We start from the raw sequence: 57671 nt of genomic DNA, 5'->3' as shown, positions 1-57671 counted from the left end.
GTTTTAGTAAATTAGATACTATATCAGATGATTTACCTATAAAAGCGTTAACTATAGATGAGCTACCAGAAGTTATGAAAAATATTAGCGAGAGTAGTGAAAAGTCATATGAAACAAAATTTGAAATGTATGATTTTAAACATAATAAAATGGGTCTACCTTTTAGTAAAGTATTTTATAGTAATGATTTAAAGTTATCAATAGAGCTATTAAATATTATATTACTAAATAAAAAATATTCTTTTTATATAGGAGCACCAAAAACTAGTAATACATCAGAGAAATTTGTATTAAGCTATCAAACATTATTACTATTAGAACATTATAATATGCTAGAACTATTAAAAGTGGAGCCTCAAAAATATTATGTTTCAAAAAGTTTAAAAAATGCAATATCGAATAGTATTATTGATACCAAAAGAAATATTAAACAATTAAAAATTGGATATAGTTTAGAAGTTGGTAATTTGTACAAGGATGAAATAGACTACTCAGGGGTATTGAAAAAGCTAAAAAATATATTTGCAATACTTCAGCATATTAATGTTAAAGAAGTAAATTATGAAATAAGAGATAATCTTATTAATATAAGTAGAAATTTTATATCAGATATAGATATTGATAGTATATATTTAGCAGTAGACTTAGATGCTACAATTATATTAGATGACTTATTTACTCAAAAACTAATAAATAGTAATGAACAGATAAAGCATATTAATTATATTAATATATATTATTTTTTAAATATTTTATCTAAAGTAGATTTGGGTGAATATTATGATACAGTGAAACTTATGCTATCGAATAATATAAAATATATTTTAGATAAAGATGGATTTAAAAATATTATACAGGGCTATAAAGAAAAAGGGTATAATATTCAATGGTTTGAGGAGTTTATCAGGGTTATGGATATAGAAGATGAATACTATAGGGAAATAATATTGAATGCATGCAGAGAGCTATATAGTTTAAATTATTTTAATAAATATATAAATGAGTTATTAATAATTATTAAAGTATTAAAACTAGCATAATTAAAATCATCAACTAAAGTAAAATCCTGTATATAAAATTCTATACAGGATTTTTTATTATAATATTTAAATAGTTATTCACAGATACCTTTATATTTGCATAAAGGACAAAATTTAGTGTTTTCCGTAGTTTTAAAAAAGCCTATATCTTTAGCTTTATTAAGTGTAGGGTCATCTAAGTAGTTTTTAAATATATCTATATCAGAGGAGATAATGGAATTTAATCCATTTAAATCTGAGTTTGAAAAATAGTACTCTGTAAATGAACCAGATGAAAGATATTCTAATCTACATATTATATTCCTTGCATCTATACCATATGTATCATAAACATACTTAGCATATACTAACATTTGATATTTATGTTTTTCATCTTCATTTCCAGTTTTCCAATCAACTATCACATACTTACCATCTGAATTTATATATAATAAATCTAATAGAGCAAATACTTTTACACCTTTAAAATCAAAGCTTGTAAAGTCATCATTTCCATTAATAATAACATTTAATTTATTTAAGCTTATGTCTTCAAATGTGTATGATAAAACTATATTGCAAATACATTTATTTAAAATGCCTTTTATTTCTTCGCCTTCAAATTTATTTATTTTATATCCATAATAGTATTCTTGAAGCATATTAAAACCTTTTATTTTGGGTGTCCAGTTAGAATTATAAGAATTACTTTTTATACAATCATTTTTAAAATTATAAATAGCAACATTAATATGTCTTTCTAAATAGCTAGGGCTAATAGTGTAGTTTGAATTAGTAGTTATTAAATTTATAAAATCTTTTGCTTTGTTATGTATTATAGTACCTGCTAAGCTATTTTTATTAGTAAGTTTCTTTAGTTTGTATATCTCACGGGTTTCATTGCTAACAAGCTCAGAGAAACCATTGTGAGAGCCATAGTAATTATAATAATATTCTCTTTCACATTTATTAAGCAAATTTAACCTTGAGGTAGACCATGTAAGTTCAGGATATGGATTAAGAGTATTAACCATAATTTAACCTCCTTAATTTGTGTAAACGTATGTTCTTTATATATTAATAATATAACCATTAGTACAATAAAATATTTTTTGAAAAATATACCATTTATTATTAAGATAGAAAAATATATAAGGTATTTCTTAAAAATATATGTAATAATATAAATACATATAAGTTTCATAATACATAATATTAGTATAAGCAAATATATAAGGAGGTCTATATGTACAATTATAAAAATGTAGAGGGATATTACAATTTAAATGATAGTGATTCTATTATATTTCAAAAATTTTGTAGTAAATTTTATGGGATATGGGAGTTTCCTCATAAGGTTGCTCCAGTTAAAGTATCTAGAGTAGAAGAGAGTAAGATAAATTATTTGAGGGTAGATTTAAAGGATGGAGATTGGTTACATATTGTAAATAATAATGGTAATATAGAGTGGTATTAAAATCAATAAAACCAGTATATATTATACTGGTTTTATTGTTAAGTTATTTGTTTATCATCATTTGATTGAGTAGATTGTGTATTTGGAGCTTTAGTATTTGAAAATTCTAGTTTCCAACTAAAATAATTATTGTTTGGATTTTTTTCATATCTCAAGAATGCATCAAACTTATTTCCATTCTTACTTTTTAATCCTTTAACCTCAGCTACGCCATCTTTTAATAACTTTTTTACCATTGTCTTGGTAGCTTTTTTACCAAATGCTTTTAAATAATTATCTTCTTTCCATACAACAAACTTGCATCCATTTCTCCAATTACTACAACCGAATCCTTTAGTTCCTTCAATAACAGGGCTATTGCAAAGTGGACAATTACCAAGAGATTCGCTAGATTTATTATTATTTTTGCTAGGATGAATATTTATTATAACACTAGGTTCATTTTTTATTGTATTTACAGAATCCTTTGTAAAGTCATAAATAAGATTTAAAAAACTTTCTTTATCTGATAAAGATTTTTCAATATCATATAGATTTTTTTCTAGTTTACCAGTATACTCAAGGTCGAATAATTCTTTTGTTGGGAAGGTTTCAACTAACTTATTACCTAAATCTGTTGATACTAAAGATTTTCCTTTTGATTTTATATAGCCAACGGATTTTAGCTTACTTATAGTTTCAGCTCTTGTGGCTGGAGTTCCTATACTAAATCCATTTAAAATTGTATCTTCATCATCAACTTTTTTTCCGCAAGTTTCCATAACTCTAAGTAATGTCTTTTCAGTATGTAATTTTGGTGGAGTTGTAGAATGCGTAGTTACTTCGCAGTCTTTAACACTTACAATATCATTTTTAGAAACATTAGGTAAAAGAGTATCCTTAGCATTTGATTTTTCAACCTTTTTCCAACCTTCTACAAGTTGAATCTTGCCCTTAGATACAAAAACACCATCTAAATCTACATCGTTTATTTTAGTTGTAATCTTAGTTTCTTCATATTCACTTACAGGCATAAACTGCATAATAAATCTATTTTTAATTGCATCATATACTATTTGTTCATCTGGAGTTAAACCTTTAGGCAGAATGTATGTTGGCATTATAGCACTATGGCTATCTACTTTTGAATTATCGAATACTCTTTTTGTTTTAGTAAACTTAATATCTAATTCATATGGTAAACCAGATTTGACAATATCTAAAACTTTTTTTGTTTTATCAACTAAACTTTCTTCGAGCACCATACTTGCTGTACGAGGATACGTTATATATTTCTTTTCATAAAGGCTTTGAGCAACCTTAAGAACTTTATCAGAAGACCAACCGTTATATTTACTAGTTACATAACCTTGTAGATTTGAAAGATTAAATAAAAGAGGTGGATATTCTTTCTTTAATTCAACATCTTTTTTTATAATAGTTGCATCCTTGTCCTTTATTTTATTATATACATCTTCTGCATCAGATTTATTATTGAACTTATCTTTAGTCTCAGAATCTTCTACAGTGTATATTCCTGTGTATTCTAAATCTAATTTAGTTTTAAACTTAGCAGAAAGTTTAAAATAGTCGGTAGACTTAAAGTTTTCTATCTCCTTACACCTATCATAAATTATTTTTAGAGTAGGTAATAAGACTCTACCTATATTTAGAGGTTGTCCGCTACCTTGTTGATACTTTAATGTAGCTACAGAAGTTAAATTTATACCGATAACCCAATCTGCCCATTGTCTACTAATACCTGCATCTCTAAGAGGAATCATATCGGTATTAGGTATAATATTTTTTAAACCATTTAAAACTTCTACAGGAGTCCACTCGTTTAATAAAAGCCTATAAACAGGCTTTTTTACTTTTAGATATATAAGTAGTAGGTCTGAAATAACCTGCCCCTCTCTATCTTGGTCACATGCAGATATAACACCGTCTACAGTAGGTCTTTCTATAAGTGATTTTATAATATTTACCTGTTTTAGAGCTCCAGTATCAGTTTTATTTCTATCTGTAGGGCTTGTTTTTACTTTATATTTAAATTTTTGAGGAATAAAAGGAAAGTTTTCCATTTTCCAAGAAGACATTTTTTCATCGTAGTCCTTAGCATCGTATAATTGAAGTAGGTGACCAAATGCCCAAGTAACAATATAGTCACTTCCTTCAAAATAGCCATCTTTTCGAACTTTTATATTAAGTGCATCAGCTATATTTTTTGCTACAGATGGCTTTTCTGCAATAATAACTTTCATTATTATCTACCTCCTTTTATTTAGTTTTAATTAAGCTTATATTATTACGTCTTAGATTATTTTGCAACTCAGAAATAGTTCTATCTTTTTCTATAATAAGTTTTTGCAAATCTTCAATTTGTTTCTCCATATTAAAAAGTTCTTCATTTAGTTTTTTATTTGATAACTTTAAATCTTGTATATCAATTACGGAGTATAAAATATTATCATATAATTCTTTTAGTTCATTATATTTAATTTTAAAATTTTTTAGCTCACTTCCATTTGAATAGTCAAATTCCATTTTACTACATTTTTCAATATATTCAACTAATACCTTATCATTATATAAAGTTCTTCTAGAAAAACTAGTATTTTCAGCGATATTTGATTTAGTTAATGAAAATTGTTTTATTGTATCTAGACTGTTAGATATAACATATTCTGATTTATTGATAAAACCTTCTACTTCTAAAAGCTTTTCTTGTGTTTTTTTGCTTAGAGTATCATAGTGAGGCATATCAAAAGCTTTCAATTTTTCAGATATATTTAATATTAGAGTTTTATCATCTATTTTATAGTTATCTATATCCATTTGTTAATCTCCTTTTGAATTTTATTTATATTTTTAGCGATGTATTCTGTATTAGGATATTTTTCAACAACATAGTTGTATCCATAAGTATTTAAATCATTTTTTAGAAGTTGTAGCTCTTTATTTAATTTATTCTCAATTAAATGCTTTAAAATATTTAATTCTCGTTCATACTCGTTTAAGAATGAACTATTTCTTTCTAATATTTTCTTGTTATGATTTACTACCTTGACTCTTTCTTCAAATAATTCATATGTATAGTGAATATCTTTATAAGTAAGTAGGTAAAGTAATATTTAAAAAGTATGAACCTATTTCTTTAGAAAAAGACTCTCTGTTTTCACATATTTTTTGTGTTATGATATTTATGCATATTCCGAAGTCATTTGTAGCAACAGGAGCAGATAATTTTTCTAATTTTTTTAATATAACATTTATATCAGTTAATATATTTAATTTATTTTTCTTTAAGAAACTATTCATTTTAGATATACTTTCTTTTAACAAGTCATCAGATAATAATAATTTATAGGTATCAGATTCAACATTAGAGCTATCAGCTTCAATTAAACCACCTGAATTTGGTGACATTAAAGAAAGTATATTTAGAGCTTCTTTTAAATCATTTTTTAATGTATAACTTTTATTATAATAATTAGTCATATCTTCTGAAATATGATTCATATGTGTAACTATAAAATCTAAATGGACACCTTGAACAAACAATTTAGTACACACAGTAACTCTGAATCTATGTGGATTTACATAATAAAAGTTTTTTTCCTTTATACTATCATAAGAAAGATTGTGTCGTTGCTCTTTAGTAAACTCTCTTTCAAATTTAGATTTGCTAGAAATATTTAGAATGTTTAAAGATTCTATTTCTGATTGAGATAGATTATCCAAATTAATATCATCAGAATGTCTTATATAAAATGAAACTAAGTTTTCTCTAAGTACTTCAGCACCTTTTTTCTGAAGACCAGTTCTTCCATCTATAAATAAGTATTTTTTTTCTATCTTTTTTATTTTCTCTAATTCATCTATTGGTATATTATTTACCATATTCCTTAGAACACTTACACGAGAAGGTTTAGGTAATTTGCTCTCCATGCCATTTAAAATTATTAAACGCCTAAGATTAGGTATTTCATTTAAGTTATCAATTGCATTAGACATTAATTGTTCACAAGTCCTATATGCATTTGAAGCAATATCTGATAAATAACAGAATGTTTCTTTATACTCACCGATAGTATCTTTAGTTTTAAATGTTTTAAATTTAAGATAATTGACCTCTTTACCTGAATCGATATGTATAGTATCTAGCATATTTGATTCAAGTAAAGAGGCTTCCTCAATTCTCATGCCAGTTTCTGCAAGTAATATTATTAAACCAGCAACTATCCTATTACTTATAGATAGTCTATTGTCGTTCATATCTTTTATAGCTAAAGATATTGTTTGATTTAAAAAGTCATCAGGAATATATTCATTTTTAGCAGTATATAACTTAGCTTTTGCGGAGTATTCGGTATTTTTATTTTCTATATATTCTAAGACATCTTCATATGAATAATCTGATATAGTTTTTAAGAAATTGAATAGTTTCTTTAAATATACACAAATATGCTCCAGAGAAGATGGGCTATTTGTATTTGACTGTTTATCTAGATATTGAGATATTACTTTTTTATTTAACATTATTATATATTTTTTTTCATCATCATACATAGCTCTAAAAAATCTTGATAGGACCTCAAACATCTTATGAATACTACCAAAGGCATTATTTGTAAATTTTATTTCATTTAGAACAACATGTTTCAGATAGAAAACATACTCATCAGGAATATTGGTAAAATCAAATCTATAGTTATTCTCACCACGATTGTTTGTATTAAGATAATTAAAATTCCAAACAATATCATCAAACCATATTGTCTCAGAAATTCTAAAATTTTGCGTAGAAGTAATATTGTGTTCTTTTCTTGATTTTAATATATTTACTATCAAGTTTAAATCAAAATCATTAGATTTAACTATATTTTGCATTTTATTTTCCTCCTTTTGAATTTTTAATTTTTATCATTTCATATAGATATTTTGCGAATAATTCTTTTTGAGTTCTATAGTATTCTATGTATAATGGATTTTCCGTGTTGGATATTTCAAAATCACACTGAGAGATTGCATCTTCAAATTTAGGAATTCTATTAGTTGATGTTACAAAATTTGAGCATTGTAAGCACTCACAGGCATTATAATCATTTTTTTTCATACATGAATTTGATTTACAGTTTCCTAAATTTGATTTTACAGGTCTCTCAAAATCTATTGATTCTGATTGAGATTCAGAATCGTAGATTATTTCACCATCTATAGTTACATTACTTAACTTAACTTTAGATAATGCCTCTACATACAATTGAACTTCATTAGCATTCCTATAATATTTTTTTGCAGTTTTATATGTTATACCAGTTACTTCACTAATATCATTTATACTAAGCCCGACTTTTACACCATTTTTAAATGCATTATTCATATATGTATGCCTTATATTATAAGGATAATAATCAGCATTATCTAAATTTTTACTTTCAGACTTAACAATATTTTTAAAATAGTTATAGAAGTCTAGGCGTTTTAAATGAAGTTTTGTATTAGACTTGTACTTATGAACAAATATAAAGTTACTTAATCTATCATCCCTACAATCGCTTATAAATAAATTTGTAATTTTTATAGCTTCTTCAATTAAATTTGCAGTAATAGGAGTTATAAGTTGTGTTATATATTCATGATTAGATGTTTTTAGTAAATATCTTAGTTCTATACTATTGTCACTTTTATATTTTATACAATCTCTAGTAAAGTTAAGTATGGAACCTATTCTTATATTGGTATGTATAAATAATTCAAATACAATAGCTTGTAATCTATTTATAGGAGATATACTTTGCATTTCTTCGAATTTACTATAAATAACATTAACATCGTTATCAGTAATAGGAGTTCCACCATTAGAGCAGTCAAGCTTCTTTAGATTTAAGATATTAAAATGTATTTGAGTAACATTATATTTATCCGTATGGAACTTCAAAAAGCGACGTATTTGTTTTAGTGCACTTTTTAAAGTGTTTTTAGACGAATATTCTTGTTCAACTACTTTTCTGTAAAAGTATAAAAAGTCATCATTAAATTCACTTTCAGAAAAATCATTTTGATACAAGGAACTAATATTATTTTTATCATAAGTATTTTTTACTTCTAAAAATTTTTTTATATAAGTTAAATCTTTTATATTTGTATGTATATCAGTACTTGAGTTCCATATGAAGTTTCTAATATCTTCTCTATATTTTTCAGGATAAATTTCTAAATTATAACTTTGTACATTTATATTACTTATTTTTGAATTATTCATAGTAAAGGAACTTGGTATAATACATACTTTATCAAATATAGGAGTAGGTTCTGCTGGGTTAAAAAATAAAAATTCATATCCATCAGTGTAGTATTTAGCGAAATTTTTTATATTTAAAGCAAGGTAAAAGACAGATGGAAAAATATCTATATTATTTTCATTAGAAAATTTATTTTTTAAAAAATTATATATGTATATAAGTATTTGTGTAGGTTTATATTTTTTATCAGTAAATTCATGGTTATCTAATTCTTTCATAAATTCAAATTGAGTATTAAACGTAGCTCTATTAAAGTCCCTAGGAGAATTAGGTATTTCTCCGTTGAAACTTTCTACGAAATAGTAGAGTACTAGATAAAGGCTTTTATTCTTTTTTAAATAATAAATTAAATCATTATTCAGAAAATCATTAAGAATAGATTTAATAAATTTATTACTAGTTCTAACATTATAATTTAAATATCTTTTGACCCTTCCATTATCACACAGAGAAGATATCATATGAGTACAATGAGAATTTATTGGGAAATCAGACCATATGTATTCTAAAAATTCTTTTTCACTTACATCATCATGTTCAAATGTATGGTGCCTACCTTTATAGTATGTGTCTACATTTAATAATTGAGAGTAGCTCTTTATATCACAACTATATACTTCAAGTTCACATAAGAATTTATAAAATTCCATATAAATTGATATATACTGATTAAAACCAAAAGTAGAAATATAACTTTCATTATTTTCAATATAATTGCTTATTAAAGTATCTTTATCATAAATACTATAGTTATTAATATAAGATAGCAGAGTAGAGCAAAGTATTGGAGTATTACGTATTCTACATAGATAGCTCCAATCTAAATCGTTTAACTTAATAGAAGATAGTGAATTTATAAATAGTATAAATCCAGTTGAATTTTTTAGAAATTCTACTGAGTTTGAGCCTTTTAAGAAGTCTTTACCATATTTATTTATAAAATCTAAAGTAGATAGTTTTAGTTCATCATCCTCAATTACGCATGATGCTAGATTGTTTAAATTAGATTTTGTATATTCTATCATTTTTTCATTCATGATAATACCACCTTATAATTTAGCTTAGTTGTGATTAATTAAAGAAGATATAGATGAAACCTCATCTAAAACTTCTTTTTCAATATTTATATATCTGAGTTTATCTATTTTTCTAGTATTCTCTAAAATATCTTCTTCAGTATTTCTTGCGTATATTTGAGTAGATGAAATACTAGTATGTCTCATTTTGTACTGTATGTAATCTAAAGGATAGCCATTTTGTTTTAGTAGCATAGCGTATCCATGTCTAAAACGATGACTTAGGCTATCCTTCTTTTTATCTTTATCGATACTGATTCCAACACCAACGAAAACTGTTTTTAAAAATTTATTCCAACCTGAATAACTTAAAGGAGCTCCATTTTTATTTAAAAATATATATCTATTAGTTATATTTTTAGATGTAACATTGTCAGCACTAGCGTATTTAGTAATATTAGAAATTACTTTATCGGAAGTATGAAAAACATTACAAGATATATCGATATACTCATCCAATAAGTACTTTATATTATCAGTAATAACAACTACTTGATAGCCTTTATCCTTTGTATTATACTCGCTACTTAAATAAGTATGTTTGTTTTTTACCTCATCACATCCCTTAGCATGTTGAAACTCCTTATCGGATAACCTATTTCTTAATATTAAATTATAGGCATTATCACTATCAGGATGCTTTTCGATATCTTCTATAGTTAGCCCTAGAACTTCACCTATTCTTAACCCAAATCCGTACATTAATTCAATTATTAACCGATTTCTTGTTTTTAGAGTATCAGATATATCTAGACTATCTATGTACTTTATTATTTTAAAGTATTCATCTAATTTTATATGTTTTGGAACTGTATTTTCGTGAGAGACATGCCTTCCTTTATTAGTAGTATAGCTAAGAACTTTAACTTCTTTTGCGTGTGCCATCATGCCGAAACCAGACTTAGCTATATAAGCAATTTTTTGTTCAAATAGTTTTTTATTTTCAATATTTAGGTATTTGAAATAACTTCTCATATTATCAAAGTATTTATTATGAGTAGATATAGACCTTGTAGTTTTAAGGTCAAATGTTATTGTATTTCCTTCTATGTATCCACCTGTTATAAAAAGACTAAATAAATCAATATCCTTATCATTAAATGATTTAAAGTCTTTATTAATAATTTGAGAAAAAGAGTATAGTAACTTTAAAAATGACTGTATTTGTTTTCTGGTATTTATGGACTGATATTTGTAATTGTCATTTATGTAGTTATAAACATCATCCAATACAGCTCCATTTTCATCGATTATAAATAAATATTCAAAATCTTTATAAGTTTTATTAATTCTTATATAATTTATTGTTTTTAATAACTTATCATCTATCCATACTTCATATGCTGTACCAAATTGGGTATCTATTTCTTTAATAAGTTTCATATAACATATCTCCTTCTAAGTGATTACTCTTATATTTATATTTTACCAAAATGTTCACAAATATACAAGTGAGTATACTGTTTAAAAAAGAGTAAAAAAATAGTCACTAGTATATAGTGTTATAATATAATTACACATACACATAAGTGAGCATACCTTCTCGATCATTATCTGTAGCATTAATTATATATTCTATATCATCTCTATGTAAAAGCTTCTTTACTGTTTCAAATTGTTTTTTCTTAGAATCATCTACTTTAAATTTGAATTTATCACTAGGTATAAATGGGAAGTTATCCATTTTCCAAGAACCAGAGTATTTATCTTTATCGTAGTCTTTCATATCATATAAAGATACAAGGTGACCAACAGCATAAGTAACTATATAATCATTTCCTTCAAAATACCCATCATTTCTAGTTTTTGCACCTAAAAAAGTTGCTATGGTTTTAGCAACTGAGGGTTTTTCTGCAAGTATAAGTTTCATATAAACCTCCTTCAAATACTATTTATATTATCATATAAAAAGAAAAGACTGCAAGGCAGTCTAGAAATTAAAATTAAAATTATTATTTTTATTAGTTAAACCTTTTATATAATAATTTGTAAAATTTGATGATTTATCTTCAATCAATTCAACAAAGCAAACATGATTTAAATTACAAATATTAATATTATAGAATTTATAATCTAAGATTGGACAAGAAATTGTGCAGGATGAATTAGGAAGTATATTGATTCTTTGGGTATCTGATAAAGATGTAAATATTTCAAATGACTTACTACTATCTATAAGACAACATCCATCAATTTTATTTCTTAAGTGTGGATAAAAATCACATAAGTTAGCAATATAGTCCATATTATTTGAACTTATATAGATTTCTTTGAATCCACAAAGAATTATATAAGCATTATTTGGGAATAAAGATTTTAATGTAATAATTAAGTCGTTTATAAAATCATTAACCTCAGTAGGAAAATAAAAATATATAGGATGAGTGTTATCTATAACGATATTTAAATTATCCAATAAATCAGTAATAGTTTTAGGATTTACTTTTGTACTAGATCTTAAGTTACTAAAAAATAAAAATAGGTCACCACAAAATTTTTTTTCATAAATACTTTCTAATTTCTGTTTCATCCAAGGGATGGGCAACAAGTTGATTTGATCAAAGTTATTATTCATATAAAATCCTCCCAACGTAGAGTAAGACAGTAATCCATTTAATAAATAATATTCTATAAAAATTCAACTTAGTACTAAATAATATGTGTAGAAAATATTGGTAAATAGCGATTTTTATAGACATAAAGTTACATATTTGTAATAATATTATCAAGAAGTAGTCTAAATTTATATAAAAATGTACATTTAGAAAACAAACCTTCAAGTGTTATATACACTTGTTTATAGGGAGAGGAGTTGATCAAGATTATAGTTAATTAAAACTATAATTGATATTTATGAATATTAGTAAAAAATATATACTTTCGGGAGTAATAGCAACATCTGTAGCTATACCATTATGTAGTACTATATCTAATGCAGATACAATTGAATATAGAACAATAACTGCAAATTCCGTTAATTTTAGAACAGGTCCTGGAACAAACTATTCATCTATGAAAAAGTTAAATAAAGGTGATACAGTAGAGTATATAGGAACTAGTGGAACTTGGATTAATGTAAGTTATAATGGAGAAGTTGGTTATGTACATAGTGACTACGTAAGTTCACCTGGTAGTTCGAATCAAACTATAACTAAAGTAGTTACAGCAACGACACTTAATGTTAGAAGTGGAGCTGGAACGAATTATTCCAAAATAGGAACATTATCAAAAGGAGATGAAGTTTCAGTTATATCAGAATCAAATGGATGGGCTAAAATAAACTATAAAGGAACTAATGGATATGTAAGTAACGATTATATAGTATCTAAAAATAATTCCGGATCAAGCTCAGAATCTATTATAAGTTATAAAATAGTTACTGCAACGACACTTAATGTTAGAAGTGGAGCAGGAACGAATTATTCCAAAATAGGAACATTATCAAAAGGAGATGAAGTTTCAGTTATATCAGAATCAAATGGATGGGCTAAAATAAACTATAAAGGAACTAATGGATATGTAAGCAGTGATTATATAGTATCTAAAGATAATTCCGGATCAAGCTCAGAATCTATTACAAGTTATAAAATAGTTACTGCAACGACACTTAATGTTAGAAGTGGACCAGGAACAAGTTATTCAAAGATAACAACTATAAGTTATGGAGCTGAAGTAGGAGTAATATCAGAATCTAATGGTTGGTCTAAAATAAAGTATAATGGAAAAACTGGTTACGTATCTAGTCAATACTTAAGTAATAAGTCGGAAGGATCAAATGATTCATCTGAAACTAATTCTAAGGTTGATAAGTTAATAAGCTTTGCGAAAACATTATTAGGTAAAGATTATTCTTGGGGAGCAGAAGGCCCAAACTCTTTTGACTGTTCAGGATTTACTTATTATGTATTTAAGCAAAGTGCAGGAATCACAATTCCAAGAGTATCTAAAGATCAAAGTAAATATGGTACTTATGTGAGTAGAAGTAGTGTTAAAAAAGGAGATTTAGTATTTTTTGATACTAATGGATCTAATGATGGAAATGTGAGTCACGTAGGTATATATATAGGTAATGGACAATTCATACATGCTTCATCAAGTAAAGATGAAGTAGTTATATCTGATTTTAATAGTAATTATTATACAAATGCTTTTGTTAACGCAAGAAGAGTATTGTAAATATTTTAAACTTAATGTATAAATAATCATTAATAATGAAAATAATATATACTATAGAACCAATACTATTAAATAACATATAAGGGGCGATAGTATGACTGTTGTAACTGATTTTTACCAATTTAAATATAGTCGTAACAATTTCTATGTAGAATTACTTATAAACAGAACAGCTCTTTTTTATATAGAAAAAGCATTAGAAGAACGATTAAGCGATCTACATTTAAGTAAAGACTCAGAATGTGCATATATGAGATTAAAAGAATTATTTCATGATTCAAGGATGGAAAGTGATTTACCTTATGTAGAGATTAGAATTAATAAATGCTATTTAAAGTATATGCAAAATCTATGTTATTATTTTCATAATAGAAGTGAATATGAACCACTTAAGATATTAAGTGATTATATTCAATATTTTTCAATATCTGATATAGATGGTATATCATCTTTTTCTGGATTAAACGAAGATATAAAAGTTAGAGTTTTATCTAATTTATAATAAATAGGGCTATCTCAATAACTTGATTTTATCAATGTAGTTTTGAAAATAGCCCATTTATTATATCAAATAAAATAATCTATATTAAAAAATTTTTTTGCAGTCAGTATAGTCATATACATCCATTAATGCTTCGCCAAATCTTTGATAATGAACTATTTCTCTTTCTCCTAAAAATCTTAAAACATTTATTATATCTACATCATCAGTTAAATTGATAAGTTGATAATATGTTGCTAAAGCTTTTTGTTCAGCAGCCATATCTTCATGTAAGTTAGTAACTGAGTCACCAAAAACATTTATATATGCTGCAGTCCAAGGTACTCCGTTTGGATCAGAAGGGAATGTACCGTGTCCCCAAACTGAATAATGTGACCCGAGTCCAGCTGCTTTTAATTCTTCTGGAGTTGCATCTTCAGTCAATTGATACAACATAGTAGAAATTATTTCAACATGAGCTAGTTCTTCAGTACCTATGTCTGTTAAAAGTGCGCGTGATTTTCCTGTAGGCATAGTGTATCTTTGTTGTAAATATCTAATAGCAGCAGCTAGTTCTACGTTTGGTCCACCTAATTGTGTCATGATGTACTTAGCCATGCTCAAGTTTTTACATCTTAAATTGACTGGAAATTCTAAAGTTTTTTGATATATCCACATAAATTTTACCCCCTAGTATACTTTATTGATTGAATTCTCTGTCCCATGGCCAAGGGTCACATATCCATTGCCATGGATATTGGCTTTGAGCATAACCAAAATTAGTTAAAGGACCAAATTTAGATTCATAAGCAGCTTTAGCTTGCTTAAATTGACAAACTAAAGAATTATACATATTTATAGCATTTTTATCTTCTGGATGTGTATCTAGATATAAATTCAATTCTACACATGCAAAACTTGTTTCTTGAACTTTTTGCAATAATTCACTTCTATCGCAGGATTGTCTCATTATCTTCTCCCCCTAACTCTATTTTTAGGATTTTTATATAAATCTGCATTATACATATCAGAGTCTATTAAGAATAGTTCTGGAAATAAAGTACCGTTTTTTAATGCAGTGGGAAGATTATAGACTTTTGTAAGAACTTGATCATTTACATAAGGTCTAGCTAGTTCACAACCACAGTTCTGTACAACTCCTCTGTTATTCTTTTCCATTGATGAAAAACCTCCTTGTCAAAATCTATAGCCAAGCTATGTACTAATATTATATTTATCAGTGTTTAAAATGTTACATATAAAGATGATAGAAATTTGAAATAAATATACTATTAAATACAGATAGTAAAATTTTTCATGAATATAGCTTATAGTATGTCTTGAATTACTAATATAATTTATGATAAAATAAATTTCATGTTCACATAAAAATGAGGTGATTTAATGAGTAATTTAGCAGGAAAAGGTTGTGAAATAATAGTACCTTTTGATGAAAGACAACCATTAAAAGATATAGAAAGAAGTATTATTAAGAAATATAGAAAGCATTTATGGTCGAAATTTATAAAAGCTATAAGAGATTATAATTTAGTTGAAGAAGGAGATAAAATAGGTGTTGCTATCTCTGGAGGTAAAGATAGTCTTCTTATGGCAAAAATGTTTCAAGAATTAAAAAGACATGGGCAAGTTAATTTTGAAGTTGAATTTATAGCTATGGACCCAGGATATCATAAAGATATAAGGCAGTTACTAATAGATAACTGTGAGTATTTAGATATACCAATACATTTATTCGATTCAAGAATATTTGAAATAGCAGATGAAATAGCGAAGGATTATCCGTGCTATATGTGTGCTAGAATGAGAAGAGGTGCTTTATACTCAAAAGCTGAAGAGTTAGGATGTAATAAGCTGGCTTTAGGACATCATTATGATGATGTTATAGAAACTACAATGTTAAATTTATTATGTGCTGGTAACTTTAAAACAATGTTACCTAAATTAGATTCTACGAATTTTGACGGAATACAGATAATAAGACCTCTTTACTATATAAGAGAAGAACATATAATAAGGTTTATACAAAATAGTGGTATATGGCCATTAAATTGCGCTTGTATGGTTGCAGCAAAAAAAACTGGAAATAAAAGATATGAAATAAAAGACCTTATAAAAAATTTAGGGGAAAACTTTAAAGATGTAGAAAAATCTATATTTAAAGCAGCTGAAAATGTAAATATAGATTCTGTTTTAGGATGGCAACAAGATGGAGTAAAACATTCATTCTTAGAAAAATATGAATAAATAAAAAACCGTTGACTAATGCATTAATAATTAGTTAACGGTTTTTTATTTTATTGTAAAATGATAGAATATATATAGACATATTTAGAGAGGGGAGTTTATCTTGAAAAAGATATATATAGATTTTGAAATGAACATGCCAAATAATAAAGGTAAAAGGGACACACTAAATGCAGATATAATAGCTATTGGCGCAGTTAAGTATGATGAGCATACTGGAAAAATAGAAAAATTTAAATCCCTGATAAAACCAATGATAACCAAAGAAGTATATCCACATATAGAAGAATTAACTAAAATAACGTCAGAAGATTTATATAAGGCACCTACATATGAAAATGTAATGAGGGATTTTAAAAGTTGGTTAGGTACGTTTTCTGATATAAAAGGAATTTATACCTTTGGAAATTTAGACTTGGTATGTTTTAATAATATTGATAAAATAAGTTCTCAAAAAAATAAGCATCCAAGGTTTTTAAATAACATAAGAAGTTTATTTGTAGATATAAAAGATAAATATTTAGACTGTGGAATAAGGTGTGTGAATTATATATCTTTAAAAAATTTACTTAGTATAGCAAATGTTGAATTTAGTGGAGAAGTTCATGATCCATTAGATGATGCATATAATTTATTTTTGCTAGATTCAGTTTTAGATGATAATGAAAGTATAAGAGAATTACTTATAATAAAAGATATGATAAAACCTCCATTTAATATAATAGATGAAGAATTAGATGAAAAATTTGAAAAGTATAAGAATTATTTTTATAAAAATGATAGAAATTATGATATAAACTCTATATCAATAGAAATAATAAATGTTATAAGAAAATATATATTATCTTTATCAAATATAGATATATATAATATAGATATAATAAAAGATATAAGCAAGAAAATTATTACAATCGAGAAATTATACAATATAAAAGATGGTTACTTTTATGTACTAGAAAATTTATGTTTAGATATAAAAGATTTAATAGATGATTTAATGCTGTATAAGTTAAGTATATCAGAATATAAATATGAGATAATGACAATAATTGAGTTATTTGATGAAGATTTAAAAGAAGAGAATATAGATATATATATAAAGTGATTCCAAATAAAATGGAATCATTTTTATATTAAATTATAATTTCACTTATTTTAAAATATATATAAATATAATAACTTTATAAAAGGGGATGTTATATTGTGAATGGTATTACCAAATATATTTTAACTGTACTATCTGTGTTCGCATGCCTATCCTCAATATATATTTTATTTTTACTTTTAAGATATATAGTAGATAAAAAGCATAGTAAAAAAAGAAAGAGCATGCTTAATCGGAAGTATGGCATGAATAAAAAGATTTTTAAAAATATAAGCAAGATGGAGCATTCATTAAAACAAAATGAAACAGTTGTATATAAGGAAACAGGTATTAATACAAAGTTAAAAGGAGAAGAAATATTAAAATATAATAATGGAGATATATATAAAGGTGAATTCTTAGAAAGTAAGAAAAATGGGTTTGGTATATGTATTTTTTCAAATAAAGAGAAGTATGAAGGGCTCTGGAGAAATGACAAAATGGATGGGGTAGGAAAGTATACTTTTAGTGATGGTTCTTACTATATGGGAGATTTTAAAAGTGGTTTAATAGATGGTGTTGGTGTATATACATACACAAATAAAGATATTTATAAGGGTGAGTATGCAAATAATCATAAAAATGGAAAAGGGGCATTATACTATAGGGATGGAAGTAAGTATGTAGGAATGTTTAAGGATGATCAAAAGTCAGGTAAAGGAAAGTTTTTGAATTCTAGTGGAGATTTGTATGATGGAGAATTTGAAGGTGATAAATTTAATGGTAAGGGAACCTATAAATATAATGATGGAAGGGTTTATATTGGAGAGTTTAAGAACAATGTATATCATGGATATGGATGTTATACTGATATAGATGGAAATATATATGAAGGTAATTATAAATACGGATTAAAAAAAGGTAATGGTAAGCTTAAGTATAGAAATGGTGAATCCTATTATGGAGAATTTAAGGATGATTTATTTAATGGTATAGGAAAGTATACCTATAAAGATGGTAGTATATATGAAGGCGATTTTAAAAATGGTAAAAAGAGTGGGATTGGAACCTATGAATGTGAGATATATAAATATATAGGTGAATGGGATAATGATGAAAAATATAAAATAGGAACGTATTATCTTTTAGATGGATCGTATATAGAAGTTATAATAGAGAATAATGTAATAAAAGAAGGTATTTATAAGTGTAAAGATAAAGATGATAAGTACATTTATAATATTTCTATAGAAAATGATAGTGATATTAAGTTAATAGAGAATATACATGATTATTTGTCAAAAGATTGTAATGATAAAATCACATTAAATGCTACAAGTTTATATAATTAAGTATAATGCAAAATTTGGAGTGATATTATGAAAAATAAAGATAATAATGGTGATTTTACTGTAAAACTAATTCCTTATATAAAAAATGATGAAATAAGAAGTAGTTCATCATTTTTAAATTATGGAATAAATATGATACAAGCAAAAAACTTTTGGCAACAATCATCTATGGGTGAAGGTGTAAATATAGCAATAATAGATTCTGGATGTGACATATACCATGAAGATTTAAAAGAGTGTATAGTTGGTGTGAGAAACTTTACTGATGAAGATAATAAAAATCCAAATATTGTAACTGATAGAGTAGGTCATGGAACTCATGTTACAGGAATAATTGCAGCACAAGGCAAACATAATATCGTAGGAGTAGCACCGAAATCAAATATATATATTCTTAAATCCATTAATAGAAGTGGAAGTGGTAAACTGAGCTGGGTTATTAATGCAATATATTATGCTATAGAAAAAAAAGTAGATATTATATCTATGTCATTAGGTATGTCAGAAAATAGTGAGAAGCTACAAAGAGCAGTTAAAGAAGCTTCTAGCAAGAATATACTAGTGGTTTGTGCGGCAGGTAATGAAGGTGATGGAAATTCAGAAGAATTCCAATATTCCTATCCGGCATCTTATGTAGAAGTTGTATCTGTAGGTGCAGTTGATAAAAAGGGAAATCCTGCTTATTTTAGCAATGCAAACCTTGTTATAGATTTGGTAGCACCAGGAGTTGAAATAGTATCAACTTATCCTAATAACACTTATGCTAGTCTCAGTGGAACTAGTATGGCAGCACCATACGTAAGTGGAAGTTTAGCTTTATTAAAAAATTGGTCTAGACAAGAATTCCAAAGAGACTTAACTGAGCAAGAATTATACGCACAATTAATTAAACACACAAGAACATTAGATTATTCAAGAACAGTACAGGGAAATGGATTAATTTATTTAAAAGAAGAAAAAATAACAAAAAAAATAAAATATTAAAATATCAAGAGTGCATATTATAGTTGATTTTTAAACTATAATATGCACTTAATTTATGTATGGATATTATTAAGATTTGACTAAAACCAAAATTTTAGATAATATATAATAAGATGTTACAATAAAGTTACAAAAAATGATAAATTTATATAAAAAAGGAAGAATTACTTAGCATACAAAATAGATTAAAATGGAGTGATATTATGATTAAGTTTACATGTGTAGATAAAACATATCCTGACGGTAATAAAACCTTAAAAAATATAAACTTAAAAATTGACAAGGGTGAGTTTGTATTTTTAGTAGGTAGGTCAGGTGCAGGAAAATCTACTTTATTAAAATTAATAACAAGAGAAGAAAAAACCTCAAAAGGTAGTGTATCAGTATTAGGTAGTGATATAACAAATATAAAGGTTAATAAAATACATAAGTATAGAAGAAATATAGGGATTATATTTCAAGACTTTAAGTTATTAAAGGATAAAACTGTATATGAAAATGTAGAACTTGCAATGAGGGTTGTAGGTGCTGCTCCTAATGAAATAAAACCAAGGGTAATGGAAGTACTACAAAAAGTAGGTATATATCATAAGTGTAATAAATATCCAGATGAGTTATCTGGTGGAGAATGTCAAAGAGTTGGAATAGCAAGAGCAATTGTTAATAAGCCTTCTATAATAATAGCAGATGAATGTACAGGAAACCTAGATATAGAAAATTCTAGAAAAATAGTAGATTTATTAGAAAATATAAATGAAGAAGGTGTAACTATAGTAATGGCAACTCATGATATAGAAATACTAAAGCAATATAAAAAAAGAATTATAGCAATAGATGCAGGAAAAATAATAGAAGATACAAAAAAAGACGTAAAGAGGGATTGTTATGAAGATATTATCTAATTTTATTTATAATCTAAAACAAGGTTTGAATGGTCTAGTTAAAAATAAAACTATGAGTCTTATCTCAGTAATATCTGTTTCATCAGCGTTAATTATCTTAGGTATAATCATAACAATAGTTTTAAATATAAATCAGTTTATAGAAGTAACAAAAGACCAAGTAAATGAAGTTAAAGTTTCTGTAGTTGATAATTTAGATGAAAGTCAAAGTAAAGAAGTTAAAGAAATCTTAGAGAAAATAGAAGGTGTAAAAACTGTTACATACAAGTCAAAAGAAGATTCTTTCAATTCTATGAAAGAAGATTGGGGCGATGATGGATATCTGTTAGAAGGAATAAAAAATCCTTTAGATGATACATATACAGTTACATTAAAAGATTCAGATAATATAGATACTGTAGCTAAAGAAATAGAAACAGTTGTAAACGTAAAAGAGGTAAAATATCATCAAGATATAATTAAAAATTTCTTAAACTTATCTAATACTGTAAAGAAATTTGGAGGGATATTAATAATAGCATTATTATTAATATGTTTAATAATAATATCTAATACAATAAAAAGTAGAGTTTACAGCAAAAAGGAAGAAATTGAAATAATAAAATATGTAGGAGCAAGTAACGGCTTTGTTGTAGGTCCATTTATAGTAGAAGGATTTATAATAGGTTTACTTGGATCAGTTTTATCTGTAGCAGTATGTACTAGTATGTACGGATATATGGTTGAAAAAATTAGTGGAGCATTAAGTAATATGATGGGAAATATGGTTGTACCATTAAATAGTATATCTATTTCACTTATATTAATATTATTTGCTACAGGTATAGCTATAGGTGTTTTAGGAAGTATAGTATCAGTTAGAAAACATTTAAAAGTGTAGAAGAAATGGGGGAAGATTGAGTGAAAAAAGTAGTGTCATTAATAGCGGTAGGATCTATATTAGTTAATGCATCATTAATTAATTCATCTACTGTATATGCAGAAGAAACTAAGTCTAGCTTAAATAATAAGTTAAGTAAGAATAAAGAAGAACAAGTTGAATTAGATGATAAAATTAAAAATTTAGATTCTCAAATAAAAGAAATAGAAGAGAATATAAAATCAACTGAAGAAAAAATATCAAGTCTTAACGATGAAACTGAAGAAGCTAAAAAAGAAATACAAGATTTAGAAAATAAAATAAAGGATAATGAAGATGCGTTAGGTGAAAGACTAAAAGTAATAAATAACAACTATTCTATGGCTTATATAAAAGTAATTTTAAGCAGTAATTCATTATCGGATTTCTTTAACAATATATATATGGTTAAAGAAGTTATACAACAAGATAGAGACTTATTAAAAGAATTAGATGAAAATAAATCTCTTGTTGAAGAAAAGAAAAAGTCACTAGAAGATAAAGTTAAAGAACAAGAGCTTTTAAAATCCTCTCTTGAATCAGATAATAATAAATTAGAATCAGATAAAGCTGAAGTTGAGGAGTTAAAAAATCAATTAGCTAAAGAAGAGGAAGAATTAGAAAATCAAATTGCTAAAATAATAGCTGAGGAAGAAGCTGCAGCAGCTAAAGCTCAGGCTGAAGCGGAAGCACAAAAACAACAAAGCTCATCTTCAAATACATCGTCAGGATCATCGTCAAATGCAGTTGTTACAAGTGGATCGTGGCCAGTTCCGGGATATAGTAGAATAAGTTCTCCATATGGATATAGAATTCATCCTGTTACAGGAGCATCATCAATTCATACAGGGATAGATATACCAGCGCCAACTGGAACACCTGTAACTGCTTATGATTCGGGAACTGTAATTTACTCAGGCGTTCAAGGAACATACGGAAACACAGTTATGATAAGGCATAATGATGGAAAAGTAACTTTATATGCTCATAATAGTGCATTAAATGTTTCTGTAGGACAAACTGTTCAAAAAGGACAAGTTGTAGCTAAAATAGGTTCAACAGGTAGGTCTACAGGACCACATTTACATTTTGAAATAAGGGTAAATGGTAGACATACAAATCCTATGAATTACTTATAAAAGTTACATATTGATTATCCTTTATTATAAATATAAAATGTATATATATTTATTAAAATCTAAGGAGAGAATATATGGAAGAATATGTAGTTGTTGACTTAGAAACTACAGGATTAGATCCTTATAAAGGTTGTGAGATTATTGAAATAGGTATAACAGAAATAATTAATAACGAAATCGTTAGAAACTATTCCAGGTTTGTTAAGCCTAAAAAAGAAATACCAAATTTTATAACAGAGATAACTAATATAAGTAATGAAATGGTAGAAAATGAAGAATGTATAGAATATGTATTACCGAGATTTAGAAAATATATTGGCGATAGAACAATAATAGCTCATAATGCCAAGTTTGATTTAAAGTTTTTAAATTACTATTTAAAACAATTAAATCTAGATCCAATAGAAAATCATATATGTACATTAGAATTATTAAAGAATAACAAATCATATAAGGGTAAAAATAAAAAGTTAGAGACTGCTTGTGAATACTATAATATAGAAAATAAAAATGCTCATAGAGCCTATAGTGATACACTTGCAACAGCTAAATTATTTTTAAAAATAAAAGACGAAGTATAAATAAGCGTGAATTCACGCTTATTTTTTTTATTTTAGCATTTTATACAAATAATAAATCATACTATATAACAATAAACTAATATTTCCTAGGGGGAATGAGTATGGGATTTATGAATATTAGTATCTTTATTAATAGAATAGAGTTTGGAATATATAAAATGATAAATGATAAGACAAAGCCTATCTTAGAGGATGAAATTATAATACCAAAGTCTTTTAGTATAGGGGAAAGATTAAGTTATATAAGGAAGATTATTAATGTATTAATTAAAGAGTATAGTGTAAGGAAAGCTTATATGTATATAGAAGAAGATATTGGTATTGAAATAATAGAAGCCGTTAAAGTAGAAGGAATACTAGAAGAATTGTTTTCAAGTTGTGGGGTAGAGATATGCAAATAAATACAAATATAAATTTGAAAATACTTGAAAAAATAAACTCAGAAGGTGTAAACTCAGCTTTATATATAGTTGAAGATACTCAACTAGGTTCAAGATTTATATTAAAGCAAATTGATAAAAAAAATTTAAAAGAATTTGGAAGATATTTTGATGAATCTAAAAAAATATATAAGTTAAGACATCCAAACATAATTACTATAAACCATGCATCATATGATGATGATTACATCTATATAGTAATGCCATACTTTAGGAATGGTTCATTATATAATTTGATGCAAAATGAGAATTTAACTATAAGAGAAATAATTAAATATGCACTAGATTTCCTACAAGCCGTGTACTATATTCATAACAATAACATGGTACATTGTGATATAAAGCCAAATAATATACTTATAAGTGACGAAAATAGAGCTGTATTAACTGATTTTGGATCATCGCTTTATTTAGATATAGAAGGTAATGCAAAATTAAAAAATGTATATTATAAACATATCGCTCCAGAACAATGTATTAGCTCTACTATAAATAAGAAGATTGATATATATCAAATAGGAACAACCTTGTATAGAATGTGTAATGGTAATGAAGAATATAATAAGCAAGTTAAAAGATATAAGGATTTAAATAGTTTAAAGATAGCATGTGCAAATGGAAAATTTCCAGTAAGAAAAAAATATCTTCCTCATGTTCCAAAGTCTATGATATTAATTATAGAGAAGTGTTTAAAAGTTAATAAAGATGAAAGATATGATAATGTATTAGAAATAATGAATGATTTATCTAAGATAGAAGAAAATTTAGATTGGAGATACAAAAAAATAGATAAAGATCAATATTTATGGAGTGTTAATGGAAAGTATATATCTTTATATAGAGATTTAGGATATTGGAATATTAAGCATAATTTATATGATGAGAATGAAAATCTTAACTTTATAGATACTAAAGCACATGGATATAGATTAATACGTAAAATTATTAATATGAAAAAAAAATAACCCTACTTTAATCCGATCAAGTAGGGTTATAAAAGGGGTAAAATATATTATAAAAAGGGGTTTATTAGGGAATATATTTTATTTGGGGAGTAAAATAATCGGTTATTAGGGGAATAACCTTGAATTAATAATAACAAATTTCGACAAAAAGCGCAATAGTTTTGTCGAAAAAAATTATTTTTTTTTTACTTATTAAAATAAAAAATATATGAGTTAAATGGAAATATTTATTAATATTAAATAAAAAATTACTATTTGGATAAACTAATAAAAAATAATAGGAGGAACATATGCTTAAAAAGACTTTAATTTGTTTATTAATAATTTTTACTACAATTAGTTTATCCAATGTTTCTATTTCTATGAATGAAGATAATAATAAAATTACTGAATATAATAATGTATTTATAAATAATTTAAATAATGAGAATATAGAAGTAATGGTAAAAGATGTGTCTATGTTTAAAGAAAGAATAGATATAGGAGATATATATGATTTTTATGCTATAGTTACTATGAGTGTAGAGAATAAAGGACTTTATGATATTGAATTATGTACTATAGATATTTATCCTTATCAAGGTAATAGAGAAACTAAGTACTTTGTAAAAACATCAGATGATGATGTAAAAGGATTCATAGGAACTGTTAATAAGGGTGAAATTAAAGATATAAAGGTTGGGGTTGCTTTGTATAATAAAAGTGAAAATATAAAATTAAATTTAGTGACAACAGATGAAATACTTAAATAAAAGGCTATGTTAGATAATCATGTGATGAATGAAGCATAAAAATAACTACATCTTAGTATCTTCAAGGTATTTATGCTAAGATGTAGTTATTAATCAAATTTCTATACTTGAGATTGTTTTTCTTTGTGTTTAATATATACAATAACATTAAGTATAATAGTAGCTACAAGAAGCACTACTGAAACATTTGCTACTGTGCTTAATATGTCCATCAATGCCGACCAGTCTTCTATGTTCACTAAATGATTAGCATAAAATATTTGCATACATAAAGAAATAGCACATGCACTAATACTAATCCCTGAAAATATTCCTAAATTATTGACAACAGCCTTATCTTGTCTCATAAGATTTATTATAGGAATTACCACTGCAATTAGTCCAAACAAGATACTCCCTTTAGTTATCCAACCCAAAAACATAATAATATTCTCCTTTCACATTTCTAATTCAAATATTAGTTTTGAGTATATTATACATTTTATTAAATCATTTTCCAATTCCAAAATAGCTGTATTAGGTAAATAAGTATAATATAATCCCTTAAACTAATTCAATATATCTATTTCTAATAGTATCTATAGTAATACAAGTTTCTTTGGTTGCTACGTTAACCAACATATCTTTAATTCGGTCTGCCTTTTTATTTTTCTTGCTCAACTGCAAGAATTTGAACCATGCCAAATAATTCGAAATATATTTGCTAGAAACTCCATTGAAAGTCATTAACCATTTCTTAAATCGACTATGAAGCGAATTTACATGTTGTAGATGGTAAACACTATCTATCATTGATTTTCCTCTAGGAACTTGTTTTAATTCCACATTAAGGTCTTTCTTTATACCTATATATGATTTATGAGAATCAACACAAAAAGTGATATCTTCACCTAATTTGCCATCAAAAAATCCGATTATATCATTAGTTGTAATTCTACCATTACAAACTGCTCCCATAAGGATATTTCCTTTGCGGTCAATAGCTGTTTCAATACAAATTTGGTCGTTAGATATACCTCTTTTCTTTTTATCATTCTTACCTTTTCCCCTTTTTCTAGGTTCTCTAGGTATTTTGAAAGTAGTGCTTTTTGAATGGTTTCCTTTGTATGATTCACGAATAAAAACTTCATCAACCTCTACTATACCTTCTACAGTATCATTTTTTAGTGATAGATTTATAACATCCAGTATTCTATGTCTCATATAAAATGAGGTTTTTACACCAACACCAACTTCTTTAGCACACTGTCTTATAGAAAGTCCTAATATCATTAATTCGCAGTATTTAAGCCATTTATCTAATCCTAGTTTAGTACTTGAAAATGGAGATAAAGTAAACTCATCAAATGTACATCTACATATTTTACAAATGTATCTTTGTCTACCATTAGATTTTCCATTTTTATTAACCTCTTTACATTGACATTTAGGGCATTCATATCCCTTAGAAAATCTATTCTCTTTAATGTTATCTTTAATTTCATCAGAACTAAATAAACCACTTAAAACTCCTTGTGCTAATGAAATTAAATCTAGAAGTTCATCCTTGTTCAAATCTTTAACCATGACTTTTATATCTACTTTAGACATAATATGAGGTATCCTTTCTACGAAATATAGTGAAGTATAGTTGATATCTATATTATAACCTATTTTTTATATAATTAATCACATAATTGTCTAACATAGCCAAATAAAAAAACTGTTCTATATAAAATAGAACAGTTTTTTTATTACTCAGGTTGTGGAGCGTCTACAGGACAAACACTGTTACAAGCACCACATTCTATACATACGTCAGCATCTATAACGTATTTATCATCTCCAGCTGATATACAGCTCATTGGACATTCAGCTTCACAAGCACCACAGCTTATACAAGCATCGTTTATTTGATATGCCATAATATTTACCTCCTAACACTAACTTCATTTACATTATACCCTAAAATTTCAAAAATTCCACAAAAAAATTAAAAAAATATTAATAAAAAATTATTTTTTTTGTATTCTTATAGAATTTTATGTAATATGAATCTTACAATTTTGTTCTTTGATTTATTATTATAGGGAGGTTATAATAAATTTATAGATAAGGAGGTAAAGATGGACTATTATAATGAAAATACAAATAAAATAAGAAGAAGAAAAATAAGTTCAAATGACTATTTATCAAAAAAGGCAGAAAGTAATAAATCTATAGAAAGCAAAGTAAATATTAATAATATAAAGAGAGAAGAAAATAGAAATAGTTATAAATCACATAGAAAAGGTAATTTAAAAAAACGCAAAACTAGTAAAAATAAAAAAATATTAAAAGGAGTATCAATACTATTTTTAATTATGTTAATTATTACTTCATCTATAGGAATGATGTTTACTATTTCAGCATTAAAGGATTCACCAAAGGTTACAAGGGATCTTATAGAAGATAACTATATAAGTAGCCAAGTTGTTAGTGTTGATAAAATACCAAACAATTTAAAGAATGCATTAGTGTCTATTGAGGATGAAAGATTTTATGAGCATAATGGAGTTGATTATAAATCTCTTTTAAGATCAGTTATACATAATGTATTCTCAGATAGTACTCAAGGTGGAAGTACCATAGAAATGCAAATTTCTAAGAACTTATTGACAAATGATGATAAAAGTATAAAAAGAAAAATTACAGATATGTATAATGCATTACAAATGGATAAGATAATGTCAAAAGAAGAAATTTTAGGAACTTATTTAAATAATGTTTATTTTGGAAAATCATCATATGGAGTTGCCAAAGCATCTCAAGTTTATTTTGGTAAAAATGTTGAGGACTTGACATTAGCTCAATGTGCTATGCTTGTAGGAATAACTAATAACCCAGCAAAGTATATAGATCATGGTCAAGCAAAAAAAAGACAAGAAACAATATTGTACAAAATGCATGAATTAAGGTATATTACAGATGAGGAATATAAAAATGCTGTAAAAGAGAATGTTCCTTTTAAATCAGAAATAGAATAAAGAGGTGTAGTATGAGCGAATATAAACTTAGCTTTGATGAAAAAGAATATTTATTAAATGAAAATAATTGCAGTGGTTTAATAAATGATGAAGACAAGCCAGTTAAAGGTATAAATATAGAGAATATATTAGATATTTTAAATGATAATGAAGATGCTGATTTTGATGTGGAATATTATCAAGAAGCTTGTCCAGAATGTTTAGCAGGTGTAAAAGAAAAAGAAAAATTCTTCCCATTTTTAGAATATCATTTTTATATATTTACAAAGAATCAAGAATATATAATAAATGATGTTTGCAAAGAGTATGAAGGTCTATCTTTTAATAAACTATCTAAATCAAATAAGGTAGATGATAGTTATATAGTAAGTATAATAATATGTAAAAATTGTGGAGATTATATAATCCAAATAGAAAATTGTATAGTATAATAATGAAATATCCTATAAAAGTATAAAGGTATACTTTTATAGGATATTTTTATATTAAAATATCATAAATATAATTGTAACGTTTTAAACTATAATATCATAGCTTATGTAATCTCTATACTTAATAATAAGTTTATTTTTAGGGGGAATTAATAAGATGAAGCAATTGATGACAGGGAATGAAGCTATAGCAAGAGGAGCTTATGAAGCTGGTGTTAAGTTTGCTGCAGGATATCCAGGTACTCCTAGTACAGAAATACTAGAAAATATAGCTAAATATAAGGATAGTATTAAAGCTGAGTGGTCTGTAAATGAAAAAGTAGCTGTAGAGTCTGTTATAGGTGCATCAATAGCAGGAGCTAGAAGCATAGCTACTATGAAGCAAGTTGGTTTAAATGTAGCAGCGGATCCACTATTTACTTATTCATATATTGGTGTAAATGGAGGAACTGTTATAGTTAGTGCAGATGAACCAGGAATGCACTCATCTCAAAATGAACAAGATAATAGAAATTATGCCATATTTTCAAAAATACCATTGCTAGAACCATCAACAAGTCAAGAAGCAAAAGATATGGTAAAAATAGCATTTGATATAAGTGAAAGATTTGATACCCCTGTTTTAATTAGAGTAACCACAAGGGTATGTCACTCTAAAGGTATTGTAGAATGTTTAGATAGAAATGAAGTTGAAATTAAACCGTATAGAAAAAATGTAGCAAAAAACCTTACTGTTCCTATATATGGTAGAGTGAAAAGAATAGAGGTTGAAAAAAGGATACAAATACTAAAAGAATTTTCTAATTCTACTAACTTAAATTATTATGAGATTAATAGTAACAAAATTGGAATTGTAGCATCGGGAATGTGTGTAAATTTTGCAAAAGAAGTGTTTTTTGAAAATGCATCATATATGAAGTTAGGGTTTACAAATCCGCTTCCAATAAATAAGATAAAAGAATTTGCATCAAAGGTAGAAAAGATTTATGTAATAGAAGAAAATGATTCAATAATAGAGGAACAATTAAAAGCAAATAATATAAATTGTATAGGAAAAGAAATAATTCCAGCCTACGGTGAATTGACTCCGGAAGTAATAAGAAAATCTATATTAAAAGAAGAAAAAGAAACTATAAAATGCAATGAAAATTTAGCAACCTCTAGACCTGCAGGATTTTGTGCAGGATGTCCACATAGAGGATTTTTTTATGAATTAGGAAAAAGAAATAACTTAGTAATAGCAGGAGATATTGGATGTTACTCTTTAGCATTTGCACAACCTTATAATGCTACAGATTTTATAATATGTATGGGAGCTAGTGTTAGCGCAGGTCATGGTGCTCAAACAATATTTAATATGAAACAATGTAATAAAACTAAGGTTGTAAATGTAATAGGAGATTCTACATTTTTTCATAGTGGCATAACTAGTTTATTAAATACTGTATACAATAAAGGAGATTCAATAACCGTTATATTAGATAATAGAATAACTGGAATGACAGGTTATCAACAAAATCCGGGAACAGGATATACTTTGCAAAATGATAAAACTAAAGAAATTGATATATATTTATTAGTAAAAGCCTGTGGAGTAGAAAATATAAAATTAATTAATCCCAATAAACTAGATGAGGTCAATGATGCCCTTGACTGGGCACTATCTAATGAAGATGGTCCATCAGTAATAATTACTAGATGGCCATGTGTTCTTAAACAACTATCATGTCAAGATATAAAAGAGTTTAATAACCCATTTAAGAGTAAGTTAAAAGTAAATATGGATTGCTGTATAGGATGTAAGATGTGTACGAACATAGGATGCCCGGCTATATCCTTTGATAAAAAAATAAAAAAAGCTTATATAGATAATCAACAATGTGTTGGTTGTGGAGTTTGCTCACAAGTGTGTCCTAAAAATGCCATACTTAAGGAGGAAGAATAAATGACAAAAAGTATTCTTTTAGCTGGAGTCGGGGGACAGGGAACTATACTAGTAAGTAATATTCTTACAATAGGGCTTATGGAATTTGGATACGATATAAAAACGAGTGAGATACATGGCATGAGTCAAAGAGGAGGTACAGTATCTACCCATATTAGATATGGGAATAAGATTTATTCGCCTGTAATAGAAAGAGGTGGGGCAGACTTGTTAGTATCATTTGAAAAGATGGAGGCAATTAGATACTTAAAATATCTTAATCCGAAAGGAAAGATAATCGTAAATAACTATAAAATAAGACCTCTTCCAGTATTGATAGGAAAAGTAAATTATCCTGAAGAAGATATTGATAAAGAACTTAATATATTACATGCAATTACTGTAGATGCTGAGAGTAAAGCAAATGAAATAGGTAATATAAAGGTTATGAATTTGATTTTACTAGGAGTTGTTGTAGAATTACTAAATTTAAATGATATAAATTGGGAAGATATAATAAGAAAAAATATCAAAGAAAATTTTATAGATATAAATATACGAGCATTCCATGAAGGTATAAAATTAATTAAGGAGAAATAGGAAAGATAAAATAATAAATGCAAAGATAAAGTAAACTTTATCTTTGCATTTATTATTTTAATGACATGAAAAAGTTTCACAACTTTCATTAGATGAATTTATTTTTACTAAATTAGCATTACATTTTTTTGATTTATTGTATTGGCATTTTATAGCTCTACATTCTATATTTAGAGTACCTACTATATTAGTAGCATTAAGAGAATTTTCCATTGAAGTTTTTGTTTTAGGTTCATATGATATACAACTAGTGTTAATAGTAGTAGTTGCATTTTTACCATCTATTATTATACCGCCAGCATAGCAATCTCCGCTATTATTATATCTACAATCTTCAGCTGCACATTTTAAATTTGACATAAATACCTCCTAAATAATAAATAAATTTATTTATTTATTATTTGAGTCTAAATAAATTTTATTCTTAATTTAGAATATATCTTTGGGATTAAAAAATTATATTAAAATTTAATAGAAACTATTCTAAATCTATTATATTATGAATAATTATAAATTATTTGAATTTAAAAATATAAATATACTAACATTTATTGATAAAAAATAAAGTCAAGGTGAGAATATGATATTAGATAATTTTGAAAAGACTAGAGAAAAGATTGATTTAGAATTAAAGCAACGTTTAAATAGAAAAAATATAAACAATCAAATTTACAAAAAGAAAAATGAAATTTTTGATAAAGATATATATATTAATGAATGTATACTTGAAATGGATTTATATGAGTGTATATTCCAAAATACAAAATTTATAAATTATAATTTTAAAAATGTGACCTTTTTTAATTGTATTTTTAAAAATATAGAATTTGATTCATGTAAATTTAATGATGGAAAAGATTCCATAATTATATTTGAAAATAATTGCCAATTTATAAATTGTACATTTAGAAATTGTGATTTAAAAAAAGTTATATTTAAAAATGTAAGTATGAAAAATAGTGATTTTATATTAAGTGATATGAGAGATGTTATTATAAATATGTCGTATTTAGAAAGCATATATTTTAAGGATTGTGACTGTAGAAGTTTTAAAGTTATAAATAGTGTTATAGGTAATATAGAATTTAAAGATGAATTTATAACTAAATTTAATGAGAATACATTTATAGATAAAATTGATATTAATAAAGTTGATAGTAGTTTTTATGAAAGGACAAGTATAGTTTATAAAAATATAGAAGCTATATATGAAGCTAATAGACTTTTTGATAATGCTGGAGAATATTACTATTTATCTAAGTGTATGGAGCAAAAAAAATTAAAGGGAATAGATAAGCTTAAGTCATACATATTCTGGATATTATGTGGTTATGGTGAAAGGCCTACTTATGCACTTATAACTTCTATAGAAATTTTATTAATATTTGCAATAATTTACATGTTTTTAGGATTGGACATTGGAGGTAATATTATAAATTATAATATAGATTTTATAATTAAGCTGCCTATAGATAATTTAGCTTTGGATTTCTTTCATTCACTTTATTTTAGTATCGTTACATTTACAGCAGTTGGATATGGGGATATAACACCCATTGGATATAGTATAATTTTATCAAGTATAGAGATGGTATTAGGGGTTACTATGATTGGAGTATGGACAGCTGTGTTAGCTAGAAAAATAACTAGATAATTTTCAGAATAATGCAAAAAAATATAAAAAAATATAAATATAGTTAAAAATATAGTAAATAAATGGTATTGAAAATAGTTATCAAATAATATAAAATATTATTGGAATAAGTAAAATATAAATTAATGGAGGAAATTATGGCTAATATTAAAAAGTTTTTTTATATAACTATAGGTATGATAGCATTTATATTAGGATCTATTGGTGTTGTTTTGCCTGTATTGCCAACAACACCTTTTTATTTGCTTGCATCTGTTTGCTTTGTAAAAGGGTCTGAAAAATTTGATAGATGGTTTAAAAGTACAAAGTTATACAAAAAACATTTAGAAAGTTTTGTACAAACAAGATCTATGACATTAAAACAAAAAGTTACATTAGTGCTATTTGCTGATATTATGATGTTATTTCCATTTATTATGATAGATAATCTATATATGAGAATAAGTTTGATACTAGTTTCTCTTACTAAGTTATACTACTTCACATTTAAAATAAAAACAATAAAAAAGGAGACAAAATATGCTAGATAAAAGATTATTATCCATATGTAAAGAGCCTAAAAAATACATATTTTTAACTGTAATAGCTAACTGGATTTCAGTTATATGCAATATAGGGATAATATTATTTGTAGGTGAAATAATCAATAAATTATTTAATAATGATTTTAGTTTTAATTTAGGAGGATATGTGATTTACTTAGCTTCTTTAATGATAATAAGATTCATTTCTAATTTTATGGCTGGTAAATTTTCACATAACTCTTCGGGACAAGTTAGAAGTATATTAAGAGAAAAGATATATAAAAAACTACTAGACTTAGGAGTTAATTATAGTGATGCTTTATCTACATCTTCAACTGTCCAAATTGCAGTTGATGGGGTAGAACAACTAGAAATCTATTTTGGCAAATTCTTGCCTCAATTATTTTATGGTATATTAGGTCCATTAACTTTATTTGCAGTTATGGCAACAATAAGTTTAAAAGCAGCTCTAGTGTTACTAGTATGTATACCATTAATACCAATATCAATAGCGGCTGTTATGAAATTTGCTAAAAAGCTTTTAAGTAAGTACTGGGGTATTTATACTAACTTAGGTGATTCTTTCTTAGAAAATCTTCAAGGTTTAACAACTTTAAAAATATTTGATTTAGATGAAGAGAAAAATGATGAGATGAACAAAGAAGCTGAAACTTTTAGAAAAGTAACTATGAAAGTTTTAACTATGCAATTAAGTTCTATAACTATAATGGATTTGATTGCATTTGGAGGATCAGCATTAGGTATATTAATTGCGGTTAATGAATTATCAAGAGGAAATGTAACTGTCGGTGGAGCTGTAGTAATAATTTTATTATCTTCAGAGTTCTTTATACCACTTAGATTATTAGGATCATTCTTCCATGTAGCCACTAATGGTATGGCTGCATCTGAAAAAATGTTTAAATTATTAGATACAGAACTTGAAGAAGAAAGTGAAATATCTAAAGAAGATATAAATAAGTTAAAAGATATATCTATAAATATAGAAAAGGTAAACTTTAGTTATAATAAAGATAGACAAATTCTTGGGAATATAAATATAGAAGTTAAGAATAAATCTATGGTCGCACTTGTAGGAGAAAGTGGATGTGGTAAAAGTACTATAACTAATCTTTTATTAAAATTAAGAAAAGTTGATGATGGAAAGATAACATTAAATGGAGTTAATATAGAGGATATTCCATTTAGTGTTTTAAGAAAAAAAGTAAGCTTTATAAGCCATAACTCTTATATATTCAATACAACAATAAGAGAAAATTTAATGATGGGAAATAAAAATGCAAGTGAAAAGGACCTTTATAAAGCTTTAATAAGTGCGAATTTATATGAATTTGTAATGAACTTAGATAATAAATTAGATACTAAAGTTGGAGAAGGGGGATCTTTATTATCAGGAGGTCAAAAACAAAGACTTGCTTTAGCTAGAATGATACTTACAAACCCTGAAATCTATATATTTGATGAAGCAACTTCAAATATAGATGTTGAAAGTGAAGATAGTATATTACAAACAATACAAGAACTATCAAAGGAAAAAACAGTTATAGTAATATCCCATAGATTAGCAAATGTAATAAATGCAGATAGAATTTACACGTTACATAAGGGTGAAATAGCTGAAAGTGGAAGTCATATTGAACTTATGAAAAATAAATCTGTTTACTATAATTTATACACTAAGCAAAGTGATTTAGAAAATGTATATGAAAATGAGATGGAGGTGGCTTCTTGTGAATAATGAACAAAAAAGAATATCTGGAATAAAGATAATGGCAAGACTAATAAAGATATTAAAGCCACTGACGCCTATAATGATGATAACAATAACTTTTGGAGTTATAGGTTTCTTAGCTGCAACAGCCGTAACGACTTTTGGAGCTGTTGCTATAAGTAATATTTTAGGTATAGAAATAGGATTTGAACTTAGTACTACTATAAAAATAATAATATCATGTGCAATATTAAGAGGTGGGCTTAGAGCTATAGAGCAATATTCTGGACATTACATTGCATTTAAGATATTAGCAATACTTAGAGATCAAGTTTTCAAAGCTTTAAGAAAGCTATCACCAGCAAAATTAGAGACAAAAGAAAAAGGAAATTTAATATCAGTTATAACTAGTGATATAGAACTATTAGAAGTTTTTTATGCTCATACAATAGCACCCATAGCAATAGCTATATTAACTTCTTCTATAACTGGAGCAATACTATATACTGTTCATCCTTACTTTGGGATAATAGGATTTGTATTCTATTTAATTGTTGGAGTAGCTATACCAGTTTTATCTTCTAAGTATGCAAATCAAGCAGGGCTTGAATATAGAAATGAGTTCGGTAATACAAATAGTTTTTTATTGGATTCTTTAAAAGGTATAAAAGAAGTTTTACTTTTTGGAACTGGAGAAGAAAGAATAAAAACTATAAATGAAAATAGTGAAAAATTAAATGAAAAACTTGAGGTAATAAAGAAACATGAGGGTATAATTAGAGCCTTTACAGATATAACTATAATGTTAGCTATATTAGTAACTTTATTTACAGGTGTAAAATTATTTGAATCTAATATTATAAACTTAGGTCAAGTAATATTAGCTATAGTTCTTTTAGCTAGTTCATTTGGTCCTACTGTTGCTTTAAGTAACTTATCCAATAACTTAATGCATACTTTTGCATGTGCTCAAAGATTATTTAATATACTGGATGATGTTCCGGCAGTAGAAGAAGTGCCTGGTGAATGCGACTTGAATATGGATAGTATAAATATTAAGCATGTTGGATTTAAATATAAAGGAAGAGAAGAAGAATTATTAAAAAATATAAACTTAAAAATTAACAAAGGTGAAAAAGTAGCTATAATAGGTAAAAGTGGTTGTGGAAAAAGTACATTATTAAAACTTATAATGAGATTTTGGGATGTTAATAATGGATCTATAGAAATTGATGGCAAAAACATAAAAAATATACCGACTAAATCATTAAGAAAAACGCAATCTTTAGTCAGCCAAGAAACATTTTTATTTAATGATACTATAGAAAATAATATAAAAATAGGAAACATAAATGCATCTGAAGAAGAGGTAATAGAAGCTGCTAAAAAGGCATCTATACATGAGTTTATAAAGACTTTACCTAATGGATATAAAACTAATGTAGGAGAAATTGGAGGTAACTTATCTTCAGGAGAAAGACAAAGATTAGGTATAGCAAGAGCATTTTTACATAATCCGCATGTTTTAATACTTGATGAACCAACTAGTAACTTAGATACTTTAAATGAAGCACAAATACTAAAGAGTATTCAAAACGAATCTGATGATAAAACTATCATAATGGTATCTCATAGAAAATCTAGTGCTGCAATATGTGATAAAAAAGTATATGTAAGAAATAATAGATTAGAATTTAACTAATGAGGTTACTATGGGAAGAATACAAAGAGAAAAAGAAACAATAGATTTAATGATAAAAATTTATTGTAATAAAAAACATAAAAGTAAGAATAATGACCTATGCGATGAGTGCAGAGAACTTTTAGACTATGCAAATAAAAGGTTAGATTTTTGTAAATTTGGAGAAGTGAAAAAGTTTTGTAGTAAATGTCCAATACACTGCTATAAAAAAGATATGAAAGCAAAAGTTAAGGATGTTATGAAATTTTCAGGTCCTAGATTACTATTACATAGCCCATTACAAGTTATTAAGCATATTATAGAAAAGTAAATTACTAAAGGAGTATATGAAAATATAGTATTTTCGTATACTCCTTATTTAGAATTACAATATTATTTATTTAATATAAATTTATTTATAACATTAGCAACACCATGTTCATTGTTGCTAGTAGTTATGAAGTCTGCTATGTCTTTTATACTATCACGGGCATTACCCATGGCAACACCAAGACCAGCATATTTTATCATATGTTGATCATTTTCTTCATCTCCAACAGCTATAGTTTTTTCTATAGGAAGATTTATATTATCACATAAAGCTTTAAGAGCATTTCCTTTATTAGCATCTTTATTTAAGAATTCTAAGAAATAAGGAGCTGATCTAACTATAGTGTATTTATCGTAAAACTCTTTAGGTATTGATTTTATTATTTCTTCTAGCTTTTCTGATTCATCAACAATCATTACTTTACAGAATTTAATATTATTATCTATTTTTTCCACAGGTATATATTCAACATCTATTTTATTAATAGTAGCCTCTAACTGAGTGTATTTACCAGGTATCTTACAAGGAGTTACTAAGTTAGTAGGTGTATTTATATGAATAAATGTATTGTGTTTTTTATAAATTTCATTATAAATCAAATTAAAGTCTTCTAATTCCATTTCTAAATCACATAAAATTTTTTCACTTTTTACTTCTTGAACAACAGCCCCGTTAAAACAAATAACATAGTCACCATCATCAGTAAGGTTTAACTCTTCTAATAAAGGTGTTACACCTGGTAGCGGTCTACCAGTAGATAAAACTACTTTTGCCCCTTGATTTTTTGCTTCTTGGATAGAAGTAAATACTTCAGGTGTTATTTTTTTTTCAGTATTTAACAAAGTTCCATCTATATCTAGTGCGATTAATTTATACATACAACCTCCCAAGCAATGAATAATTTGTTTCTAAGTTAGATTATACCAATATATTTATAATTAGTGTATAGAAAAAATATATAATATTGTATAATTTAATTATTAAGTATTAGTAAAAGGAGAGATATTATGAAATTTTCTGAGTTTAATTATGAAAGACCAGATTATAATAAAATAAAAGTTTTATTTAAAAATATAGTAGAAGAAATAAATATATCTAATACATATGAAGATCAAAAAAGTGCTATAGAAAAGTTAAATGTTATTAGAAATGAAATAGAAAGCATGTCTACTATAGCGTCTATAAGGTACTGTATAAATACAGAGTCTGATTTTTATGTGAAAGAGAGAGAGTATTGGGATGAGAACTCACCTCTATTTGAAGAATTAAATTCTATGTTTTATAAATCTATAGTTAATTCAAAATTTAAAGATGAAGTTATTAAAGATTATGGACAACAGTTTTTTAGTATATGTGAATACTCAATAAAGTCCTTTTCAAGTGAGATAATAGAAGAACTACAAGAAGAAAATAAATTATGTTCAGAATATACAAGATTACTAGCTTCAGCAAAGATAGATTTTGAAGGTGAAGAAAGAAATCTTTCGGGCTTAGGATCATTTATGCTTTCAAAGGATAGAGAGATAAGAAAAAGGGCTTCAAAAGCATATTATGCATATTTTGAACAAAATGAAGACAAATTTGATGAAGTATTTGATAAGTTAGTTAAAGTTAGAAATGATATAGCTAAAAAGCTAGGATTTAAAAACTTTGTTGAAGTTGGATATATAAGAATGATGAGAACTGATTATAATGCGAATATGGTTTCTAATTTTAGAAAGCAAGTTTTAGAATATATCGTACCGTTATCAGAAGAACTTTATAAAAGACAATGTGAAAGGCTTAATTTAAATAAATTAACTTATATAGATGAGAATTTTGAGTTTAAAAGTGGAAATGCAACACCTAAAGGGGATCCTGAATATATAATAGAAATGGGTAAACAAATGTATTTTGAATTATCAGATGAAACTAAAGAGTTCTTTAATTTTATGTTAGAAAATGAACTTATGGATTTAGTTACTAAAAAAGGTAAGGCAGCTGGTGGATATTGTACATATATACCTAAATACAAGTCTCCGTTTATATTCTCTAATTTTAACAAAACAGCTGATGATATTGATGTTCTTACTCATGAAGCAGGCCATGCATTTCAATTATATATGTCTAGAGATATAGAAATGCCAGAAATAAATTTCCCGACTTTTGAAAGTTGTGAAATACATTCAATGAGTATGGAATTCATTACTTGGCCATGGATGGAGTTATTCTTTAAGGAAGATACACAAAAATATAAGTTTACTCATATGTCATCAGCTATTAAGTTCATACCATATGGTGTATTGGTAGATGAATTCCAACACCATATTTATGAAAATCCTAATATGAGTAAGACTGAAAGAAAATCTGTATGGAGAAAGCTAGAAAAATTATATCTTCCTCATAAAAACTACGAAGGATGTGATTTTTTAGAAAAAGGAACGTGGTGGTTTAAGCAAGGCCATATATTTAAAAATCCATTCTATTACATAGATTATACTCTAGCTCAAATATGCTCTCTTCAATTTTGGAAAAAGGTAAGAGAAAATAAAGTGCAAGGATGGGAAGATTATATAAATATTTGTAAAGTTGGTGGTAGAAAGTCATTTCTCGAAATTATTAAAATAGGTGATTTAAAATCTCCATTTGAAGATGGATGTGTGGAGAGTGTTGTATCTAATATAAAATGCTGGTTAGATAGCGTAGATGATACAAGTTTATAAAATAGAAGGGGATAATATAGAGGGAAATATGAATGGATATATATGATTTGATAATTTTAGGAGGGGGACCTGCTGGACTATCTTCTGGAATTTATAGTGGAAGGTCTAAGTTAAATACTTTAATAATTGAAAAGAAAAAAGTTGGTGGGATTATAACTGATACTTGTGAAATAGAAAATTATCCTGGTAGTATAAAAAATGAAACAGGAATTAGCTTAATGAAGCGTATGAGAGAACAGTATTTAGAACTAGGCGGTAATATAATTAAAGATATTATAGTTGATGTAGATCTGAAATCAGATATAAAAATATTAAGGAGTAAAGAGAGAACTTATAAGTGCAAATCACTAATTATTGCTACGGGATCTTTACCTAAAAAATTAAATATACCTAAAGAAAATAATTTTATAGGTAAGGGTATATCATATTGTGCTATCTGTGATGCGTATTTATATACAGATTTAGAAGTATTTGTAGTTGGCTCTGGAGAAAGTGCTATAAAGGAAGCTCTTTATATAGCTAAATATGCGAAAAAAGTTAATATAGTTGTTAGAAGTAATAAATTAAAATGCTCACAGTATATGAAGGATAAATTAATTAATAACCCTAAAATAAATTTGATTTTTAATAAGGTTGTTGAAAAAATAGATGGAGAGGAGATATTAGAAAAGATTTTCTTAAGAGATATTTATACTAATGAATTGGTAGAGTATAGAGGGGATGAAGATGATGGTGTTATAGGGTTATTTGTATTTATAGGTCTTAATCCTAAGACGGAATTATTTAAAAATTTTATTAATATGGATAATGGATATATAATAACTGATGAATGTATGGCAACTAACATAAATGGAGTTTTTGCTGCAGGAGATTGTAGATACAAAAAAATAAGGCAAGTTGTAACAGCTACTAGCGATGGAGCTATAGCAGCATTGAGTGCAGAAGAGTATTTAAGAAATTTAATCTAAATTGTAGGTGAGTCTTATGATAACTGTAGATAAGAATAATTTTGAACAAGAAGTTTTAAATTACGATGGAATAGTTGTGGTTGAATTTTGGAGTCAAGTATGTGAGCCATGTAAAGAATTATTACCATTTTTAGAAGAGTTAGATTTAAAGTATGGCAAAATAATAAAGTTTTGTGAACTTGATACAAAAAAGTCTATAAGGGTAGCTATAAAAGAAAAAGTCTTAGGATTACCAGCAATAGTTATTTATAAAAAAGGGAAAAGAGTAGATGAAGTAGTAAAAGATAATGCAACTGAAGAAAATATAGAAAATATGGTAAAGAAATATATATAATATTTATTGAACAAAATATATTTTTAATATATAATATAATAAAATTAAATATATATCCTGTATATTTTTGATGATATGGTTCAAATGTTTCTACCAAGCTGCCGTAAATTGCTTGACTACAGGGGTTTATAATATAAAATATTTTACTTAATAAGATCTATATTAATAATATATAAATATAATATGATTGAATAAGTTTATTAAAATGAATATAAAACTCCTGTCTAATTTTGACAGGAGTTTTTATTTTATACATCAACATTTTAGTATATCAGGGAGGAAATGAGTATGAAGTTATTACAAGACAAAATATTAAATGAAGGTAGTGTATCTGGAAGTGATATACTAAAAGTAGATAGTTTTTTAAATCATCAATTAGACGTAAACTTTTTAAATGAGATAGGAAAGGAATTTAAAAAAAGATTTGCAGATAAAAAGATAGATAAAATATTAACTATAGAAGCATCAGGGATAGCTATAGCTTCTATAGCTGCGCAACATTTTGGGAATGTGCCGGTAGTTTTCGCAAAGAAGGTTGAATCTAAAAATTTAGATAAAGATGTATATGAGACAAAGGTATTTTCATTTACTAAAGGTAAAGAGTATAGTGTAAAGGTTTCTAAAAAATATTTAAATAAAGATGAAAATATATTGGTTTTAGATGATTTTCTAGCTAATGGAAGAGCAGCTTTAGGACTTAAAGATATCGTAGAGCAAGCCAATGCTAATTTAGCAGGTATCGGAATAGTAATAGAAAAAGGGTTCCAAGAAGGAAGAAACTTATTAGAAGAAGCTGGTATTAATTTACAATCACTAGCCATAATAGAATCTATTGAAAATGGAAATATAACTTTTAGATAATTGAATAAAAGTAAAAAAGCTTAAGTATATATAGACTTAAGCTTTTACTTTTTATATATAGGTGTTAAAATTTTATTTATATATTATTTTATATAAAAAGATGCTATACTATAAAAATCGAAGGGAATTATTAGATTCCTTATTTTAAATATTATATAATAATAAATTAAATTTTTAGGTAAAATAAAAATAAACTTTAAAAATATTTATTTTACAGAATCTAATGACTATAGTTAGTTTTATAGGAGGTACATAAATGAGATTTTTTATAGACACAGCTAATGTTGAAGAAATAAGACAAGCTAATGATTTAGGGGTTATATGTGGAGTAACTACAAATCCATCATTAATAGTTAAAGAAGGTAGAGATTTTATAGAAGTAATAAAAGAAATTACATCTATAGTTGATGGACCAATAAGTGCAGAGGTAATAAGTTTAGATCATGAAGGTATGGTAAAGGAAGCTGAAAAGTTATCTCAAATACATAGAAATATAGTAATAAAAATACCTATGACAGAAGAAGGTTTAAAAGCTGTAAATATATTATCTAAAAAAGGTGTTAAAACAAATGTTACATTAATATTCTCAGCAGCTCAAGCATTATTAGCAGCTAGAGCAGGAGCTACTTATGTAAGCCCATTTGTTGGAAGATTAGATGATATAGGTAAAGATGGAATAGAGCTAATAGCAGAAATAGCAGAAATTTTTGATGTTAATGCAATAGAAACTGAGATAATAGTTGCAAGTGTAAGAAACCCAATACACGTATTACAAGCAGCTAAATTAGGTGCTCATATAGCTACAGTACCATTTAAAGTTATAAAACAAATGCTATTACATCCTTTAACTGATAAGGGAATAGCTCAATTTATGAAAGATTGGGAAGGTTCAGAATTAAAATTATAGTAGTTATAAAGAATAAAAAAGGCTATACTCATACAGGTATAGCCTTTTTTATTCTTTATAATATAGAATCAACTAGTTCATTTTCGTTTTCTTTGTTATTTATATCATTTTGATAATATTTAGTTTTATTGAATTCTTTTTCACTACTACTTACAATTAAAGTACAAGCACAATCTCCCATTACATTTACAGTAGTTCTTGTCATATCTAATAATCTATCAACACCCATAATTAATCCAACACCTTCTATTGGCAAGCCAACAGATGTTAAAACCATAGATAAAGTTATCATTCCAACGCCTGGAACACCTGCTGTTCCTATTGAAGCTAAAGTAGCAGTTAATATTATTGTAATTAGTTGGTTTATACCTAAATTTATACCATAAATTTGAGATATAAATATGCAAGCAACACCTTGCATTATTGCAGTTCCATCCATATTTATTGTTGCACCTAATGGTAAGGTGAATGAAGCTACTGAATTATCAACTCCTAAGTCTTCCATAGTCTCTATTGTTAAAGGTAGAGCAGCATTGCTTGAAGCTGTTGAGAATGTTACTGCAGCTACATTTGCAAATTTTTTGAAAAATGGCTTTAAACTAAGTCCAGTAAGTCCTTTTATCATACCAGAGTAAACAAATATAGCTTGGATAAATAATGCTAAAACGACAGCAAACATATACTTTAATAAAGAGGCGAAAGCTTCAAAGCCAACAGTTGAAAATGTTTTAGTTATTAGTGCAAAAACACCGTATGGAGCAAATGACATTATTATAGATACCATTTTCATACATATATCATTAGCTGATTCAAAAAATACTCTAACAGATTCAGCCTTTTTACCGACCATACTCATAGCTATTCCTAATAATAAAGAAAAGAATATTATTTGAAGCATTTCTCCATTTGCTAAAGACTGAATTGGATTTGTAGGAATAATGCCCAGTATTATATCAACCAAAGATTTACTTTCTCCAATAGTAGTTTCTGAAGTTATTAAGCTAGACATATCTAATCCTAATCCAGGGTTTATTAATTTACCAATTCCAAGTGCGATTGATATGGCTAATGCAGTAGTAAGTAAATAAAAGCACATTGTCTTAATACCAATTCTTCCTAATTTCTTTATATCCCCCATAGATGAAGAACCACATACTAATGATATGAAAACTAAAGGGACAACAAGCATTTTTATTGCACTTATAAAACCCGTTCCTAGTATTTCTATAATACCACCTAATAATATATTATCTTTTAAGTTTCCATTAGGCATAGATTTGATTATAAAGCCACAAATTATACCTAAAAATATTCCTATAAAAATTTTTGAAGTCAGACCTAACTTTTTTTTCATAGTAATTCCTCCTTTTAATAAAATCTATCAATTATTTTATAGTTAAATAGTAGCAATAAAAGGATGAATATGCAAGAAAAAATATAAAGCATTCAAAAAAAATAAAAAATATTATTTTGTAATGAATTAACACTTAAGCAAATACTTGAAAATCAATGTGTAAATAAATGTACAACTTTAAGGTATAAATGAATAATTTTGAAAAATGAATTTAATATACGTATATAAATCAATTTTATTAAAATTGAATAAAAAGCGAAAAGATAAGTAATAATTACTGTTAAATGTAATTATATCTATATGAGTATATTAATTAATTTTATGTAGTTTTTGTTACTGATTTGTAATCATAGGTAACAGAGATGTAACTGTTATTTATCTATTTTAAGTGGTACTATTAGGTTATAGAAATCATATTAAAATTTATAAAAAATAAGCAAGAATTATTTGCAGAAGAGGGTGTGTATTAATGAAAAAAGGAATTATATCAGTATCTATATTATGTACAGGTTTATTAGTATTTTTAAACCCGATGAAAAATATGAGTTTTGCAATTAAAGATGATAGTATAAATTATAATGTACCTTCAAACATTATAAACGAAATTAAAGATGATAATAATTACATAAATAATGAAGATGAAAGTAATGGTAATATGAGTGATGGAGCTAATAAGAATAATGATGCTCAAGAAATAATAGATGCTCAAGAAATTATAAAAGAAAATAATAGTGAACAAGAAAAAAGTGATGTTTTCATTAATGAGAAAGAAAATGAAGTATCAGAATATGAAGAGACTACTGTTGTAGAAGAAAACATAGCTTTAACTGAAAATTTAGCAGAGAATATATTACAATCTATGTATCCTAATGTTGAGTATATATACCAAGGAAATGAAGGTGATTTCTCTGCACTACAAGAAAAAGGGTTAAGTGGTTATGTATTTTTACCAAATGTAGATGGAGATATGGGATACTTTGTTGATAAAGTTAATTCTAACATATATCTATTCCATCCAAGTGGATATTTAGAATTAATAAAATAGTAAAAAGAGCAAGCTTATAGCTTGTTCTTTTTTTATTGTAAGAAAATTGTAAGATTTAGATTAATCTTTTGTTAAGAAATGTTTATTACAATATTGTCAGTAAAGGTAAAAATAAATAGATATATTGTATAATGGAAGAAAGAAAAATAAGCAGATTTGATATTATTTAAAAATAAGGAATGGTAATATATGTATAATATTCTGATTGTTGATGATGATAGAGAAATAGTTGAGTCTATAGAAATATATTTAAAAAACGAAGGTTTTAATACCTATAAGGCTTATGATGGAATACAAGCTTTAGATATAATTATGAGTAAAGAGATACACCTAATTTTAATGGATATAATGAGGCCAAAATTAGATGGTATAAAAGCTACTATAAAAATTAGAGAAGAAAAGAATATACCTATAATATTAGTGTCAGCTAAGAGTGAAGATACAGATAAGATAATTGGACTTAATATAGGTGCAGATGATTATATAACAAAGCCTTTTAACTTGTTAGAATTAGTAGCAAGAGTAAACTCTAATTTAAGGAGATATATGAATTTAGGCAATTATAGTAATTTAGATGTGAATAAAGAAGTAATTAAAAGTGGTGGATTAGAGTTAAATACTTATACTAAAGAAGTGAAAGTAGATGGAGAAATTATAAAAGTAACGCCTATTGAATACAAAATATTAGAACTATTGTTACGCAATAAAGGTAGGGTATTCTCAATTGATGAGATATATGAAAAAGTATGGCAAGAAGAAAGTTTTAATGTAGAAAATACAGTAGCAGTTCATATAAGAAGGATAAGAGAGAAGATTGAAATCAATCCGAGAGAGCCGAAATATTTAAAAGTTGTGTGGGGAGTTGGATATAAAATTGAAAAATTATAGTTGGAAAATAATAAAAAGTAAAAGTTTAATATTTAATTGTATACTAATATTAGCTTTGTATATATTAATGCAAATAGCCGGTATACTAATTTGTTATACATTTTTTAGAGAAAGTATATTAGCAATTATATCTATAATGGTTTTAGTTAATTTAATATTATATAAAGTACTTGTTATATAAACAGTAAGAAGAGGTGGCTTAATGAAACAAGACAAAAAGGCTAAATTTACTATATTAACAATATTTATAATATCTTTATCTTTTTTATTAACATCAGTTATGATAGTTTTTAAAAGTGGAACTAGTGATATGAGCACTAGCTATATAAATAAAGATAAGTGGAGTTTTATAGAGCCAAATTTTTATAAAAGTGAAAGATTTGATGATAAAGTTTTACCTTCTATTGTACAAGGGATTGAAATTGAGTTGTATGGAGATAGTAATATTAATTCATATTATGGGTATTATGAATCTAATTCACTAGATAATATAAAATTTATTGCTATAGATAAAAGTACCAGTGATTATATTACAAATACAAAATATACTGATGTAGATGAATTTGAAAGAAATACAAATTCATATGTAAATATAAGTGTTAATAAAACTAGCAATACTTATATTAAAAAGGTTGGAAATGAAGAAAAAAAAATAAATACTAACTACTATAGTAATATTTCTAATATAAACAATAGTATGGAATTATATTTATCTATACCTAAAAAGTTAAATGAACAAGGAAGTTTATATGGAGAATATTATATGTATACAAGAGCAATAAATCTCATTAAAAATTATTTCTTTATAGGATTAGTGTCGTCTATATTATGTATAATATCAGCCGTTGTATGCAAATTGAGAAAGGTAGATATTACAATTAAGGAAAGTAAACTATTAAAATATTATAGCAAAATTCCAGTAGAATTCATAATTGTATTATTAATATTACTTTTTGCTTTTGTTAATGATAATTATACATATTACTATATTGATTTTTTATCTAGTATTTTAATTATAATAGCTAATTTTATATTTATATTTTGTATAGTAATGTTTAAAAGTGAGTTTAAATATTTTGATAAAAAGACTGGCATATTAAAAACTAGTTTTATAATTAAAAATTTAATAAATGCTAAATATATAATAGTTAGTAGCATTAAAGCTAATAATAAAATTAGTATAATAAGAAAAATAGCAATAATAGGTATAGGGTGTATGATTTTAAACTTATTATCTTTATTTTTGGGTATAGGAGTTGTGTCTATAGTAATGACTATAACTATGATTTGTTTTACATCATATATATTAAAAAAACTTAACTATATAAATGAAATAATTGAAGGTTCAGAGAGAATAAAATCTGGTGATTTAAATTATAAAATATCTATCATAGAAGATGATAATTTAAATATATTAGCTGAAAACATAAATAATATTGGACAGGGATTAGAAAACTCAATAGAGGATACATTAAAAAGTGAAAGAATGAAGACTGAGCTTATAACTAATGTATCTCATGATTTAAAAACCCCTTTAACTTCTATAATTAATTACATACAGTTAATAAAAAAGGAAGAAAATATACAGCCGTCCTATATAAACGATTATATAAACGTATTAGATTCGAAATCTAAAAGACTTAATATATTAATTGAAGATTTATTTGAAGCAAGTAAGGCTAGTAGTGGAAATATAGAGCTTAATATGGAAAAGATTGATTTGAAGCAATTACTAATACAAAGTATTGGCGAAATGGAAGAAAAATTATTAGAAACAAGATTAGAGATAAAGCTAAATGCACCTAAAGAGAAGGTATATATATATGCTGATGGAAGACGTATGTTTAGAGTTTTTGAAAATCTTTTATCTAATATAGTAAAGTACTCTTTAGAAAGAACGAGAGTATATATAGATATAAGTGTTAATGATAGAACGGTAAATTTAACAATGAAAAATATATCTTCCTATGAATTAAATTTCGATCCAGTTGAAATAATGGAAAGGTTTAAAAGAGCAGATGAATCTAGAAATACAGAAGGTAGTGGTTTAGGTTTAGCGATAGCAAGGGATTTAGTAAATTTACAAGGTGGTAACTTTAAAATAGAAATAGATGGAGATTTGTTTAAATCTATTTTAGAATTTGATGAAATAAATTAATAATTATAAAAAATGATGTAAGATAGTAAAACTATCTTACATCATTTTTTATTCATTTAATTCGCATAAAAGTGATGAAGAACGATATTGAGAAGGTGTTTGATTTGTAAACTTTTTAAAGATTATACTATAATAAGTTTGATTGTTAAATCCAACCGAAAAAGCCACTTCTAGTAAACTTAAATTTGTATTTCTCAAAAGTTCTTTACTTTTTTCAACTCTAAAATTATTTAAAAAATAAGAAAATGTGTTTCCTGTATACTTTTTAAATAAACTGCAGAAATAACATTTATTTATATCTAACTCTTCACAAATAGAATCTATAGAAATCTCTTCTTTATAATGCATATGTATATATCCTATCGCTTTTCTTATATAAGGACTCATTATAGAAGATGGAGTACTTTGCTTTAATTTATCTTCATAGATACTAAGAATTAAAGTACTTAAATATTGACAACAAGCGATAGGTTTATAAGGAATATCTTTATTTATTAAATTAGTAATAACATTTGTTCTAAAAGGCCCTATAACAAAATATCCAGTTTTTTTATTATATTTAGACATATCAACAATTTTATAATTTATATCATTTTTCAATTTCAAATGAAAATTTGTGAACTCTTCTTCAGAATTATTTATATTTAATTTGATTTCTTCTATAGGATATATCCTATCAAAAAAATCTGTATATCCAACTTTACAGAGATCTTTAAACTCTTCATTTATTAATCTTATTGGAACATTACAACAATTGTAAAAGTCTGTTAAAATGCTAGTTTCAAAATTCATATATAACTCCTAAAATTTATTTAATACATAAAAAATGTAAAAATACTTAAAAAATATAAATATAATGAAAAATATTTATGTAATTTGTAGTATAATCATATCGTAAATGAAAATCAGTATCATATAATAAATAATACTTTTTATAAAAATAAAAGTCAATACAGAAATAATTAATATATTTGGAGGGAATACATGATATTTAAAAATAAGGCATTAAAAACAACAGCAGCGGCAATTGCTATATTTTCTATGGTAGCTACAGGATCAGTGAACTATGTTCATGCAGATAGTTATATATCAAATGAAGGAATATCAATAGAAAGATCATTAGTTGATGATATATATGATGTAAATTATGATGTTATATATATAAAGGATGGACAAGATAAATCAAATCATATAAAGGCTCATATGCAAGGGGTTAAAGTAAAAGTAGAAAATGGAAAGATATACTTAGTTGTAGAATATAAAGCAAGTTCACACGCAATTATGGATGAACACAAATTTATAGTAGATGGAAAAGAAGTTCAGTATAAAAATGAAGGGTCTTCTTACACTATAGAATTAAATAGTGTTAATTCGAAAGTTGAAGCAAGTATGAAAGTTAACATACCGGGTGTAGCAGCTCATTCTTCAGCAATGGCATTCCAAATAGTACCACAATTTGATGTAAAGCAAGTAATCAAAGATGATACATATCCAGTTAAAAATTCAGTGTCATACATAGGGTCAGGGGATGCAACTATAGGAAATAATATGGCGCGTCAAGTACTTGAAGAAAATTCTACAATAGAAGTAAAAAATGGTGAGATAAAAACTACTCTTACTTTCAGCGAATCAATGTATGCATTCTTAGGTGACTTTAAAGTTAAGGTTGATAATGAAAGTGTAGATGTAGAAGTAAATAAAGCAAATAGAACAATAAGCTTTGCAATTCCATCAATAGATTCTAAAGTTGTTGTAAGTGTAAATGTTACTATGATGGGAAGAGAAGTAAGTTTTTCTACTGAATTTGATAAAACAAATATAAAATATGAAGAAATAATTGTATCAAAACCATCAAATGGATCAGAAGATAACTCAGGAACAGGTGGAAACACAGGAGGATCTACAGGATCAGAAGATAACTCGGGAACAGGTGGAAACACAGGAGGATCTACAGGATCAGAAGATAACTCAGGAACAAATGGGAATACAGGGGGATCTATAGGATCGGAAACAACTGGAACAATAAAAGATGGTACTTATACTGTTAAGAATACAGTTTCTTATGTAGGAACAGGAAACAGTGAGCTTGGAAATAGTATGGCACGTCAAGTGCTTGAAGAAAATTCTAAAATTGAAGTTGTAAATGGAAAAATAAAAGTAACATTAGGATTCACAGAAGCACAATACTCATTCTTAGATAATTTCAGAGTAAGTGTAGATGGGAAAAATGTTTCTTTAGATGTAAATAAACAAAATAGAACAATAAGCTTTGAAATACCATCAATAGATTCAGAAGTATTAGTTAGTGTAAATGTTACAGCTATGGGTAGAGATGTAAGTTTTAAAACTACATTTGATAAAAGCACATTAGTATTTGGTGATAATACTACAAATAATGGAAATTCAACTACTACAAATAATGGTACAACTACAAATACAGATACTAACACTGATGAAACTACAGCAACTGTAAAAAAAGGAAAGCTATATACTATACAAAATACAGTTTCTCACTCTAGTCAAACAGGTAAAGAAATGGCTAGAAAATATTTAAGTTCAACATCTAAAGTAGAAATAGTAGATGGAGAAACATATGTAACATTAACATTTACAGGATCAAGCTATATGAAAAATCATGCTATATATGTAAATGGAAGTAAGGTATCTCACACTGTTGTATCAAAATCAGGAGATAGCATAAGTTTAAGATTTAAAGTATCTGAATTAAGTGACTCTATAAAAGTTGGAATGTATGTAATACCAATGTCTAGAGATATAGAGTTTGGAGTAACATTACTAGAAGATACATTAACATTTGTAAAAGATTTTGATTTAAATGAAGATGGAACTCTTCCTCAAACTGGTTCAGCTTTAGACTCAAGCATGATGATAGGAGCAGGATCTACAATGATTTTAGCTGCAGGCATTTTAGGTAGAAGAAAAAGAAAGTAGGAATTTAAATGAAATCATTTAAAAATATATTACAGGGAAAAATAAGTAAATTAATGTCATTATTGTTAATAGGAATAATGACATTAACTTCAAACTTTGCTTATGCAGATAAAAATGATGAAATAGCAAGTGGTATATACACATTAACTAATGAAACAAAATATTTAGATGGAAATGAAATAGGAGATTCTATGTCAAGATCATATACAGATGATAATATGACTCTTGAAAAGAGAGATGGAAAGATTTACTATACATTAGGTCTTTCTGGAGCTCAATATATGAATAACCATAGGATTCTTGTTAACGATGAAAGTGTAGAATTTGAAAAAGTAGAAGAGAACTTAGAAGAAGGAACTATAAAGTTAAAATTTGAAGTTACAAATCCTGATGATACTATTCTTATACAAATGTACGTAGATGCTATGGGAAGAGATGTAGAATATCAATTAATACCTAATTTAGATTCATTAGAGTTAGTTGAAGCTTTTGAAGAATCAACGCCTGAAGAAGTTGATTCTTCAAGTGAAGATAAAGAAAGTGAAAATGTCCAAACTCAAGTTAAGGAATCTTCTCAAAATAATTTAAGTAATGTAATTATAATTGGTGTAGTAGTTATTTTAGCAATAACAATAATATTTGTATTATTTAAGAGAAAGAAGTAAATGAAAAGAATATCTAAGATTTTATTTACACTGGGCCTAGTATTAGTATTGGGCTCAGTGTCTTTAAATATATATACAAAATATAAACAAGAAGAAGCTAAAAATAACTTTACACAAAAAATCAATGAAGAAAATAATGAGAATAGTGAAATTAATCTTGGTGACGAAATTGGATTAATTGATATACCTAGTGTTGGAATAAACTCTGTTATAGTAAGTGGCACTAATAAGGAACAAATAAGATACTACGTAGGTCATTTTGAGAATACAGCAATGCCAGGAGAAAATGGGAATTTTTGTATAGCTGGACATAGTAGCACAGTGTACAATAATATATTTAATGATTTAGATAAAATAAAGATTAATGATGAAATAAAAATAACCAGTTTAAAAGGTGAATTTACTTATATAGTAAGCGATATTTTTGAGACAGAGCCTACTAATATGAGTGTTTTAAATCAAGACAATGATTTAAAAGAATTAACGATTGTTACTTGTACTAATCAAGGTAAAGATAGGTTAATAGTAAAAGGAAATTTAAAGAAGTAGGAGACAATCATGAAATTAAAAAAATGTTTGATAAATATATTTGCACTAATGTCAATGATGACAATAATAGGATGCTCAAATGATGATGCTAAAGAAAGTAATGTAGCCAAACCAGAAGATAAAACTTACGGTGAAGATTCGATAGTAGTTGCAACATCAGTTGCAGTTACTGAAATATTAGATGAGTTAGGAGTTAAAGTAAGTGGAGTACCAAAAACATCTTATGAATTACCACAAAGTATAAAAGATGCAATTGAAGTTGGAGCTCCAATGAATCCAGATTTAGAAATTATAAAATCTTTAAATCCAGATCTAGTTGTATCAGTAGATACATTAGGTCAAGACTTTATAGATACATTTACTCAAAATAATATACCTAGCGAATTTGTAAACTTAAGTAGTTATGATGGTTTAAAAGAAACTATAAATACTCTAGGAAAGAAGTTTGGTAAGTTAGAAAAGGCTAGCGAGATAATATCACAATTAGAATCAAAAGAAAGTGAATTAGAAGCTAAATTTAATAATAGTGAAAAGCCGAATGTATTAGTTATATTTGGAGCACCTGGTACTATGATGCTTGGAACAAGCAAAAGTTATGTTGGTAATTTAGTAGAATTGGCAGGTGGAAATAATACATTAGAAAATTCAAGTTCTTCTTTTGTTCAAATTAATAAAGAAGAGTTGCTAAATATAAATCCAGATAAAATTGTAGTAATGACTCATGCAGATCCAGAAACTACAAAGGCTCAAGTTAAAGAAACTTTAGAAAGTGATGCTGCATGGAAAAACTTAGAGGCTGTAAAAGATGGAAATGTATATTATTTAGAAAATGACTACTTTGGTATGAGTGCAAATTTAAAAGTAATTGAAGCTTTGGATATGATGCATGATATACTTTACTAAAGAGAATGAGGTTTTATAGAAATGAAAATAAATTCAAATAAAAAGAAAAGTTTTTTGATACTTCTATCATTAATAGCAGTATTAGGATTATTTTTAGTATCTATTAACTTAGGTAGTATAAAAGTCGAAATAAACGAACTTATAAAAGGGTTACTATATAATACGAATAATCCCAAAATAAATATAATAAAAGATATAAGAATTCCTAGAGTTATTGCAGCTATAATTATAGGATCCAATTTAGCTGTATCAGGAGTACTTTTACAAGCTATAATAAGAAATCCACTCGCAGAGCCTTCAATAGTAGGTATATCATCAGGGGCCTCATTAGTTTCAGTGGTAATATTATTATTTTTACCGAAATTAAATTTTATAAGACCATTATTTGGTTTTTTAGGGGGGCTATTAGCTTGTATGATGGTATTTTCATTGTCATATAAAAAAGGCTTGTCAGCTATAAGAATAGTTTTAGCTGGAGTAGCAGTAAATGCGATGATAACTGCAATTACAAATATAACTATTCAGTTTGGAGCCGGAACTATAAGCAGTATACAAAGTTGGTTAATCGGAAGTTTAGCTAATATAACATGGATAGATATTAAACTTTTATTAGTGTATTCAATTATCGGACATATTGGTGCATTTTTACTTTATAAATCATGTGACTTAATAGCGCTGGGGGAAAAAAATGCAAAGAGCTTAGGACTAAATTATGATTTACATATGTTCTTAATATGTATAGTTGCAGTATTTTTAAGTGCAACAGCAACTTCAATAGGCGGAGTAATAGCATTTGTTGGTTTAGTAGTGCCTCATATATGTAGAATAATTATGGGATCGACTCATAAATACTTAATACCATTTAGTATAACAATGGGAGCAATATTACTTTTAATAGCTGATACAGTTGGAAGAATAGTATTTAGCCCACTAGAAATTCCAGTAGGTGTTGTTATGGCGGTAATAGGTGGTCCTGTATTTTTATGTTTACTTAGAAGGAGTGAAGTATAATGATAATTGGAAATGATATAGAATTTTCTTATGATGAGAATAAAGATTTTATTAAAAATTTAAATATAAATATAGAAAAAGGTAAAATAACTACAATACTAGGTCCAAATGGTAGTGGTAAATCAACACTATTAAGTTTATTATGTGGTATAAATAAAGTTAAAAATGGTGAAATATTAATTGATAATTTAAGTATAAAGAAAATGAAGTATAAAGATATAGCAAAAAAAGTTGCCACTGTACATCAACAAAACTCTGTGCCAAATGATATAACTGTAGAAAACTTAATTAGTTATGGTAGATTACCTCACAAAAAATTTTTTGAAAAAGAAAATAAGAATGACAATGATATAGTTAAATGGGCAATAAATTGTACAGGTTTAGAAAAGTATAGAAATAAACCCGTTATGAGTTTATCAGGTGGAGAAAGACAGAGAGTATTTATATCTATGGCATTAGCTCAGAAACCTGAAGTTTTATTTTTAGATGAGCCTACTACATATTTAGATATATATCACCAAATCGAAATTTTAGAACTTGTAAAGTCTATAAATAAAGATCATGGTATAACTGTAGTTATGGTACTTCATGATATAAATCAAGCTATAAAATACAGCCATAATATCGTTGTAATGAGAAATGGTTGCCTTATAAAAAGTGGCAATGCTAAAAATATAATGGATATAAATCTGTTAAAAGAAGTTTATAAAGTTGATGGTATTATGAATAACTTAGAGAATGAGCAGTATTTCATTCCAACTAAGGTTTGTAATTTATAATAAAAATATAAAAATATTAAAAAAAACTAAATATAATTAAAGTTAATTTTAGATATTCATGTAAAATAATAAGAGTAAATGAAATTGAAAATCAATTACTTGGAGGAAAGATGAGTACAAAAAATAAAATAAAATTAACTTTAGATATAGCAATGGCTATCTTATTTATAACATTTTTTAAGAAAAATCTAATAAGCTTTAAATTCCATACGATGAGTGGATTAGTATTTGGAATATTTATACTTGCGCATATGATTTTAAATAGAAAATGGATAGTAAATATAAGTAAAAGACTATTTGACCGAAAAATAAAATTTAGAACTAAATTCTCATATTTGTTAAGTTTAATATTACTTATATCAATCATAACGATAATACTAAGTGGTGTGTTTATTATGAAGGCAAACACTTATGACAGAGTAATGTTTTGGAAGATGCTTCATTTTGGTGCATCATATTTATCGTTATCTTTAATAGGTATACACATAGGTATTTATTGGAGCTGGGTAATGAATATGTCAAAGAATGTATTTAAAATAAAAAAAGATACCAAAGTTACAAAGTTAATATCAACTTTAGTAGTTCTAATTATATTAGCGCTTGGATCTTATACTATTTATAGCCAAAAATACTTTACAAAAACTTACTCATGTTTAGAATATGTAGTACAACATATAAAACCACAGGATATAGATGGTGGAAATTCATATTATGGCGAACATGAGAAACCATCATTTATAAATGTAGCAAGCACATATGGATCAATATTATCAGTATTTTCAATTGCAACATACTATTGTGATAAGACTTTAAAGAAAAATAAAAAACATGTCTTAAAAATAAGCAAAGACATAGCTTAACTCATAAAATAATATATTATATAAAAAAACTGTTAATAAAATTTTATTAACAGTTTTTTTTTGTATAAAAATATATAATTATTACTTTATTGGTAAAGAGCTAATTAAAAGAGTTATATATTTATAAGCTCTTTCTTGTAAATTAAATTCACCATTACTTATGCACCATTCATGAAGTAAGCCTCTAGCAGCTGAAATTAAGTAAATATACATTTCATCTGCAGAAAGTTCTGTAGATAGTTCTCCTTTTTGTTGACCATCTAATATTATATGTTTAAGGATTTCGCCTAATTTTCCACTTCTATATTTATTCCAATCAGAGAATACAATTTTTAAGCCATCAACACCAAAATCTTCGTTATATTTAATATAATTTAAGAAAAAAACTTTTATTTTTGTAAGAGTATCTTTAGACTCTAATTCATAATTTATATTATTAGCAACCTCATTTTGATTACTTTCATAAGATGATACAAATAAATCACTTTTTGAAGGGAAATATAGATAAAATGTTCCTGTAGCAACACCACTTGCAGTACAAATATCTCTAACGCTTACATTTTCATATCCGTTTTCTCTGATAAGTTTCTTAGCACAAAATTGTATTTTGTTTTTTGTTTCTATAGCCTGGAGTTGTCTTTTTGTTAAGTTTTTTTTCATTTTTAAACTCTCCTATATTAAATTATGTAAATAATTTATTTATTTAATTATACAACTATAAAAAAATCATGTAAATACATAGAACTTAATAAAAATTTAATAAAAATTTTATATTTAATATTGATAATAAGGTAAAAAATAGTTATAATGAACATGTTCAGTGAATGAGTTCATTATGACTATTTATATATATATATAATGGTCTTAAATTAAAAATAAAGGATGTGAGTTAATGGATAGTAAGTTAAAAATAACTGAAACTGCTTTAAGAGACGGACATCAATCTTTAATGGCAACTAGGTTAAAAACAGATGA

At 26.1% G+C, this 57671-nt stretch carries 57 protein-coding genes, 1 pseudogene and 1 riboswitch (1 of these 59 running past the window's edge); of the genes and pseudogenes, 39 read left to right on the top strand and 19 right to left on the bottom strand.

Going from position 1 to position 57671, the window contains the following annotated elements; genetic code table 11:
- Positions 1 to 1040 carry the end of a hypothetical protein gene (locus tag I2A66_RS10945; RefSeq protein ID WP_195251645.1) on the top strand. Its footprint begins 2086 nt before the window's first position, so the window shows 1040 of its 3126 coding nt (coding positions 2087-3126); the start codon falls outside the window, past its left edge; the stop codon is at positions 1038 to 1040.
- 74 nt (positions 1041 to 1114) lie between these two features.
- Here the strand turns inward: I2A66_RS10945 and I2A66_RS10940 are convergent, their stop codons facing one another.
- Positions 1115 to 2053, bottom strand: coding sequence for a PD-(D/E)XK nuclease family protein (locus I2A66_RS10940; protein WP_195251643.1), 939 nt, complete (start codon positions 2051 to 2053; stop codon positions 1115 to 1117).
- A 212-nt stretch (positions 2054 to 2265) separates the two neighbouring features.
- Between I2A66_RS10940 and I2A66_RS10935 the strand changes: the two genes are divergently transcribed.
- Positions 2266 to 2496 (top strand): hypothetical protein, encoded by a 231-nt coding sequence (locus I2A66_RS10935; protein WP_195251640.1) that lies wholly within the window; start codon positions 2266 to 2268, stop codon positions 2494 to 2496.
- Between the two features lie 38 nt (positions 2497 to 2534).
- Here I2A66_RS10935 and I2A66_RS10930 read toward each other — a convergent pair whose 3' ends face one another.
- The 7 genes and pseudogenes from I2A66_RS10930 to I2A66_RS10900 all read right to left on the bottom strand — a co-directional run bounded on the left by I2A66_RS10930 (position 2535) and on the right by I2A66_RS10900 (position 12434).
- Positions 2535 to 4739, bottom strand: coding sequence for a type IA DNA topoisomerase (locus I2A66_RS10930; protein WP_207734763.1), 2205 nt, complete (start codon positions 4737 to 4739; stop codon positions 2535 to 2537).
- Positions 4740 to 4755: 16 nt separating this feature from the next.
- Positions 4756 to 5313, bottom strand: coding sequence for a hypothetical protein (locus tag I2A66_RS10925; RefSeq protein ID WP_195251639.1), 558 nt, complete (start codon positions 5311 to 5313; stop codon positions 4756 to 4758).
- 270 nt (positions 5314 to 5583) lie between these two features.
- Positions 5584 to 7368 (bottom strand): tyrosine-type recombinase/integrase, encoded by a 1785-nt coding sequence (locus tag I2A66_RS10920; protein WP_195251637.1) that lies wholly within the window; start codon positions 7366 to 7368, stop codon positions 5584 to 5586.
- Position 7369: 1 nt separating this feature from the next.
- Positions 7370 to 9820 (bottom strand): site-specific integrase, encoded by a 2451-nt coding sequence (locus I2A66_RS10915; RefSeq protein WP_195251628.1) that lies wholly within the window; start codon positions 9818 to 9820, stop codon positions 7370 to 7372.
- 24 nt (positions 9821 to 9844) lie between these two features.
- Positions 9845 to 11242: a tyrosine-type recombinase/integrase gene (locus I2A66_RS10910; protein WP_195251626.1), complete on the bottom strand. Its 1398-nt coding sequence runs from the start codon at positions 11240 to 11242 to the stop codon at positions 9845 to 9847.
- A gap of 148 nt (positions 11243 to 11390) precedes the next feature.
- Positions 11391 to 11729: pseudogene (locus I2A66_RS10905) on the bottom strand (toprim domain-containing protein); the annotation flags it as partial.
- Between the two features lie 60 nt (positions 11730 to 11789).
- Positions 11790 to 12434 carry a hypothetical protein gene (locus tag I2A66_RS10900; protein ID WP_147515756.1) on the bottom strand — a complete coding sequence of 215 codons (645 nt, stop codon included), beginning with the start codon at positions 12432 to 12434 and terminating at the stop codon, positions 11790 to 11792.
- 278 nt (positions 12435 to 12712) lie between these two features.
- Between I2A66_RS10900 and I2A66_RS10895 the strand changes: the two genes are divergently transcribed.
- Together I2A66_RS10895 and I2A66_RS10890 are read left to right on the top strand one after the other, a co-directional pair.
- A complete protein-coding gene (locus tag I2A66_RS10895; protein WP_195251619.1) occupies positions 12713 to 14035 on the top strand; it encodes a C40 family peptidase in 1323 nt (440 codons plus the stop codon).
- 94 nt (positions 14036 to 14129) lie between these two features.
- Positions 14130 to 14537 (top strand): hypothetical protein, encoded by a 408-nt coding sequence (locus tag I2A66_RS10890; protein ID WP_122641261.1) that lies wholly within the window; start codon positions 14130 to 14132, stop codon positions 14535 to 14537.
- Positions 14538 to 14621: 84 nt separating this feature from the next.
- Here I2A66_RS10890 and I2A66_RS10885 read toward each other — a convergent pair whose 3' ends face one another.
- From I2A66_RS10885 to I2A66_RS10875, 3 genes are read right to left on the bottom strand one after another with little or no spacing between them, the layout of a single operon-like run.
- Complete coding sequence (locus I2A66_RS10885; protein ID WP_195251617.1) at positions 14622 to 15194, bottom strand: manganese catalase family protein; 573 nt, start codon at positions 15192 to 15194, stop codon at positions 14622 to 14624.
- A gap of 22 nt (positions 15195 to 15216) precedes the next feature.
- Complete coding sequence (locus I2A66_RS10880; RefSeq protein WP_147515757.1) at positions 15217 to 15486, bottom strand: spore coat protein CotJB; 270 nt, start codon at positions 15484 to 15486, stop codon at positions 15217 to 15219.
- The gene (locus I2A66_RS10875; protein WP_122641264.1) at positions 15486 to 15695 is read right to left on the bottom strand and encodes a spore coat associated protein CotJA; all 210 of its coding nucleotides are present in this window, start codon (positions 15693 to 15695) and stop codon (positions 15486 to 15488) included. Before I2A66_RS10875 ends, I2A66_RS10880 begins: the two co-directional genes overlap by 1 nt.
- Positions 15696 to 15920: 225 nt before the next feature.
- Here I2A66_RS10875 and I2A66_RS10870 point away from each other — a divergent pair, with 225 nt between their 5' ends.
- The 11 genes from I2A66_RS10870 to I2A66_RS10820 all read left to right on the top strand — a co-directional run bounded on the left by I2A66_RS10870 (position 15921) and on the right by I2A66_RS10820 (position 25878).
- Positions 15921 to 16781, top strand: coding sequence for a tRNA 2-thiocytidine biosynthesis TtcA family protein (locus I2A66_RS10870; protein WP_122641265.1), 861 nt, complete (start codon positions 15921 to 15923; stop codon positions 16779 to 16781).
- A gap of 103 nt (positions 16782 to 16884) precedes the next feature.
- Complete coding sequence (locus I2A66_RS10865) at positions 16885 to 17886, top strand: 3'-5' exonuclease (protein WP_122641266.1); 1002 nt, start codon at positions 16885 to 16887, stop codon at positions 17884 to 17886.
- Positions 17887 to 18131: 245 nt separating this feature from the next.
- Complete coding sequence (locus I2A66_RS10860) at positions 18132 to 19217, top strand: MORN repeat-containing protein (RefSeq protein ID WP_243238720.1); 1086 nt, start codon at positions 18132 to 18134, stop codon at positions 19215 to 19217.
- Between the two features lie 27 nt (positions 19218 to 19244).
- Positions 19245 to 20201 (top strand): S8 family peptidase, encoded by a 957-nt coding sequence (locus tag I2A66_RS10855; protein WP_122641268.1) that lies wholly within the window; start codon positions 19245 to 19247, stop codon positions 20199 to 20201.
- A gap of 203 nt (positions 20202 to 20404) precedes the next feature.
- Positions 20405 to 21103 (top strand): cell division ATP-binding protein FtsE, encoded by a 699-nt coding sequence (gene ftsE / locus I2A66_RS10850; protein ID WP_122641269.1) that lies wholly within the window; start codon positions 20405 to 20407, stop codon positions 21101 to 21103.
- Positions 21087 to 21983 carry a permease-like cell division protein FtsX gene (gene ftsX / locus I2A66_RS10845; RefSeq protein WP_195251613.1) on the top strand — a complete coding sequence of 299 codons (897 nt, stop codon included), beginning with the start codon at positions 21087 to 21089 and terminating at the stop codon, positions 21981 to 21983. The genes ftsE and ftsX overlap by 17 nt, the downstream gene beginning before the upstream one ends.
- A gap of 20 nt (positions 21984 to 22003) precedes the next feature.
- Positions 22004 to 23140 (top strand): murein hydrolase activator EnvC family protein, encoded by a 1137-nt coding sequence (locus tag I2A66_RS17235; RefSeq protein ID WP_206425664.1) that lies wholly within the window; start codon positions 22004 to 22006, stop codon positions 23138 to 23140.
- Between the two features lie 74 nt (positions 23141 to 23214).
- On the top strand, positions 23215 to 23721 hold the full coding sequence (locus I2A66_RS10835) for a 3'-5' exonuclease (RefSeq protein ID WP_122641271.1): 507 nt from the start codon (positions 23215 to 23217) through the stop codon (positions 23719 to 23721).
- A 101-nt stretch (positions 23722 to 23822) separates the two neighbouring features.
- Positions 23823 to 24122, top strand: coding sequence for a hypothetical protein (locus I2A66_RS10830; RefSeq protein ID WP_122641272.1), 300 nt, complete (start codon positions 23823 to 23825; stop codon positions 24120 to 24122).
- Positions 24113 to 25126 carry a serine/threonine-protein kinase gene (locus I2A66_RS10825; protein WP_122641273.1) on the top strand — a complete coding sequence of 338 codons (1014 nt, stop codon included), beginning with the start codon at positions 24113 to 24115 and terminating at the stop codon, positions 25124 to 25126. Before I2A66_RS10830 ends, I2A66_RS10825 begins: the two co-directional genes overlap by 10 nt.
- A gap of 290 nt (positions 25127 to 25416) precedes the next feature.
- Complete coding sequence (locus tag I2A66_RS10820) at positions 25417 to 25878, top strand: hypothetical protein (protein ID WP_147515760.1); 462 nt, start codon at positions 25417 to 25419, stop codon at positions 25876 to 25878.
- 101 nt (positions 25879 to 25979) lie between these two features.
- On the opposite strand, the gene I2A66_RS10815 is transcribed toward I2A66_RS10820, so the two are convergent.
- From I2A66_RS10815 to I2A66_RS10805, 3 genes are all read right to left on the bottom strand, one after another.
- Positions 25980 to 26300 (bottom strand): hypothetical protein, encoded by a 321-nt coding sequence (locus I2A66_RS10815; RefSeq protein WP_195251611.1) that lies wholly within the window; start codon positions 26298 to 26300, stop codon positions 25980 to 25982.
- Between the two features lie 121 nt (positions 26301 to 26421).
- Positions 26422 to 27468, bottom strand: coding sequence for an IS1595 family transposase (locus I2A66_RS10810; protein ID WP_195251609.1), 1047 nt, complete (start codon positions 27466 to 27468; stop codon positions 26422 to 26424).
- A gap of 143 nt (positions 27469 to 27611) precedes the next feature.
- Positions 27612 to 27782: a DUF362 domain-containing protein gene (locus I2A66_RS10805; protein ID WP_122641275.1), complete on the bottom strand. Its 171-nt coding sequence runs from the start codon at positions 27780 to 27782 to the stop codon at positions 27612 to 27614.
- A 201-nt stretch (positions 27783 to 27983) separates the two neighbouring features.
- Between I2A66_RS10805 and I2A66_RS10800 the strand changes: the two genes are divergently transcribed.
- The 4 genes from I2A66_RS10800 to I2A66_RS10785 all read left to right on the top strand — a co-directional run bounded on the left by I2A66_RS10800 (position 27984) and on the right by I2A66_RS10785 (position 31838).
- On the top strand, positions 27984 to 28883 hold the full coding sequence (locus tag I2A66_RS10800; RefSeq protein ID WP_195251607.1) for a transglycosylase domain-containing protein: 900 nt from the start codon (positions 27984 to 27986) through the stop codon (positions 28881 to 28883).
- A gap of 11 nt (positions 28884 to 28894) precedes the next feature.
- Positions 28895 to 29314: a DUF3785 family protein gene (locus I2A66_RS10795; RefSeq protein WP_122641277.1), complete on the top strand. Its 420-nt coding sequence runs from the start codon at positions 28895 to 28897 to the stop codon at positions 29312 to 29314.
- 157 nt (positions 29315 to 29471) lie between these two features.
- Complete coding sequence (gene iorA, locus I2A66_RS10790; protein WP_122641278.1) at positions 29472 to 31259, top strand: indolepyruvate ferredoxin oxidoreductase subunit alpha; 1788 nt, start codon at positions 29472 to 29474, stop codon at positions 31257 to 31259.
- Positions 31260 to 31838: an indolepyruvate oxidoreductase subunit beta gene (locus tag I2A66_RS10785; protein WP_122641279.1), complete on the top strand. Its 579-nt coding sequence runs from the start codon at positions 31260 to 31262 to the stop codon at positions 31836 to 31838.
- A 57-nt stretch (positions 31839 to 31895) separates the two neighbouring features.
- Here the strand turns inward: I2A66_RS10785 and I2A66_RS10780 are convergent, their stop codons facing one another.
- On the bottom strand, positions 31896 to 32198 hold the full coding sequence (locus I2A66_RS10780) for a DUF1540 domain-containing protein (RefSeq protein ID WP_122641280.1): 303 nt from the start codon (positions 32196 to 32198) through the stop codon (positions 31896 to 31898).
- Between the two features lie 220 nt (positions 32199 to 32418).
- Between I2A66_RS10780 and I2A66_RS10775 the strand changes: the two genes are divergently transcribed.
- From I2A66_RS10775 to I2A66_RS10755, 5 genes are all read left to right on the top strand, one after another.
- Entirely contained in the window at positions 32419 to 33492 is a 1074-nt protein-coding gene (locus tag I2A66_RS10775; protein ID WP_147515761.1) for an ion channel, read from the top strand.
- Between the two features lie 137 nt (positions 33493 to 33629).
- On the top strand, positions 33630 to 34022 hold the full coding sequence (locus I2A66_RS10770; protein ID WP_122638532.1) for a YbaN family protein: 393 nt from the start codon (positions 33630 to 33632) through the stop codon (positions 34020 to 34022).
- Positions 34012 to 35775, top strand: a complete 1764-nt coding sequence (locus I2A66_RS10765; protein WP_147515762.1) for an ABC transporter ATP-binding protein/permease — start codon at positions 34012 to 34014, stop codon at positions 35773 to 35775. Before I2A66_RS10770 ends, I2A66_RS10765 begins: the two co-directional genes overlap by 11 nt.
- Positions 35776 to 35806: 31 nt before the next feature.
- Positions 35807 to 37450 (top strand): ABC transporter ATP-binding protein, encoded by a 1644-nt coding sequence (locus I2A66_RS10760; RefSeq protein WP_206425638.1) that lies wholly within the window; start codon positions 35807 to 35809, stop codon positions 37448 to 37450.
- A gap of 10 nt (positions 37451 to 37460) precedes the next feature.
- A complete protein-coding gene (locus tag I2A66_RS10755; protein ID WP_122638534.1) occupies positions 37461 to 37760 on the top strand; it encodes a nitrous oxide-stimulated promoter family protein in 300 nt (99 codons plus the stop codon).
- A gap of 62 nt (positions 37761 to 37822) precedes the next feature.
- Here the strand turns inward: I2A66_RS10755 and yidA are convergent, their stop codons facing one another.
- Positions 37823 to 38638, bottom strand: coding sequence for a sugar-phosphatase (gene yidA / locus I2A66_RS10750; RefSeq protein ID WP_122638535.1), 816 nt, complete (start codon positions 38636 to 38638; stop codon positions 37823 to 37825).
- Between the two features lie 129 nt (positions 38639 to 38767).
- Here yidA and I2A66_RS10745 point away from each other — a divergent pair, with 129 nt between their 5' ends.
- The 5 genes from I2A66_RS10745 to fsa all read left to right on the top strand — a co-directional run bounded on the left by I2A66_RS10745 (position 38768) and on the right by fsa (position 43532).
- Positions 38768 to 40462, top strand: coding sequence for a M3 family oligoendopeptidase (locus I2A66_RS10745; protein WP_147515763.1), 1695 nt, complete (start codon positions 38768 to 38770; stop codon positions 40460 to 40462).
- A gap of 32 nt (positions 40463 to 40494) precedes the next feature.
- Positions 40495 to 41430 carry a thioredoxin-disulfide reductase gene (gene trxB, locus I2A66_RS10740; RefSeq protein WP_147515764.1) on the top strand — a complete coding sequence of 312 codons (936 nt, stop codon included), beginning with the start codon at positions 40495 to 40497 and terminating at the stop codon, positions 41428 to 41430.
- A gap of 16 nt (positions 41431 to 41446) precedes the next feature.
- Positions 41447 to 41764, top strand: coding sequence for a thioredoxin TrxA (gene trxA, locus I2A66_RS10735; protein WP_122638538.1), 318 nt, complete (start codon positions 41447 to 41449; stop codon positions 41762 to 41764).
- A 37-nt stretch (positions 41765 to 41801) separates the two neighbouring features.
- Positions 41802 to 41903: riboswitch (purine riboswitch) on the top strand.
- 149 nt (positions 41904 to 42052) lie between these two features.
- Entirely contained in the window at positions 42053 to 42625 is a 573-nt protein-coding gene (locus I2A66_RS10730; RefSeq protein ID WP_122638539.1) for a xanthine phosphoribosyltransferase, read from the top strand.
- A gap of 256 nt (positions 42626 to 42881) precedes the next feature.
- On the top strand, positions 42882 to 43532 hold the full coding sequence (fsa, locus tag I2A66_RS10725; RefSeq protein ID WP_122638540.1) for a fructose-6-phosphate aldolase: 651 nt from the start codon (positions 42882 to 42884) through the stop codon (positions 43530 to 43532).
- Between the two features lie 55 nt (positions 43533 to 43587).
- On the opposite strand, the gene I2A66_RS10720 is transcribed toward fsa, so the two are convergent.
- On the bottom strand, positions 43588 to 44886 hold the full coding sequence (locus I2A66_RS10720; protein ID WP_147515765.1) for a dicarboxylate/amino acid:cation symporter: 1299 nt from the start codon (positions 44884 to 44886) through the stop codon (positions 43588 to 43590).
- Positions 44887 to 45355: 469 nt separating this feature from the next.
- Between I2A66_RS10720 and I2A66_RS10715 the strand changes: the two genes are divergently transcribed.
- From I2A66_RS10715 to I2A66_RS10705, 3 genes are all read left to right on the top strand, one after another.
- The gene (locus tag I2A66_RS10715; RefSeq protein WP_122638542.1) at positions 45356 to 45931 is read left to right on the top strand and encodes a hypothetical protein; all 576 of its coding nucleotides are present in this window, start codon (positions 45356 to 45358) and stop codon (positions 45929 to 45931) included.
- Between the two features lie 189 nt (positions 45932 to 46120).
- A complete protein-coding gene (locus I2A66_RS10710) occupies positions 46121 to 46819 on the top strand; it encodes a response regulator transcription factor (protein ID WP_147515767.1) in 699 nt (232 codons plus the stop codon).
- Positions 46820 to 47021: 202 nt separating this feature from the next.
- Positions 47022 to 48977 carry a sensor histidine kinase gene (locus I2A66_RS10705; RefSeq protein WP_195251605.1) on the top strand — a complete coding sequence of 652 codons (1956 nt, stop codon included), beginning with the start codon at positions 47022 to 47024 and terminating at the stop codon, positions 48975 to 48977.
- A gap of 48 nt (positions 48978 to 49025) precedes the next feature.
- On the opposite strand, the gene I2A66_RS10700 is transcribed toward I2A66_RS10705, so the two are convergent.
- Complete coding sequence (locus I2A66_RS10700) at positions 49026 to 49769, bottom strand: helix-turn-helix domain-containing protein (protein ID WP_147515770.1); 744 nt, start codon at positions 49767 to 49769, stop codon at positions 49026 to 49028.
- Positions 49770 to 49961: 192 nt separating this feature from the next.
- On the opposite strand from I2A66_RS10700, the gene I2A66_RS10695 reads away from it, so the two are divergent.
- From I2A66_RS10695 to I2A66_RS10665, 7 genes are all read left to right on the top strand, one after another.
- Positions 49962 to 51929 carry an NEAT domain-containing protein gene (locus tag I2A66_RS10695; protein WP_195251601.1) on the top strand — a complete coding sequence of 656 codons (1968 nt, stop codon included), beginning with the start codon at positions 49962 to 49964 and terminating at the stop codon, positions 51927 to 51929.
- 8 nt (positions 51930 to 51937) lie between these two features.
- Positions 51938 to 52594: an NEAT domain-containing protein gene (locus I2A66_RS10690; RefSeq protein WP_147515772.1), complete on the top strand. Its 657-nt coding sequence runs from the start codon at positions 51938 to 51940 to the stop codon at positions 52592 to 52594.
- A complete protein-coding gene (locus I2A66_RS10685) occupies positions 52595 to 53143 on the top strand; it encodes a class D sortase (RefSeq protein WP_122638550.1) in 549 nt (182 codons plus the stop codon).
- A gap of 9 nt (positions 53144 to 53152) precedes the next feature.
- A complete protein-coding gene (isdE, locus tag I2A66_RS10680) occupies positions 53153 to 54046 on the top strand; it encodes a heme ABC transporter substrate-binding protein IsdE (RefSeq protein WP_195251597.1) in 894 nt (297 codons plus the stop codon).
- 21 nt (positions 54047 to 54067) lie between these two features.
- Positions 54068 to 55057 carry a FecCD family ABC transporter permease gene (locus I2A66_RS10675; RefSeq protein WP_147515774.1) on the top strand — a complete coding sequence of 330 codons (990 nt, stop codon included), beginning with the start codon at positions 54068 to 54070 and terminating at the stop codon, positions 55055 to 55057.
- Positions 55057 to 55836: an ABC transporter ATP-binding protein gene (locus tag I2A66_RS10670; RefSeq protein WP_122638553.1), complete on the top strand. Its 780-nt coding sequence runs from the start codon at positions 55057 to 55059 to the stop codon at positions 55834 to 55836. Before I2A66_RS10675 ends, I2A66_RS10670 begins: the two co-directional genes overlap by 1 nt.
- Positions 55837 to 55946: 110 nt before the next feature.
- Positions 55947 to 56696, top strand: coding sequence for a DUF4405 domain-containing protein (locus I2A66_RS10665; RefSeq protein WP_122638554.1), 750 nt, complete (start codon positions 55947 to 55949; stop codon positions 56694 to 56696).
- 81 nt (positions 56697 to 56777) lie between these two features.
- On the opposite strand, the gene I2A66_RS10660 is transcribed toward I2A66_RS10665, so the two are convergent.
- On the bottom strand, positions 56778 to 57356 hold the full coding sequence (locus I2A66_RS10660; protein WP_122638555.1) for a TetR/AcrR family transcriptional regulator: 579 nt from the start codon (positions 57354 to 57356) through the stop codon (positions 56778 to 56780).
- Between the last annotated feature and the right edge of the window lie 315 nt (positions 57357 to 57671).

It is taken from the genome of Romboutsia sp. 1001713B170207_170306_H8, assembly GCF_015550495.1.
In the GTDB taxonomy this organism is placed as follows: Bacteria; Bacillota; Clostridia; order Peptostreptococcales; family Peptostreptococcaceae; genus Romboutsia_E.
The sequence above is the reverse complement of the archived record's forward strand: the minus strand, read 5'-3'. Positions and strand labels throughout refer to the sequence as shown.

Coding starts and splice junctions, on each gene's coding strand:
- I2A66_RS10810 (WP_195251609.1), bottom strand. CDS start 27,468: ATGTCTAAAGTAGATATAAAAGTCATGGTTAAAGATTTGAACAAGGAT.
- I2A66_RS10900 (WP_147515756.1), bottom strand. CDS start 12,434: ATGAATAATAACTTTGATCAAATCAACTTGTTGCCCATCCCTTGGATG.
- yidA (WP_122638535.1), bottom strand. CDS start 38,638: ATGTATAAATTAATCGCACTAGATATAGATGGAACTTTGTTAAATACT.
- I2A66_RS10695 (WP_195251601.1), top strand. CDS start 49,962: ATGATATTTAAAAATAAGGCATTAAAAACAACAGCAGCGGCAATTGCT.
- I2A66_RS10910 (WP_195251626.1), bottom strand. CDS start 11,242: ATGAAACTTATTAAAGAAATAGATACCCAATTTGGTACAGCATATGAA.
- I2A66_RS10920 (WP_195251637.1), bottom strand. CDS start 7,368: ATGCAAAATATAGTTAAATCTAATGATTTTGATTTAAACTTGATAGTA.
- I2A66_RS10800 (WP_195251607.1), top strand. CDS start 27,984: ATGGACTATTATAATGAAAATACAAATAAAATAAGAAGAAGAAAAATA.
- I2A66_RS10895 (WP_195251619.1), top strand. CDS start 12,713: ATGAATATTAGTAAAAAATATATACTTTCGGGAGTAATAGCAACATCT.
- I2A66_RS10885 (WP_195251617.1), bottom strand. CDS start 15,194: ATGTGGATATATCAAAAAACTTTAGAATTTCCAGTCAATTTAAGATGT.
- I2A66_RS10930 (WP_207734763.1), bottom strand. CDS start 4,739: ATGAAAGTTATTATTGCAGAAAAGCCATCTGTAGCAAAAAATATAGCT.
- I2A66_RS10935 (WP_195251640.1), top strand. CDS start 2,266: ATGTACAATTATAAAAATGTAGAGGGATATTACAATTTAAATGATAGT.
- I2A66_RS10875 (WP_122641264.1), bottom strand. CDS start 15,695: ATGGAAAAGAATAACAGAGGAGTTGTACAGAACTGTGGTTGTGAACTA.
- ftsE (WP_122641269.1), top strand. CDS start 20,405: ATGATTAAGTTTACATGTGTAGATAAAACATATCCTGACGGTAATAAA.
- I2A66_RS10880 (WP_147515757.1), bottom strand. CDS start 15,486: ATGAGACAATCCTGCGATAGAAGTGAATTATTGCAAAAAGTTCAAGAA.
- I2A66_RS10765 (WP_147515762.1), top strand. CDS start 34,012: ATGCTAGATAAAAGATTATTATCCATATGTAAAGAGCCTAAAAAATAC.
- trxB (WP_147515764.1), top strand. CDS start 40,495: ATGGATATATATGATTTGATAATTTTAGGAGGGGGACCTGCTGGACTA.
- I2A66_RS10830 (WP_122641272.1), top strand. CDS start 23,823: ATGGGATTTATGAATATTAGTATCTTTATTAATAGAATAGAGTTTGGA.
- I2A66_RS10835 (WP_122641271.1), top strand. CDS start 23,215: ATGGAAGAATATGTAGTTGTTGACTTAGAAACTACAGGATTAGATCCT.
- I2A66_RS10660 (WP_122638555.1), bottom strand. CDS start 57,356: ATGAAAAAAAACTTAACAAAAAGACAACTCCAGGCTATAGAAACAAAA.
- I2A66_RS10665 (WP_122638554.1), top strand. CDS start 55,947: ATGAGTACAAAAAATAAAATAAAATTAACTTTAGATATAGCAATGGCT.
- I2A66_RS10670 (WP_122638553.1), top strand. CDS start 55,057: ATGATAATTGGAAATGATATAGAATTTTCTTATGATGAGAATAAAGAT.
- I2A66_RS10775 (WP_147515761.1), top strand. CDS start 32,419: ATGATATTAGATAATTTTGAAAAGACTAGAGAAAAGATTGATTTAGAA.
- I2A66_RS10815 (WP_195251611.1), bottom strand. CDS start 26,300: ATGTTTTTGGGTTGGATAACTAAAGGGAGTATCTTGTTTGGACTAATT.
- I2A66_RS10855 (WP_122641268.1), top strand. CDS start 19,245: ATGAAAAATAAAGATAATAATGGTGATTTTACTGTAAAACTAATTCCT.
- I2A66_RS10710 (WP_147515767.1), top strand. CDS start 46,121: ATGTATAATATTCTGATTGTTGATGATGATAGAGAAATAGTTGAGTCT.
- I2A66_RS10745 (WP_147515763.1), top strand. CDS start 38,768: ATGAAATTTTCTGAGTTTAATTATGAAAGACCAGATTATAATAAAATA.
- ftsX (WP_195251613.1), top strand. CDS start 21,087: ATGAAGATATTATCTAATTTTATTTATAATCTAAAACAAGGTTTGAAT.
- I2A66_RS10780 (WP_122641280.1), bottom strand. CDS start 32,198: ATGTCAAATTTAAAATGTGCAGCTGAAGATTGTAGATATAATAATAGC.
- iorA (WP_122641278.1), top strand. CDS start 29,472: ATGAAGCAATTGATGACAGGGAATGAAGCTATAGCAAGAGGAGCTTAT.
- I2A66_RS10705 (WP_195251605.1), top strand. CDS start 47,022: ATGAAACAAGACAAAAAGGCTAAATTTACTATATTAACAATATTTATA.
- I2A66_RS10940 (WP_195251643.1), bottom strand. CDS start 2,053: ATGGTTAATACTCTTAATCCATATCCTGAACTTACATGGTCTACCTCA.
- I2A66_RS10795 (WP_122641277.1), top strand. CDS start 28,895: ATGAGCGAATATAAACTTAGCTTTGATGAAAAAGAATATTTATTAAAT.
- I2A66_RS10675 (WP_147515774.1), top strand. CDS start 54,068: ATGAAAATAAATTCAAATAAAAAGAAAAGTTTTTTGATACTTCTATCA.
- I2A66_RS10690 (WP_147515772.1), top strand. CDS start 51,938: ATGAAATCATTTAAAAATATATTACAGGGAAAAATAAGTAAATTAATG.
- I2A66_RS10700 (WP_147515770.1), bottom strand. CDS start 49,769: ATGAATTTTGAAACTAGCATTTTAACAGACTTTTACAATTGTTGTAAT.
- I2A66_RS10915 (WP_195251628.1), bottom strand. CDS start 9,820: ATGAATGAAAAAATGATAGAATATACAAAATCTAATTTAAACAATCTA.
- I2A66_RS10825 (WP_122641273.1), top strand. CDS start 24,113: ATGCAAATAAATACAAATATAAATTTGAAAATACTTGAAAAAATAAAC.
- I2A66_RS10715 (WP_122638542.1), top strand. CDS start 45,356: ATGAAAAAAGGAATTATATCAGTATCTATATTATGTACAGGTTTATTA.
- trxA (WP_122638538.1), top strand. CDS start 41,447: ATGATAACTGTAGATAAGAATAATTTTGAACAAGAAGTTTTAAATTAC.
- I2A66_RS10805 (WP_122641275.1), bottom strand. CDS start 27,782: ATGGCATATCAAATAAACGATGCTTGTATAAGCTGTGGTGCTTGTGAA.
- I2A66_RS10770 (WP_122638532.1), top strand. CDS start 33,630: ATGGCTAATATTAAAAAGTTTTTTTATATAACTATAGGTATGATAGCA.
- I2A66_RS10820 (WP_147515760.1), top strand. CDS start 25,417: ATGCTTAAAAAGACTTTAATTTGTTTATTAATAATTTTTACTACAATT.
- I2A66_RS10760 (WP_206425638.1), top strand. CDS start 35,807: ATGGCAAGACTAATAAAGATATTAAAGCCACTGACGCCTATAATGATG.
- isdE (WP_195251597.1), top strand. CDS start 53,153: ATGAAATTAAAAAAATGTTTGATAAATATATTTGCACTAATGTCAATG.
- I2A66_RS10785 (WP_122641279.1), top strand. CDS start 31,260: ATGACAAAAAGTATTCTTTTAGCTGGAGTCGGGGGACAGGGAACTATA.
- I2A66_RS10925 (WP_195251639.1), bottom strand. CDS start 5,313: ATGGATATAGATAACTATAAAATAGATGATAAAACTCTAATATTAAAT.
- I2A66_RS10755 (WP_122638534.1), top strand. CDS start 37,461: ATGGGAAGAATACAAAGAGAAAAAGAAACAATAGATTTAATGATAAAA.
- fsa (WP_122638540.1), top strand. CDS start 42,882: ATGAGATTTTTTATAGACACAGCTAATGTTGAAGAAATAAGACAAGCT.
- I2A66_RS10730 (WP_122638539.1), top strand. CDS start 42,053: ATGAAGTTATTACAAGACAAAATATTAAATGAAGGTAGTGTATCTGGA.
- I2A66_RS10685 (WP_122638550.1), top strand. CDS start 52,595: ATGAAAAGAATATCTAAGATTTTATTTACACTGGGCCTAGTATTAGTA.
- I2A66_RS10890 (WP_122641261.1), top strand. CDS start 14,130: ATGACTGTTGTAACTGATTTTTACCAATTTAAATATAGTCGTAACAAT.
- I2A66_RS10870 (WP_122641265.1), top strand. CDS start 15,921: ATGAGTAATTTAGCAGGAAAAGGTTGTGAAATAATAGTACCTTTTGAT.
- I2A66_RS10720 (WP_147515765.1), bottom strand. CDS start 44,886: ATGAAAAAAAAGTTAGGTCTGACTTCAAAAATTTTTATAGGAATATTT.
- I2A66_RS10860 (WP_243238720.1), top strand. CDS start 18,132: ATGAATAAAAAGATTTTTAAAAATATAAGCAAGATGGAGCATTCATTA.